Annotated in this window: 55 protein-coding genes and 1 tRNA gene (1 of these 56 running past the window's edge); 49 read left to right on the top strand and 7 right to left on the bottom strand. The window is 68.7% G+C overall.

Going from position 1 to position 56,801, the window contains the following annotated elements; all coding sequences use genetic code 11:
- The 13 genes in view from N0A24_01745 to N0A24_01685 are tightly spaced (at most 56 nt apart) and all read left to right on the top strand, a layout consistent with a single transcriptional unit that may run on beyond the window.
- Window positions 1–597: the 3' portion of a rhomboid family intramembrane serine protease gene (locus N0A24_01745; GenBank protein MCS7172130.1), read on the top strand. The gene continues 72 nt to the left of window position 1, outside the view; the window shows 597 of its 669 coding nt (coding positions 73–669); its start codon lies off the left edge, out of view; its stop codon occupies window positions 595–597.
- A gap of 30 nt (window positions 598–627) precedes the next feature.
- Complete coding sequence (locus N0A24_01740; protein ID MCS7172129.1) at window positions 628–1,830, top strand: methionine adenosyltransferase; 1,203 nt, start codon at window positions 628–630, stop codon at window positions 1,828–1,830.
- A 56-nt stretch (window positions 1,831–1,886) separates the two neighbouring features.
- Window positions 1,887–2,159 carry a hypothetical protein gene (locus N0A24_01735; GenBank protein ID MCS7172128.1) on the top strand — a complete coding sequence of 91 codons (273 nt, stop codon included), beginning with the start codon at window positions 1,887–1,889 and terminating at the stop codon, window positions 2,157–2,159.
- 16 nt (window positions 2,160–2,175) lie between these two features.
- Window positions 2,176–3,672 (top strand): hypothetical protein, encoded by a 1,497-nt coding sequence (locus tag N0A24_01730; GenBank protein MCS7172127.1) that lies wholly within the window; start codon window positions 2,176–2,178, stop codon window positions 3,670–3,672.
- Entirely contained in the window at window positions 3,669–4,343 is a 675-nt protein-coding gene (locus tag N0A24_01725) for a hypothetical protein (protein ID MCS7172126.1), read from the top strand. The genes N0A24_01730 and N0A24_01725 overlap by 4 nt, the downstream gene beginning before the upstream one ends.
- Window positions 4,340–5,854 carry a hypothetical protein gene (locus N0A24_01720; protein ID MCS7172125.1) on the top strand — a complete coding sequence of 505 codons (1,515 nt, stop codon included), beginning with the start codon at window positions 4,340–4,342 and terminating at the stop codon, window positions 5,852–5,854. The genes N0A24_01725 and N0A24_01720 overlap by 4 nt, the downstream gene beginning before the upstream one ends.
- Before the next feature lies 1 nt (window position 5,855).
- Complete coding sequence (locus tag N0A24_01715; protein ID MCS7172124.1) at window positions 5,856–6,854, top strand: MoxR family ATPase; 999 nt, start codon at window positions 5,856–5,858, stop codon at window positions 6,852–6,854.
- Between the two features lie 5 nt (window positions 6,855–6,859).
- Entirely contained in the window at window positions 6,860–7,735 is an 876-nt protein-coding gene (locus N0A24_01710) for a DUF58 domain-containing protein (protein MCS7172123.1), read from the top strand.
- The gene (locus N0A24_01705) at window positions 7,732–9,507 is read left to right on the top strand and encodes a BatA and WFA domain-containing protein (GenBank protein ID MCS7172122.1); all 1,776 of its coding nucleotides are present in this window, start codon (window positions 7,732–7,734) and stop codon (window positions 9,505–9,507) included. Before N0A24_01710 ends, N0A24_01705 begins: the two co-directional genes overlap by 4 nt.
- Window positions 9,504–12,176 carry a VWA domain-containing protein gene (locus tag N0A24_01700; GenBank protein ID MCS7172121.1) on the top strand — a complete coding sequence of 891 codons (2,673 nt, stop codon included), beginning with the start codon at window positions 9,504–9,506 and terminating at the stop codon, window positions 12,174–12,176. Before N0A24_01705 ends, N0A24_01700 begins: the two co-directional genes overlap by 4 nt.
- The gene (locus N0A24_01695) at window positions 12,173–12,988 is read left to right on the top strand and encodes an S-methyl-5'-thioadenosine phosphorylase (protein ID MCS7172120.1); all 816 of its coding nucleotides are present in this window, start codon (window positions 12,173–12,175) and stop codon (window positions 12,986–12,988) included. Before N0A24_01700 ends, N0A24_01695 begins: the two co-directional genes overlap by 4 nt.
- Before the next feature lie 32 nt (window positions 12,989–13,020).
- Window positions 13,021–13,317, top strand: a complete 297-nt coding sequence (locus N0A24_01690; protein ID MCS7172119.1) for a hypothetical protein — start codon at window positions 13,021–13,023, stop codon at window positions 13,315–13,317.
- A gap of 5 nt (window positions 13,318–13,322) precedes the next feature.
- Window positions 13,323–14,351 carry a beta-eliminating lyase-related protein gene (locus tag N0A24_01685; GenBank protein ID MCS7172118.1) on the top strand — a complete coding sequence of 343 codons (1,029 nt, stop codon included), beginning with the start codon at window positions 13,323–13,325 and terminating at the stop codon, window positions 14,349–14,351.
- Between the two features lie 252 nt (window positions 14,352–14,603).
- Here N0A24_01685 and N0A24_01680 read toward each other — a convergent pair whose 3' ends face one another.
- Genes N0A24_01680 through N0A24_01670 form a run of 3 tightly spaced genes read right to left on the bottom strand, consistent with a single transcriptional unit; the run spans window position 14,604 to window position 17,611 of the window.
- On the bottom strand, window positions 14,604–16,031 hold the full coding sequence (locus N0A24_01680) for an MlaD family protein (GenBank protein ID MCS7172117.1): 1,428 nt from the start codon (window positions 16,029–16,031) through the stop codon (window positions 14,604–14,606).
- Window positions 16,028–16,801, bottom strand: a complete 774-nt coding sequence (locus N0A24_01675) for an ABC transporter ATP-binding protein (GenBank protein MCS7172116.1) — start codon at window positions 16,799–16,801, stop codon at window positions 16,028–16,030. The genes N0A24_01680 and N0A24_01675 overlap by 4 nt, the downstream gene beginning before the upstream one ends.
- A gap of 12 nt (window positions 16,802–16,813) precedes the next feature.
- Complete coding sequence (locus N0A24_01670) at window positions 16,814–17,611, bottom strand: ABC transporter permease (GenBank protein ID MCS7172115.1); 798 nt, start codon at window positions 17,609–17,611, stop codon at window positions 16,814–16,816.
- A gap of 217 nt (window positions 17,612–17,828) precedes the next feature.
- On the opposite strand from N0A24_01670, the gene infC reads away from it, so the two are divergent.
- The 21 genes from infC (at window position 17,829) to rpoZ (ending at window position 37,239) form a co-directional block, all read left to right on the top strand.
- Entirely contained in the window at window positions 17,829–18,323 is a 495-nt protein-coding gene (gene infC, locus N0A24_01665) for a translation initiation factor IF-3 (GenBank protein MCS7172114.1), read from the top strand.
- Between the two features lie 12 nt (window positions 18,324–18,335).
- Window positions 18,336–18,539 carry a 50S ribosomal protein L35 gene (rpmI, locus tag N0A24_01660; GenBank protein ID MCS7172113.1) on the top strand — a complete coding sequence of 68 codons (204 nt, stop codon included), beginning with the start codon at window positions 18,336–18,338 and terminating at the stop codon, window positions 18,537–18,539.
- Window positions 18,540–18,552: 13 nt separating this feature from the next.
- Window positions 18,553–18,909 carry a 50S ribosomal protein L20 gene (rplT, locus tag N0A24_01655; protein MCS7172112.1) on the top strand — a complete coding sequence of 119 codons (357 nt, stop codon included), beginning with the start codon at window positions 18,553–18,555 and terminating at the stop codon, window positions 18,907–18,909.
- Window positions 18,906–19,643: an RNA methyltransferase gene (locus tag N0A24_01650; GenBank protein MCS7172111.1), complete on the top strand. Its 738-nt coding sequence runs from the start codon at window positions 18,906–18,908 to the stop codon at window positions 19,641–19,643. Before rplT ends, N0A24_01650 begins: the two co-directional genes overlap by 4 nt.
- Before the next feature lie 72 nt (window positions 19,644–19,715).
- Window positions 19,716–20,699, top strand: coding sequence for a phenylalanine--tRNA ligase subunit alpha (gene pheS, locus N0A24_01645; protein MCS7172110.1), 984 nt, complete (start codon window positions 19,716–19,718; stop codon window positions 20,697–20,699).
- Between the two features lie 9 nt (window positions 20,700–20,708).
- Window positions 20,709–22,778, top strand: a complete 2,070-nt coding sequence (pheT, locus tag N0A24_01640; GenBank protein MCS7172109.1) for a phenylalanine--tRNA ligase subunit beta — start codon at window positions 20,709–20,711, stop codon at window positions 22,776–22,778.
- Window positions 22,779–22,830: 52 nt separating this feature from the next.
- Window positions 22,831–23,343 carry a CvpA family protein gene (locus N0A24_01635; protein ID MCS7172108.1) on the top strand — a complete coding sequence of 171 codons (513 nt, stop codon included), beginning with the start codon at window positions 22,831–22,833 and terminating at the stop codon, window positions 23,341–23,343.
- A gap of 3 nt (window positions 23,344–23,346) precedes the next feature.
- On the top strand, window positions 23,347–25,089 hold the full coding sequence (gene polX, locus N0A24_01630; GenBank protein ID MCS7172107.1) for a DNA polymerase/3'-5' exonuclease PolX: 1,743 nt from the start codon (window positions 23,347–23,349) through the stop codon (window positions 25,087–25,089).
- On the top strand, window positions 25,086–25,700 hold the full coding sequence (locus tag N0A24_01625; GenBank protein ID MCS7172106.1) for a DNA-3-methyladenine glycosylase: 615 nt from the start codon (window positions 25,086–25,088) through the stop codon (window positions 25,698–25,700). The genes polX and N0A24_01625 overlap by 4 nt, the downstream gene beginning before the upstream one ends.
- A 3-nt stretch (window positions 25,701–25,703) precedes the next feature.
- Complete coding sequence (locus N0A24_01620; GenBank protein MCS7172105.1) at window positions 25,704–28,046, top strand: endonuclease MutS2; 2,343 nt, start codon at window positions 25,704–25,706, stop codon at window positions 28,044–28,046.
- A complete protein-coding gene (locus N0A24_01615) occupies window positions 28,043–29,155 on the top strand; it encodes a mandelate racemase/muconate lactonizing enzyme family protein (GenBank protein ID MCS7172104.1) in 1,113 nt (370 codons plus the stop codon). Before N0A24_01620 ends, N0A24_01615 begins: the two co-directional genes overlap by 4 nt.
- The gene (locus N0A24_01610; protein MCS7172103.1) at window positions 29,152–29,646 is read left to right on the top strand and encodes a QueT transporter family protein; all 495 of its coding nucleotides are present in this window, start codon (window positions 29,152–29,154) and stop codon (window positions 29,644–29,646) included. The genes N0A24_01615 and N0A24_01610 overlap by 4 nt, the downstream gene beginning before the upstream one ends.
- Complete coding sequence (gene tyrS, locus N0A24_01605) at window positions 29,643–30,866, top strand: tyrosine--tRNA ligase (protein MCS7172102.1); 1,224 nt, start codon at window positions 29,643–29,645, stop codon at window positions 30,864–30,866. The genes N0A24_01610 and tyrS overlap by 4 nt, the downstream gene beginning before the upstream one ends.
- A gap of 3 nt (window positions 30,867–30,869) precedes the next feature.
- Window positions 30,870–31,652 carry a DUF72 domain-containing protein gene (locus tag N0A24_01600; GenBank protein ID MCS7172101.1) on the top strand — a complete coding sequence of 261 codons (783 nt, stop codon included), beginning with the start codon at window positions 30,870–30,872 and terminating at the stop codon, window positions 31,650–31,652.
- Window positions 31,649–32,347, top strand: a complete 699-nt coding sequence (locus N0A24_01595) for an endonuclease III (protein MCS7172100.1) — start codon at window positions 31,649–31,651, stop codon at window positions 32,345–32,347. Before N0A24_01600 ends, N0A24_01595 begins: the two co-directional genes overlap by 4 nt.
- Window positions 32,347–33,543 carry an ABC transporter permease gene (locus tag N0A24_01590; protein ID MCS7172099.1) on the top strand — a complete coding sequence of 399 codons (1,197 nt, stop codon included), beginning with the start codon at window positions 32,347–32,349 and terminating at the stop codon, window positions 33,541–33,543. Before N0A24_01595 ends, N0A24_01590 begins: the two co-directional genes overlap by 1 nt.
- Window positions 33,540–34,235: an outer membrane lipoprotein-sorting protein gene (locus tag N0A24_01585; protein ID MCS7172098.1), complete on the top strand. Its 696-nt coding sequence runs from the start codon at window positions 33,540–33,542 to the stop codon at window positions 34,233–34,235. The genes N0A24_01590 and N0A24_01585 overlap by 4 nt, the downstream gene beginning before the upstream one ends.
- Window positions 34,235–35,437 (top strand): FtsX-like permease family protein, encoded by a 1,203-nt coding sequence (locus N0A24_01580; GenBank protein MCS7172097.1) that lies wholly within the window; start codon window positions 34,235–34,237, stop codon window positions 35,435–35,437. The genes N0A24_01585 and N0A24_01580 overlap by 1 nt, the downstream gene beginning before the upstream one ends.
- Window positions 35,427–36,128 (top strand): ABC transporter ATP-binding protein, encoded by a 702-nt coding sequence (locus tag N0A24_01575; GenBank protein MCS7172096.1) that lies wholly within the window; start codon window positions 35,427–35,429, stop codon window positions 36,126–36,128. The genes N0A24_01580 and N0A24_01575 overlap by 11 nt, the downstream gene beginning before the upstream one ends.
- A gap of 3 nt (window positions 36,129–36,131) precedes the next feature.
- Window positions 36,132–37,010, top strand: a complete 879-nt coding sequence (locus N0A24_01570) for a hypothetical protein (GenBank protein MCS7172095.1) — start codon at window positions 36,132–36,134, stop codon at window positions 37,008–37,010.
- A gap of 7 nt (window positions 37,011–37,017) precedes the next feature.
- Window positions 37,018–37,239 (top strand): DNA-directed RNA polymerase subunit omega, encoded by a 222-nt coding sequence (gene rpoZ, locus N0A24_01565; GenBank protein MCS7172094.1) that lies wholly within the window; start codon window positions 37,018–37,020, stop codon window positions 37,237–37,239.
- Here the strand turns inward: rpoZ and ald are convergent.
- Complete coding sequence (gene ald / locus N0A24_01560; protein ID MCS7172093.1) at window positions 37,236–38,357, bottom strand: alanine dehydrogenase; 1,122 nt, start codon at window positions 38,355–38,357, stop codon at window positions 37,236–37,238. The two genes, rpoZ and ald, sit on opposite strands and share 4 nt — an antisense overlap.
- Window positions 38,358–38,419: 62 nt before the next feature.
- Between ald and N0A24_01555 the strand changes: the two genes are divergently transcribed.
- A complete protein-coding gene (locus N0A24_01555; GenBank protein ID MCS7172092.1) occupies window positions 38,420–39,580 on the top strand; it encodes a hypothetical protein in 1,161 nt (386 codons plus the stop codon).
- On the opposite strand, the gene N0A24_01550 is transcribed toward N0A24_01555, so the two are convergent.
- Both N0A24_01550 and N0A24_01545 read right to left on the bottom strand, forming a co-directional pair.
- Entirely contained in the window at window positions 39,492–40,289 is a 798-nt protein-coding gene (locus N0A24_01550; protein MCS7172091.1) for a glycosyltransferase family 2 protein, read from the bottom strand. The two genes, N0A24_01555 and N0A24_01550, sit on opposite strands and share 89 nt — an antisense overlap.
- Window positions 40,259–41,464 (bottom strand): phospholipid carrier-dependent glycosyltransferase, encoded by a 1,206-nt coding sequence (locus tag N0A24_01545; protein ID MCS7172090.1) that lies wholly within the window; start codon window positions 41,462–41,464, stop codon window positions 40,259–40,261. The genes N0A24_01550 and N0A24_01545 overlap by 31 nt, the downstream gene beginning before the upstream one ends.
- Window positions 41,465–41,517: 53 nt before the next feature.
- Here N0A24_01545 and N0A24_01540 point away from each other — a divergent pair.
- The 8 genes from N0A24_01540 to N0A24_01505 all read left to right on the top strand — a co-directional run bounded on the left by N0A24_01540 (window position 41,518) and on the right by N0A24_01505 (window position 49,614).
- Window positions 41,518–41,593 (top strand) — tRNA-Met (locus tag N0A24_01540).
- Window positions 41,594–41,627: 34 nt separating this feature from the next.
- Window positions 41,628–43,079, top strand: a complete 1,452-nt coding sequence (tilS, locus tag N0A24_01535; GenBank protein MCS7172089.1) for a tRNA lysidine(34) synthetase TilS — start codon at window positions 41,628–41,630, stop codon at window positions 43,077–43,079.
- Window positions 43,069–45,012: an ATP-dependent zinc metalloprotease FtsH gene (gene ftsH, locus N0A24_01530; protein ID MCS7172088.1), complete on the top strand. Its 1,944-nt coding sequence runs from the start codon at window positions 43,069–43,071 to the stop codon at window positions 45,010–45,012. The genes tilS and ftsH overlap by 11 nt, the downstream gene beginning before the upstream one ends.
- 67 nt (window positions 45,013–45,079) lie before the next feature.
- Window positions 45,080–46,369 carry an ABC transporter substrate-binding protein gene (locus N0A24_01525; GenBank protein ID MCS7172087.1) on the top strand — a complete coding sequence of 430 codons (1,290 nt, stop codon included), beginning with the start codon at window positions 45,080–45,082 and terminating at the stop codon, window positions 46,367–46,369.
- An 8-nt stretch (window positions 46,370–46,377) separates the two neighbouring features.
- Window positions 46,378–47,244, top strand: a complete 867-nt coding sequence (locus tag N0A24_01520) for a branched-chain amino acid ABC transporter permease (protein MCS7172086.1) — start codon at window positions 46,378–46,380, stop codon at window positions 47,242–47,244.
- Window positions 47,241–48,161: a branched-chain amino acid ABC transporter permease gene (locus tag N0A24_01515; protein ID MCS7172085.1), complete on the top strand. Its 921-nt coding sequence runs from the start codon at window positions 47,241–47,243 to the stop codon at window positions 48,159–48,161. Before N0A24_01520 ends, N0A24_01515 begins: the two co-directional genes overlap by 4 nt.
- Window positions 48,149–48,901, top strand: coding sequence for an ABC transporter ATP-binding protein (locus tag N0A24_01510; GenBank protein ID MCS7172084.1), 753 nt, complete (start codon window positions 48,149–48,151; stop codon window positions 48,899–48,901). The genes N0A24_01515 and N0A24_01510 overlap by 13 nt, the downstream gene beginning before the upstream one ends.
- Window positions 48,898–49,614, top strand: coding sequence for an ABC transporter ATP-binding protein (locus N0A24_01505; protein ID MCS7172083.1), 717 nt, complete (start codon window positions 48,898–48,900; stop codon window positions 49,612–49,614). Before N0A24_01510 ends, N0A24_01505 begins: the two co-directional genes overlap by 4 nt.
- On the opposite strand, the gene N0A24_01500 is transcribed toward N0A24_01505, so the two are convergent.
- Window positions 49,611–50,381: an ATP-binding cassette domain-containing protein gene (locus N0A24_01500; GenBank protein ID MCS7172082.1), complete on the bottom strand. Its 771-nt coding sequence runs from the start codon at window positions 50,379–50,381 to the stop codon at window positions 49,611–49,613. The genes N0A24_01505 and N0A24_01500 overlap by 4 nt on opposite strands.
- A 119-nt stretch (window positions 50,382–50,500) precedes the next feature.
- Between N0A24_01500 and N0A24_01495 the strand changes: the two genes are divergently transcribed.
- From N0A24_01495 to N0A24_01470, 6 genes are all read left to right on the top strand, one after another.
- Window positions 50,501–50,698, top strand: a complete 198-nt coding sequence (locus N0A24_01495; GenBank protein ID MCS7172081.1) for a hypothetical protein — start codon at window positions 50,501–50,503, stop codon at window positions 50,696–50,698.
- Window positions 50,699–50,983: 285 nt separating this feature from the next.
- On the top strand, window positions 50,984–52,153 hold the full coding sequence (gene sat / locus N0A24_01490; protein ID MCS7172080.1) for a sulfate adenylyltransferase: 1,170 nt from the start codon (window positions 50,984–50,986) through the stop codon (window positions 52,151–52,153).
- A 12-nt stretch (window positions 52,154–52,165) separates the two neighbouring features.
- Window positions 52,166–54,097, top strand: a complete 1,932-nt coding sequence (locus N0A24_01485; protein MCS7172079.1) for a MoaD/ThiS family protein — start codon at window positions 52,166–52,168, stop codon at window positions 54,095–54,097.
- An 18-nt stretch (window positions 54,098–54,115) separates the two neighbouring features.
- Window positions 54,116–54,934, top strand: coding sequence for a phosphoadenylyl-sulfate reductase (locus N0A24_01480; GenBank protein ID MCS7172078.1), 819 nt, complete (start codon window positions 54,116–54,118; stop codon window positions 54,932–54,934).
- 449 nt (window positions 54,935–55,383) lie between these two features.
- Window positions 55,384–55,965: an adenylyl-sulfate kinase gene (gene cysC / locus N0A24_01475; protein MCS7172077.1), complete on the top strand. Its 582-nt coding sequence runs from the start codon at window positions 55,384–55,386 to the stop codon at window positions 55,963–55,965.
- Window positions 55,940–56,740 (top strand): uroporphyrinogen-III synthase, encoded by an 801-nt coding sequence (locus tag N0A24_01470; protein ID MCS7172076.1) that lies wholly within the window; start codon window positions 55,940–55,942, stop codon window positions 56,738–56,740. Before cysC ends, N0A24_01470 begins: the two co-directional genes overlap by 26 nt.
- Window positions 56,741–56,801: the final 61 nt, after the last annotated feature.

The raw sequence follows: 56,801 nt of genomic DNA, 5'->3' as shown, positions 1-56,801 counted from the left end.
ATCCTGGTGTTCCTGTACACCGCGGGCCTGGAAAGTCCGTGGGAGATCCAGGCCTTCTTCGAGACGTACGGTCTCGTGCCCGCGAGGATCCTGGGCCCGGACCCCCCCTACTACACGCTCTTCACCTCCATGTTCCTCCACGGAGGATGGCTGCACCTGGCGGGGAACATGCTGTACCTCTGGATCTTCGGGAACAACGTGGAGGATGCCACGGGCCATGTGGGGTTCCTGGCGTTCTATGTGCTGTGTGGGCTTGCGGCCGCCTTCGCCCAGATCCTCATCCAGCCCACCTCCCGGGTGCCCATGGTGGGCGCGAGCGGGGCCATCGCGGGGGTGCTGGGCGGGTATCTCGTGCTCTATCCTCGGGCACGGATCCTGGCGCTGGTCCCCTTGGGGTTCTTCCTGCACCTGACGGAGGTCCCCGCCATCCTCTTCCTTCCCATGTGGTTCCTCCTGCAGCTGGTGTACGGGATCGCGTCCCTGGGCGTGCGGAGCGAGTTCGGCGGGGGCGTGGCCTTCTGGGCGCACATCGGCGGGTTCGTGGCGGGCTTGGTGTGCATCCGAGTGTTCGCCCGCCGCACCCGCAGACGGTGGTGAGCGAAGATCTCAGAGGCGGGAGGGAGGAAGATGAGGGATCGCATCCTCGTGGAGTCGCTTCCCGGTCCTCCGGTCTCCGAGCACCAGATGGAGCTCGTGGAGCGGAAGGGGGTCGGACATCCGGACTCCATCTGTGACGCCATCATGGAACAGATCTGCGTGGAGCTCTGCCGGGTGTATCTGGAGCGCACGGGCACCATCCTGCACCACAACATCGACAAGGCCCTTCTGGTGGCCGGGGAGGCGGAGGTCCGCCTGGGAGGAGGAGAGGTCCGGGAGCCCATGCGCCTGATCTTCGGCGATCGGGCCACCTTTCGGATCCAGGACGTGGAGATTCCCGTACACGAGATCGCCACCGCCACGGCCAAGCGGTGGATCCGGGAAAACCTCCGGTTTGTGGACCCCGACCGGCACGTGCGCTACGAGAGCCTCATCCGTCCAGGTTCCCCGGAGCTGGTGGACATCTTCCACCGGGAGGAGATAGGGGCCAACGATACCTCCGCGGCCGTAGGCTACGCTCCCCTCACCATTACGGAGCAGACGGTGCTGGAGGTGGAGCGCTACATGAACGGTCCGGAGTTCAAGCGGATCTTCCCGGAGGCGGGAGAGGACATCAAGGTCATGGGGGTCCGGACGGGGTCCACCCTGCACCTCACCGTGGCCGTGGCCTTCGTGGATCGGTTCGTGGACAGCGAGGCCACATACTTCCGGCGGAAGGCCCACATGCAGGAGACGGTCCTGGAGTTCGTCCGCAGCCGGTGTCCCCTGGAGGTGGAGCTCACCATCAACAACGCAGATCAGCCCGGTCGGGGCCTGGGAGGGATGTACCTCACCGTCACCGGCACCTCCGCGGAGGGTGGTGACAGCGGACAGGTGGGCCGTGGGAACAAGGTGAACGGGGTCATCGCCCTGAACCGCCCCATGGGCACGGAGGCGGCCGCGGGCAAGAACCCCGTCTCCCACGTGGGGAAGATCTACACCGTGCTGGCCCACCAGATGGCCCAGAGGGTACATGAGGAGGTACGGGGCGTCCGGGAGTGCTACGTGTGGCTCGCGAGCCAGATCGGGGAACCCATCCACCGTCCGCGGGTCGCCGCGGCTCAGGTGGTCTTTGCGCGGGGTGTGCAGAAGGAGCGGGCGTTCCGGCAGATCCGGGAGATCATGGAGCGGGAACTCCTCCGCCTCCCCCAGCTCGTGCAAGACCTGGTGGCGGGGAAGTACGCCATGCTGTGAGGGCGTTGACGGAGAGCCCGAGATTCCAGAGAATGGGGCTCCGGAGGTGAACAGAAGTGCCGCTCTACGAGTACCGCTGTACCCACTGCGGGCACCACTTTGAGCGCATCCAACCGGTGGGCGCTCCCCCGGAGCCATGTCCCGCCTGCGGCGCACCCAGCCGCAGGGCGTACGGATCCGTGGGCCTCGTGTTCCGCGGCTCCGGGTTCTACCGTACGGACTACGGGCGGCCCTCGGGTGGCAACGGGACGTCCGGAGCCGAGCCTAAGGAGAAAAAGGGGGAAAGGAAATCTGAGGGCGCGGCCACGGGGTCGGACGCGGACCGGTAAGGCCTCCCCCGGGCGCATGGAAGGTCTGGGGCGCACGGCCCTGCGCCGTGCGCCCTTCTTGCTCCTGCTTGCCCTGTTCCTCTGCGCGCCAGGCTACGCCGCCTCCCTGCAGGTGCAGGGAGAAGTGGGGTGGAAGGGGTGGGTGCGCCCCGGCTCCTGGCATCCCCTCCTCATCCTCCTGCGGTCGTCCGCATCCCTGGAGGGATGGGTGGTGGTGGAGATCTCCTCAGGTGCCCAGAGCCGAGTGCGCTACCGCCGGCCGATCCACCTTCCGGGCAATACCCCGAGGGTGTTCCACCTCACCCTCCCCCTCCTAGATCTCCGGGGGCCGGTGAGGATCTCCGTGGAGACGGAGGGCCGGACCGTCGCCCGCACCGTCGTGCGGATCTCCCCCCGGCGGGTAGCCCAGGGCTTGGTGGCGGTGGTGGACCGGGTGGGGCGGGGACCGGGCCGACTCGCGGAGCCCGGCCGGCGTGTGGCGATCGTGTTGCGGGAGCAGGATCTCCCGGAAAACCCCCTGGCCTATACCTCCCTGGATGCGCTCGCGATCCGGACCCTCGTGGAGGGGGACCTGAACCGGCGGCAGCGGGAGGCCCTCAGGGCCTGGGTCCTGCACGGGGGATGGATCCTGCTGGAGCGTGCTTTCCGTTCCTCCGGCCCTCTTGGGACCTGGCTGGTGGCGGCCGCGACATCTCCTGCGGGACTTGGACGGGTCGACTTCTGGGATCCCACGGGTGCGGAGCCGGACGGCACGGGGAAGAGGCCCCTCCGCCGGTCCGTAGAGTGGAGTCCGGAGGAGGTGGCCCGGCCGCGCCCGCCTTTTGGGCTCGTGGCCTGGGGGCTCGCGGGTGCATGGCTTGCGCTCTTTCTCGCGCTTCGCGCGGGTGCCCTGCGTCCGTGGGGGTGGGTTTGGATTCCCGTGGGGGTGGGCGTTGCGACGGCGGGACTTCTGCTCCTCGCCGGAGAGGTACGGCGCCAGGTGACCCTCCCGGATCGGGGATGGGTGACGGTGGTGGTGGAGGACGCGGCGTGGACGTATGGTTTCGGAAGTCACCGCTCCGCGTACGGCGGGCCCGTCATCGTAGATCTCCCCGCCAACTCCTCCGTGCTCCTCCAGGGCGTCTTTCCGGAAGCGGAAGTTGAGAAGGGGAACGGCGTCCGGGTACGCCTCCACCAGCAGCCTGCTCAACCCCTCTTGCTCCGGTGGGAGCGGGTTGGGGAAGGGGAACACACCGCGGGGGTAGACCGGCAGGGTCGCTGGTTGGAACTCCGGGGAGGCCACCTGGGGCGTTCCTGGCTCGTGTGGAACGGCCGGGCGATCGAGTTCCACAGCCTCCGGGAGGGCCGTACAGCCCTGGAAGCGGGGGCGTGGCGGCCCCTGGACGGAGCCCACCCCGGGATGCAGCTGGGGCGTCGGCTGGTTCCCGGCTGGGATGATATAATGAAATCCTACCCGGTGCTGCTGGGGGAATCGGGCGGCGGCTGGGTGGTTCTCGTGGCGGGCTGGCGATGATGGCGGTGGCACGGGGTGATCTCCGTGCCCGGCTCACGACCGCGAAGGGCGTGGCCGTACTCGCCATATGGCTCGCAGGTCTCCACCTCTTGGCCCTGTTCGGCACCACCCCGGATGGAACCGCGGATCATCCCACCCTTGCCGTGGCCTCCTGGGTTTTCCTCGCGGCGGTGGGCTTCCTGGGCGTGGCGGTGGGAAGCGGGGAGATCACGATCCCGGGCGAGAAAGGTCTACCGGATCTGGCCACCACATCCTTCTCCGCCCGCGACATCGCGGGCGGGAAGGCGCTCGCCGGACTCCTGTACTCCTCCCTCCTCTCCCTGCTGGCCTTACCCGTCCTCTCCTTCCTCGTAGGGCTGCGGGCCCTTCCGTGGGAGGCGGCCGCCTCCCAGGTGGCAGCGGTCGTCCCCGTGGGATGGGCCTTTGTCGGAGTCGGGACCTGGCTTGGGAGTGCGGTGGAGAACGACCTCCTCCGATCCCTCGCGGTGTGGACCGGGGTGGGGGGACTGGGCGCTTTCGCCCTGTGGGGAACGCTCTCTCCCCTCCAGGCCCTTCATCCCGCCGCTCCAGCGCTTTCGAGGTGCCTGTGGATCGGAGGGTGGACGGGGGCGGCTTTGGCACTGTTCTGGATCTGCGCCTGGCAGGTGGAGCGCCTCCGGAGGAACCCGTGAGCACTCAGGCATTCCAGACTCTGCACCAAGCCCGAAGCCGCATGGCGTGGCAGCGGGCCGTAAGCTTGGCCTGCGTGGTGAGCCTGGGCGGGCTCGGGTGGGGAATTGCCATGCGGGTCCTCTCCCTGGCGCTCCCGGTGGAGGTACCGCTCGGGTGGATCTTCGGAGGAAGTGTTCTCGCAGCCCTCTCAGGCCTCCTCGCAGGCCGCCTCCTCCTGGTCCCCCCGCTGTATCAGGCGGCCTACCTCCTGGACCAGGCCTGCGGGCTGGAGGACCGGCTGACCACCGCCCTGGGCATCGCCCTGGGCCGGGTTCGCTCCCGGTTCCGGGATCAGGTGCTGGAGGAGGCGACCCAGGCCCTTCTCCACGCGGATGCCCGCCGTGCCGTGCCCCTGCGGAGGGCCCTGGATCCCCGGATCCTCGTGCTGGCGGGAGGGCTGTTGGGCTGGGATCTGGTGCTGGGCGGTGCCACGCTGCCGGGGACCCCTGCGCGCCGGGCGCAGGAGCTCCTCCGGGCAGAAAGCCAACGGCTGGAGCAGAGGGTTGTGCGGATCGGACAGAGCGCACGGGCGCAACGGCTCTTGCGGGCCGCGGAGCAGGCGGAACGGGTACGGCAGGCGGCCCGCGCCCTGCGGCAGGAGCGGATGACGCGCCAGGGAGCGGTGGAGCGGTTGCGAGCGCTGGCGCGCCAGGTAGAGGGTGCCCGTCAGGCCGCGGAAGGTCTCCTCCGAGAGGAAGTCGGTACGCCTCGCCTGCCTACCCGGGAGGCCCTAGACCGGCACATTCAAGACCTGCAGGCCCTCCAGCATCGGTTGAGCACCGCCATCTCCCCTCAGGAGAAGCAAAGGGTGAAAGAGGCCCTGCGGGATTTAGCCTCTCGCCAGGACCTCCCCCCGTCCGTCCGGACCTCTCTGCGTAGGGCCCGCCAGGGCTTGCGACCATCGGATCAGGCCTCCGCCCTCCAGGCCCTGGAGCAGGCGCGGGAGGATCTCCAGGGGATGCAACGCCTGGCCTCGGAGGTGGAGGCCCTGCAGACGTTGGCGCGGGAGGTGGAGGCGACCGGGCAACGCATCCAGGCACCCGCGGAGACTCCCACCGCGGTGGAAGAGCGGGACATCGTGACGGGAGCCGCTCCCTTCTCCTCAGCCCCCGCGGGTTCCCGTCGAACCATCAAGCAGGACGGTCCGAGACCCGGGGCGCTTACGGAGGGGCCGAACGAGGGACTTCGGGCGGGACAGGGAAGCCTGCGGGAGAAGCTGGGGGAGCCCACGGAGCGGCTGGGGACCGGGCTTAGGCGGGAGCTCCTTCGAGGGGTCCCCGGGGGGGGAAGGCCGACCCTCGTGGAGGTCCAGGGAGCAGGCGTGCGGAGCCAACCTCGGACCGTCCCCACGCACGTCCCCCTCGTGGTGGTGTCGCGGTCGGACGAGGCCATGGCGCGTGAGCGGATTCCCGCGCCGTATCGGGACCTGGTGCGGCGGTACTTCCTGGAGCTCGGACACCGGAGGGACTAGGGTGGAGATCCACGAGTTCCAGCACCTCTACCGGAGGATCCGGGCGGAGATCGGGAAGGTGATGGTGGGATACGAGGAGCTGGTGGATCTGGTCTTGGTAGCCCTGTTTGCGGGAGGCCACGTGCTCCTCGAGGGGGTTCCGGGGGTGGGCAAGACGCTGCTGGTGAAGACCGTGGCCCGCGTGCTGAACCTGCGGTTCTCACGGATTCAGTTTACCCCGGACCTCATGCCCGCGGATATCGTGGGAACCAACGTCCTCGTGACAGACGAGGACGGCCGGCGGCACTTTGCCTTCCAGCCCGGCCCCGTGTTCAGCCAGCTGGTGCTCGCGGACGAGATCAACCGGGCTACGCCCAAAACCCAGTCTGCCCTGCTGGAGGCCATGCAGGAACTGGCGGTGACCGTCTTCGGGGTCTCCTATCCCCTGGAGCGCCCCTTCTTTGTGCTCGCTACGCAGAACCCCATCGAGATGGAGGGAACCTACCCGCTCCCCGAGGCCCAGCTGGACCGGTTCTTCTTCAAACTCCGCGTCCCCTATCCGGACGTGCCGTCGCTGGTGGAGATCCTGGACCGCACCACCGGGGCGGTGTTTCCGAAGGCGGAGCCCGTGGTGGACAGCGCCACCGTCCTCGCCATGCAGGCGTTGGTACGGGAGGTGGCGGTAGCTCCGCACCTGCTCGGGTACGTAGCACGCCTCGTGGAAGCCACCCACCCAGGAAGCCCCCGCTGCTGTGCCCTCGTCTCCAGGTTCGTGCGGTACGGCAGCAGTCCCCGAGGGGCCCAGGCCATCCTCTTAGGGGCGAAGGTGCGGGCCCTGGTGGCGGGGAGGGCGCACGTGAGTGCGGAGGACATCCGGTCCGTGGTGCTCCCTGCCCTCCGACATCGGATCCTCCTGAACTTTGAGGGCGAGGCGGAGGGAGTGGATCCTGACCGGATCCTGCGGGATGTCCTGGCCCACACCCCCGAGCTCGAGCCTACAGAGCCCCTCCCGGCGCCGTGAGCTCCATGCTGCTGGATCCGGACTTCCTCCGCGAGCTGGAACGCCTCACGCTCCTCGTGCGCCGCCGGGTCCACAGCCGATCCGGAGGAGACCGGCCCAGCACGCTCATGGGCCGCGGGGTGGAGTTCGCGGACTACCGCTCCTACCAGGTGGGCGACGATTACCGGTTTGTGGATTGGAACGCCTACGCACGCCTGGACCGGCTGTTCGTGAAGCTCACCACCACGGAGGAAGACCTGGATGTCCACCTCCTCCTGGACGCGAGCGCGTCCATGGGGTTCGGGGATCCGACCAAGCTGGACTACGCGAAGCGGCTGGCGGCTGCTCTGGGCTATGTCTCCCTAGTGAACCTCGAGCGGGTGGGCGTGGTGGTCCTGCAGGGCCCCCGCGTCCAGGTACTTCCGCCCCGCCGGGGCCGGACATCCGCACACACCCTCTTCTCCTTCCTGGAGCAGATTCGGCCGGAGGGCCCCACCACCTTGGCCTCCGCCCTCGCGGACTACACCGCCCGGACCCGGCGGCGGGGTGTGGCGATCCTGCTCACGGATCTTCTGGATCCCGCGGGCTACGAGGAGGTGCTTCGGCGGCTCCACTACGGGCGGTTCGAGACGTTCCTCGTTCAGGTCCTCAGCGAGGAAGAGCTCTTCCCTCCCCTCAGGGGGGAGCTCCGACTGGTGGACGCGGAGACGGGATCCGCCCTGGAGTGGACGAGTTCCCGGGAAGCCCTGGAGGCCTTCGCCCGAGCCCGCGACGGGTTTCTGGAGGGGTGCCGGCAGTTCTGCCTCCGGCACGGAATCGTCTACCTTCGCACCACCACCCGTGTGCCGGTGCAGGACCTGGTGCTCCGTTACATGCGGGCCGCAGGGCTGGTGCGGGGATGACGCTAGAAAACCCCACGGCCCTCTGGTGGCTGGTGAGCATCCCTTTCCTGGTGCTCCTGTACTTCCTGCGGACTCGACGCACGGAAGTGGTGGTCCCGAGTCTCCTCCTCTGGCAACGGGCAGCCCGGGACCTCCAGGTACGCCGCCCGGTCCGGCGACTGGAGCGCAACCTTCTCTTGCTCCTGCAGATCCTTGCGGTCTGCGCCGCCTCCCTCGCCCTCGCACGGCCCCACCTCCTCCTCCCCGGCGGCGTGGGCACGGATGTGGCGGTGGTGGTGGATGTCTCCCTGAACATGCAGGCCCGGGACCTCGTGCCCAGCCGGTTCGAGGCGGCCCGCCGCGCGGCCCAAGCGCTGCTGGCACGGGTGGGGCCCGGCCATTCCGCGGCCCTTATTGGGGCCGCCCGCACGCCCCGCCTGATCCGTCCGCTCGGCCCTCCCGCCGAGGCCCTGCGGGCCCTCCGGGAGCTGGAGCCCACGGACGGGCCTGCGGACCTAGCAGGCGCGGTTCGGTTGGCGCGCGCTCTCACCCGCCCGGGCCGCCCCATGGGAGTCCACGTGTTCTCGGATCGGTCCGTTCCCGGAACCACCACGCACCTCTTCAGGGGCACTGCCCGCAACGTGGGGCTCACCCAGCTCCTCGCCTATCCCCACGAGCCTGGCCGGCTTCGGGTTGTCCTCCGGGTGCGAAACGATACCCTCACCCCTCTCCACGTCCCCTTGGTAATCCAGGTGGATGGGAGGGAGGTGGCGCGCTCCCAGGTGTCCCTCCCTCCCTCGGGGGAGCGGGGAATGCGCTTCGAGGTCCCTCAGGGGGAGGTGGTGGAGGGCGTCTTGCTCGCCCAGGACGACCTGCCCGCGGATGACCGGCGAGTAACCCTAGGACGTCGCTCCCTCCCCACGGTGCTAGTGGTGAGCCGCTCCCCCACATTTCTCCTAGAAGCCCTTCGGGCCATAGGGGTGCGGGAGGTGGCGCGCAGCGAATCCCCGGATCCGCACCAGTGGTCTCCCTCCGACGTGGTCGTCGTGGACCGCCTTCCCGTGCGGGAGCTCCCGTCTGGAGGGGCGCTCGTGATCCGTACCGTCCCGCACAACCTTCCGGTCCAGGCAAGGGGAGTTGTTCCGGAGCCGCGGGTGATCCGGTTCCACCGGACGCACCCCCTCCTTCGCTTCGTGGATCTCTCGGGGCTACAGATTCGGGATGCCTTGCTCCTGGAAACCCGGGCGGGAGAGGTCTTGGTGGAGGGAGGCTCCCCACTGGTGTGGGGGTATGAATCGGGAACCCACCGGGTGGTGCTCCTCGCCTTCGATCTAGAGGGGTCTGACTTCGGCCTGCGGCCCGCATTTCCCATCTTCCTAGCCAATGTCCTGGACTGGTTGGCAGGTCGGTCCGTGGTGCAGGCGGGGGAGGAGCTCACCCTTCCCGCGGGACCGCACCGGGAGGCGTGGCTGGAGGGCCCTGGGGGGTCCGTACGGCTGCAGGCCACCGCCGGCGTGTTCCATACCCCGCCTTTAGATCGCGCGGGCGTTTACCGGCTGCGGGTAGCCTCCGGAGAGGTGCGCACCATCGCGGTGCAGCCCGCGGCAGGGGAAGAACTCCCTGTGGCCCCCAGTGCCACCTCCGGCGCCGCCGGATCCGGGGAAGCCCACGCGGCAGGCCGCGACCTCTCCCGGGGATTCCTGTGGGTCCTCCTCGCCCTCTTGGTAGGGGAGTGGGGGCTCTTCTTACGGCAGCGGGGCCGGAGGCCCACGGTTTCGGGGAGGCCATCTTGATCCGCTTCTCCTTTCCCCCTGCCCTCCTCCTACTCCTCCTCCTCCCCTTCCTGTGGCGGGCTTCCCGCCCCTTCCGGGTCGGACTCGCCCTCCTCCTGCGGACGGTGGCCCTGGGATTGGTGGTGCTTGCCCTTGCAGGGATGCAGCTCCTCCTCCCCGGGGGATCGCTCTCCGTGGTGTTCGTCCTGGACCGATCCGACAGCGTTCCTCCGGAGGAAGCCGCGCGGGCCGAGCGGTTCCTCGCAGCCGCCACCCGGTTCCGGCAGCCGGGCGATCGGCTTGGACTCGTGACCTTCGGCGGGAAGGCGGTGGTCGAGCAGGTACCCACGGATCGGTTCGATCCCTCTCCCACCCTTCGGCCGCATCCCGTGGACACGGACATCCAGAGTGCCCTGGAGCTCGCGCTCGCCGTCCTTCCGCAGGAGGGCGGGAGGCGGCTTGTGCTCCTGAGCGACGGACTGGATCTGCGGGGAGGGGCGATGGAGGCCGCCCGTCGGGCGGCGGCGGCCGGGGTCCCCATCTTCACGGTGCCCTTGCAGTCCGTCCTCGATCGGGACGGCGCGCGGGTCCAGGACCTCCTGACGCCCGCGACGGTTCGGGCGGGGGAGCGGTTCCAGGTGCAGGCGCTCGTTTGGTCCTCCCGCGCGCAGCGGGCCCGCCTGGAGCTCTCGGCCGGAGGACGCCTGGTGGCGAGCAGGGAGCTTCGGCTCTCCGCTGGGTGGACCGCGGTGTCCTTCTTCCTAACGGGGCCGCAAGGATGGCTTCCCCTCCGGGTACGCCTTCTGCCTGAGCAGGACGGGGTTTGGGAGAACAACGTGGCGGAGGCGGTGGTGCGGGGACACGGGGCGCCCACCGTCCTGTACGTGGGATCCGGAGACCTCCCCCGACTGCTGCGGGCACAAGGTCTCCGGGTAGAGGAGGCAAGTCCGGAGCGCCTTCCGGGCAATGCCGCCTCTTTGGTGCAGTACGAAGCCGTGATCCTGGAAGATCTTCCCGCCCACCGACTCTCACAGGCCCAGATGGAAAGCCTGCGCACCTACGTGGCTTCCCTCGGGGGGGGCTTGGTCGTGGTGGGGGGGACGCGCGCCTTCGGCCCCGGCGGCTATGCGGGAACTCCGCTGGAAGAGGTGTTGCCCGTCTCCATGGACGTCCGGCACCGGGTGGGGATTGTACCCGCGGCCGTGGTGCTGGTCCTGGACACCTCTGCCAGCATGGCCGGCCTGAGCAACGAACCCGCCAAGGTGGAGCTGGCGAAGGAGGCGGCCCGGTCCGTCCTCGACTTCCTCGGGGAGCAGGATCTCATCGGGATCATCGCCTTTGACCAGGAGTACCGGTGGTTGGTTCCCCTCACCCCGGTCCGGGAGCGGGACCGGATCGAGGAACGCATCGCCCGGCTGCGCACGGGCGGGGGGACGGACATGTGGCCGGCCCTGCGGGGCGCGGCGGAGGCCCTGAGAGGGGTCCGGGCGCGGGTGAAGCACGTCATCGCCCTCTCCGACGGGCAGACGGATCCTGGAGATTTCCAGGGGCTCGCACTGCAGATGCGGGCCGCGGGGATCACCCTGAGTGCGGTCTCCGTGGGACGGGACGCGGACGTCGCCTTCATGCGGCGGCTCGCGGAGTGGGGAGGGGGCCGGCACTACCATGCCCGGGATCCTTACACCGTTCCGCAGCTCTTGACCGCGGAGGTCACCGTCACCCGTCGGGCGTACTTCGTGGAGGAGCGGTTTGTCCCCCGGCGCACCGGCACTGCCTTTCTCTCCGGGGTGCCCACGATTCCACCCCTGCGGGGGTATGTAGCCACCTCTCCGAAGCCTGCGGCTCAGGTTCACCTCGTCTCCCCTCACGGGGATCCGCTGCTGGCCACGTGGCAGTATGGGCTGGGGCGGGCGGCGGCCTTCACCTCGGACGGAGGGCTGCGGTGGGCGCCGGAGTGGCGGCAGTGGTCGTACTCCGCCGCTTTCTGGTCCCGGGTGGTACGGTGGGCCATGCGACCTTCTCTGGAGCCCCTGGAGGTGCGGGTACACTTAAGGGGTGCCGCCGTGGAGGCGGTGGTGGATGCGCGGGATGCGGAGGGCAACCCCCTGGACGGACTCACGGTGGTGGGCACCTTGGTGGGGCCGCAGACCCAGAGGATCCGGTTCGTGCAGACCGGTCCCGGATGGTACGAGGCGCACCTACAGCTCGGTGCCCCCGGTACCTACGCGGTGACGGTGTCCGCCTTCCTGGACGGCCGGAGGGTGGGGAGCGCTTCGGTTCCCGTGCTGCTCCCTTACTCTCCGGAACTGCGATCCGGTTCCCGCGGGATATCCCTTCTGGAACGGATCGCGGAGACGACGGGCGGACGGGTGGTGCACCACCCCGCGGAGGTCCTCCGCAGGGATCCCTCCGCTCGCACCCCTCGGAATCTCGCGGACCTGCTCGTGTCCGTAGCCCTCTGCCTCCTCCTGGGGGAGGTGGCGAGCCGCCGGATCCCCACGCTCCAGGCGGCCTGGCAGGGGTTGCTGGCCCGCCTGCACCCGTGGGGGACGCGGGAGGAGGATCGAGCGTATGAAGAAGCGGATCGGTGGAGGTTCCCGGAGGAAGCCCTTCCGGCCTCCACGGAGGCGCTCACGCGGCTGTACATCCTCCGGCTGAGACAATCCAAGGACGAGCAGGAGGGCATATGAGGACGGTTCGTGCGGACGTGGGCGTGTTCGGGGGCTCAGGGTTCTATCAGCTGCTGGAGGAGGTGGAGGAGCACCGGATCGAGACACCTTACGGGCCTCCCAGCGACGCGGTGACCATCGGGCAGGTGGGCCCCAAGCGCGTGGCGTTCCTGCCCCGACATGGCCGGGACCACAGCATCCCGCCCCACCGCATCAACTACCGAGCCAATCTGTGGGCCATGCGGGAGCTGGGCGTGCGGTGGATCTTCGGGCCCTGCGCGGTCGGGAGCCTACAGCCCCACATTCGGCCCGGGGATTTCGTGCTGTGCGATCAGTTCGTGGACCGCACCCGGGGCCGGGCGGACACCTTCTACGACGGCCCCATCACCACGCACGTGAGCGCCGCGGACCCGTACTGCCCCACCCTGCGGAGACTGGTGGCGGAGGTGGCCCGGGAGCAGGGGCTTCCCCTGCACGAGCGGGGAACTGTGGTGGTGATCCAGGGCCCGAGGTTCAGTACCCGGGCGGAGAGCCGCTGGTTCCACGCGCAGGGGTGGGACGTGGTCAACATGACCCAGTATCCCGAAGCCATCCTGAGCCGGGAGCTGGGGATCTGCTACGTGAACATCTCCCTGGTCACGGACTATGACGTGGGCCTGGAGGGAAGGGAGGACCTGGAGCCCGTGAGCGCGGAGGAGGTGATGCGCATGTTCTCGGCGAACAACGCGAAGCTGCGCACGCTCATCCTGGAGGCCATCGCGCGGCTACCCGAGGAGAACTCCTGTCCCCTCTGTCCGCACGCGCTGGATCGGGCGCGGGTGGTGGCGCGGTGAACGGAGGAAACCCGACTGCAGGAGGTGAGGCGATGCCGGGAGGGAGGAGCCCCACAGACCCGCCGGGCCGCATTCTGGGCATGGTGGTGTTCGTGGTGGGGGTAGTCCTGCTCATCTACGTCTTCTACACCGCGTACACGGAGCTGGCGGCCGGCGCCTTGAGCCGGCTCACCTCCCCGACTCCGCAGCAGGGGCCGGACCTCAATCTGGTGCTGGCCCTGCTGGTGCGCGCCCTGTTCCTCTTCCTCCTCGGGTACCTTGCCTCCGCCATCGCGGGGCGGGGGATCGGGATGTATCAGGCCGCCCGGGCCGTGGAGCCCCAGGAGTGAGGGGAATGAGGGTGGTAGACCTGCGCAGCGACACCGTCACCCAGCCCACGGAGCGGATGCGGGAGGCCATGGCGCGAGCCCGGGTTGGGGACGATGTGTACGGGGAAGACCCCACGGTGCGGGCCCTGGAGGAGCTCGCGGCGGAGCGGATGGGGAAGGAGGCGGCCCTGTTCTGCGCGAGCGGCACCATGGCGAACCTGGTGGCCCTCCTCACGCATGCGCAGCGGGGAGACACGGTGCTGTGCGAGGCCGCCGCGCACCTCTACGTGTACGAGGGGGAGGGCCTCTGTGCCCTCGCAGGAGGGCTCCTGCGCCCCATCCCGGGCGAGCGGGGGTGGATCCCTCCGGAGATCTTGGAAGCAGCTTTGCACCCCCCAGGTCCCCGCTTATCTCCCCCGCGCCTGCTGTGCCTGGAGAACACCCACAACCGGGCGGGGGGCGTGGCCATTCCCCCGGACCGGATCGCGGCCACCGCCGCCGCCGCCCGCCGGATGGGTCTAGCCGTACACCTGGACGGAGCCCGCATCTTCAATGCCGCGGTGGCCCTGGGTGTACCCGCGCGCGTGCTCGCGGAACCGGTGGACTCCGTGATGTTCTCCCTCTCCAAAGGATTGAGCGCACCCGTAGGCTCCGTGCTGTGCGGCAGCAAACCCTTCATCGAGCGCGCGCGGCGGTGGCGGCAGATCGTGGGCGGCGGGATGCGGCAGGCGGGGGTGCTGGCCGCCGCGGGGATTGTGGCCCTGGAGGAGATGGTGGATCGCCTCGCGGAGGACCACCGGCTCGCCAAAGCGCTGGCGAGAGGACTTGCCCGGATCCCCGGCGTGGTGGTGGAGCCGGACCAGGTGGACACCAACATCGTCCTGGTGCGGGTGGATGGGGACGCCCACGGGCTCGTCGCGCGGCTCGCGGAACAGGGAGTTCTCTGCTTTGCCGTCTCCCCAAGCGAGATCCGGCTCGTCACCCACCGGCACATCTCGGATGAGGACGTGGTCTGGGCGGTGGAGGCCTTCCGGCGGGTCTGGGTCTCCCTGTAAAATCCGAACGAATTTACGAAGGGAAGAAGGAATTCCCGCGCCCCTTGCGTATACTGTTTACAAACCAAAACGGAAAGGAGGTAGCCGAGCCATGGCGGCGAAGAAGGCGGCCGGAAAGAAGGCCACCGCCAAGAAGACCTCCGCCAAGTCCACGGCGAAGAAGAGCGCGAAGAAGAAGCGGTAACGCTTCCCTCAGCGCTCGCGCTGGCCTCGGGGCCTTCCATGGTCCCGGGGCTTTTCTGTTTCTCTGTTTCAGAATCGGTACCGCAGGCCGATCCCGTACGAGGGCTCCTGGAGCACATCCCGCAGGTGCGCGCCGATGGCGAGGGCGGGCTGAACCGCGTAGTGGAGGGAGAGGTGCAGGGTGGGACGGTTGAAGTTCGTGAGGTCCAGGGCAACCCGCCATCCTCCTGCGGCCTGATAGTCGAGCCCCACACCTACCTGGGAATCCACAAGCCCTGCCCGCCATCCTAGGGCGTCCGTGAGGCGGAACCCCGCCTGGAGCTGCAACAGGTTCTCCCGTCCCACATCGTGGACTCCCAGGCGGTAATAGCGACCCTCTCCGGGCGTCACCCACAGGTCGAGATCGTGGCGGAACTGGGTGCGGCTGTTGTACCACACCGCGTAGGTGACGTGCAGATTGGGGAGGAGGAGCACCCCTTCCTGGACCCGCTGTAGGATGGGTTCCAGGTCCCCCACGGTCCGGTCGATCTTGCCCATCACCTCATCCACCCGGCGGGCGGCCGCCCGCGCATCCGTGAGGAGGGCACGCACCTCCCGCAGTTGCGTCTCGTTGATCAGGCCCTCCTGGAGATCGCGGCTCATTTCCTCCACGCGCCGGGCGGTCCGCTCCACGCTGCCCGCGGTGCGCTGGAAGGTCGAGGCCGCCTCCTCCACGCTGGCTACGGACCGACGGAGGCTGGCGGCGGTCTGCCCCCGAGCGGTGACGTCCTCCGTGAACCGGCGGATCTCCCGGGCGGTGCTCCGGAGGTCCTGCGCGAAGTCCCTCAGGCTGTGGGCAGCGCGGGTTACCTCCGTGCCCACCACCTCCGTCATCCTCTCCACCTGCCTGAGCGTTCGCTCCACGGACTGGCCCGCGCCTTCCAAGTGCTCCGCGGCCCGGACCAGGGAGGCCCGGAGCCGAGGATCGGCCACCGTCTCCTGAATCGCGCCCAGGGTCTCGTCCAGGCGTTCCACCACCCCCTGGGCGGACCGGATGAGGCGACGCACGTCCTGCACCGCCGTCTCCACCTCCGCCGCCAGGGCATCCACCCTCCGGTAAAGGTCCTCCACGGTACTGGCCCGCTCGCCGGTGACCACCGCGTCCGGTGGGATGGACGCGGCTTCCCCGGAGGGAAGGATTGCTAGGTAGCGGTTCCCCAGGAGGGTGCTGCTGGCCACCTGGAAACGGGATCCCGCGGGGATCCGGATCTCGGGCCGGATGCGCACCCGCACCGCGGCCCGGTGCTCGGGCGTGAGGCGGAGAGCGCGCACCTCCCCCACCTGCACTCCCGCCATCCGGACCGGGGTGCCGGGACCGAGCCCCTCCGCACTCTCGAACACCACGGTGAATTCATACCCCCGCTCGAAGAGCGGGACCCGTCCCAGGAATACCGCCAGGGCAGCCAGCAGCACGAGACTCAGCACCACGGCGAATCCGACTCGAGCCTCGGTTCTCACAGCCTTCCCTCCTCCCTCCCAGGGGTGGGCACGAAGCTCGCGCGGAGGAACTCCACCACCACCGGGTGGTCCGACCTCCACAGGGCCTCCGGGGGGCCCACGAGGACGAACCGTCCTCCCTCCAGCACCGCGATGCGCTGAGCCACCCGGAAGGCGGTCACGAGGTCATGGGTGACCAGTACCGTGGTGGTCCCGGTCTGACGCTGGACGTGCAGGATGAGGTCGTCCACCGCGCGGGCGGTGACCGGGTCGAGCCCCGCGGTGGGCTCATCGTAGAGGAGGATGCGGGGCTCCAGCACCAGGGCCCGGGCGATGCCCACCCGCTTGCGCATCCCCCCGGAGAGCTCCGCCGGCATCCGGTCCTTGGCCCCCTCCATGCCCACCAGCTTCAACTTCTCCAGGACTTTTTCCTGGAGGGCGCGTTCCGTCATCCGACGGTGACGGCGGAGCGGAAACGCCACGTTCTCCCCCACGGTGAGGGAGTCCAGGAGGGCGGAGCTCTGGAAGACCATTCCCACCTGCATGCGCAGCAAGGACAACTCCCGGGGGCGCAGGGCGTGCACCACGTGGCCGTCGATCCGAACCTCGCCCCCGTCCGGACGGAGAAGTCCCACCACATGCTTGAGGAGCACGCTCTTGCCGGCACCGCTTGGCCCCAGGATGGCTACGGACTCCCCGGGCTCCACCACCAGGGAGACGCCCCGGAGGACTGCCTGTGTCCCGAAGGACTTATGGAGGTCCAGGAGTGCGATCCGGCCCTCGAGGATCATCTCCCCTCCGTGTCAGAACAGCAGGAGATCCAAGAAGTAGTTGAGGGCGAGGAGGAGCACGATGGCGGTCACCACGCTGCTGGTGGTGGCCCTTCCCACGCCCTCCGCGCCGCCCGAGGTCCGCATCCCCTTGGTGCAGGCTACGAGGCCGATGGCGGCTCCGAAGACCGCGGCCTTTCCGAGCCCCTTGAGCACATCCGCGAAATCCAGGAACTCCCGCACGGAGCTCAGGTACACGGATCCCGGTACCCCTGTGAGGAGGGCCACCACGTAGCCCCCCAGTCCACCGACTGCGTTCGCCAGAAGGACCAGGACGGGCAACATTCCCACCAGGGCCACCACCCGCGGCAGCACCAGGTACTCCACGGGATCCGTGGCCATCACCTCGAGGGCGTCCAGTTGCTCTGTGACCTTCATGGTGCCCAGCTCCGCCGTGACCCCCGCCCCCACCCGGCCCGCCACGGTCACCGCGGTGAACACGGGGGCCGCCTCCCGGGCCATGGACACCGCCACAAGCCCCCCCACGAACCCCTCGGCCCCCACCGCCAGGAGCTGTCGGGCGGTCTGGAAGGCGAGGACCATACCGGAAAACGCTCCCGTGAGGAGGACCAGGGGGATGGAGTCCACCCCCGCCCGATCCATCTGTCGGAGGGTCTCCCGGACCTCCCACCGGAGGCGGGCGAGGGCCACGAGGACCCGGAAGAGGAGCAGGGTTCCCGCTCCCAGCTCCTCGAGCCAGTTCAGCACAACACGCCCCACCGCCTCCCACAGAGACGGCCGGGAGCCGGCTTGACGGACCTCCACGCCCATGTTAGGTTGATCGCGGCTCGGGTGCGTGCAGAAGCCTGGCGATTCCTCCTACCGCAACGGGATCCGAGGCCCATGCCAGGGGGCAAGGGAATCCCGTGCGGGGATGTCCGTTGCGGGCGGCTTCTGCTGCCCGCTTTCATTTTACCGGGACAGTGCGGGTAGGCCGCGGAAGATACCCGGAGCGTAAGGAGGGGAGAGCATCCATCGGGAACCCCGGGTGAACGAACGGATTCGGGCACATGAGGTCCGGCTGATCGGGCCGGGCGGAGAGAATCTCGGGATCGTTCCCATCCACGTAGCCCTGCAACGGGCGCGGGAGGCGGGGCTGGACCTGGTGGAGGTGGCGCCTCAGGCGGAACCGCCCGTGGTCAAGATCATGGACTACGGGAAGTACAAGTACGAACAGAGCAAGCGGGACCGGGAGGCGCACCGGAAGGCCAGGACCATGGAGCTGAAACGGATTCGGATGACCCCGAAGATCGGGGATCACGATTTCCAGACGAAGGCGAAGATGGTGTACAACTTCCTGCAGGAAGGGCACAAGGTGAAGGTGGAGATGTGGTTCCGGGGTCGGGAGGCGGTACACCCGGAGCTGGGGCGCATGATCCTGGACCGGCTCACGGAGTACGTCTCGCCCATCGCCACCGTGGAGCGTCCTCCCTCCATGGAGGGGCGGAACATGGTGGTGGTGTATAACCCGGCCCGGCGATGAGGAGGCAGAAGGATGCCCAAGGCCAAGACCCACCAGGGCACGCGCAAGCGGATCAAGGTAACGGGCACCGGCAGGCTCCTCCGCCGCCGTCAGGGCGGCGGGCACCTGAAGGAGAAGAAGCGGGCCCGGAGGCTGCGCAGCCTCGCGCAGGAGGTGCCCGTGGCGTCCCAGGACACCAGGCGCATCCGGGCCCTGATCCCGTACGATCTGGAGTGAGGGAGAGCGGAGCATGCCAAGGGTCAAGCGCGGGAAGACGGTACGTCGCCGCCACAAGAAGATCCTGAAGCTGGCGCGGGGCTACTGGGGCAAGAAGAGCCGCTGGTTCAAGCTGGCGAACCAGTACGTGATCCGGGCCCTGCGCAACGCGTACCGGGATCGCCGACAGCGCAAGCGGGATTTCCGGCGCCTGTGGATCGTCCGCATCAATGCGGCTGCCCGCCAGCACGGCCTGTCGTACAGCCGACTCATGCATGCCCTGCGACAGAACGGCATCGCCCTGAACCGCAAGGTCCTCGCGGACTTGGCGGTGCGGGATCCCCAGGCATTCGCGGAGATCGTCCGGAGCGCCACGGCCCGTCTGGGGTGATCACGAGCCCAAAAAACCCGCACATCCGGGAACTTCGGGCCCTGGCCCGTCGGCGGGAGCGGTGGACGCAGGGTCGGGTCGTCGTGAGCGGAGTCCGGATCGTGGAGACCATCCTCCGGGTGGGAGGGCAGGTGGAGGAGCTCCTGGTGGCGGAGCCCATGCCGGAACTGGAACGCCTAGCCCGACGCACGGGGATCCGGATACTCCGGGTGGGGCCGCGGGTGATGGAGGCCTTGGCGGACGTGGAGACTCCCCAACCCGTGTGCGCGGTAGTCCGGATCCCCACGGTGCGCCCCCTCTCCTCCCTCCCCTGGTCCCGACTCGCGGTGGCGGACGGGCTCCAGGATCCGGGGAACATGGGGGCCCTGGTCCGCACCGCGGACGCCGCAGGGTTCGATGCCCTGGCCGTTCTCGAGGGAACCGTGGATCCCTTTCATCCGAGGGCCATCCGCGCGAGTGCGGGGTCCTGCTTCGCGCTCCCCATCGCGCGGGCCACCTGGGAGGAGGTGCGGGGGGCTCGGGTGTACGTGGCAGACCCCCGGGGGGCGGTGGACTACCGGGAGGCGGATTACACGCCACCTGTGGCCCTCGTGTTCGGGAGCGAAGGGAGTGGACCCCGACATCCCTGGCCTGGATCGGTCCGGGTCCGGATCCCGGTTTACGGTAAGGCGGAATCCCTGAACGTGGTGGCCGCAGCGGCCGTGCTCCTGTACGAGGCCCGGCGCGGTGGCTGAGCCCGTCCCGCCCCTGGTATACTACCGGCATCGGCGAGGTCGTGCGGAACCACGCTTCCCAGGAGGAACGTTGTGGAACCGGAGATCCGGACCCTGCGGGAGGAGGCCGAACAGGAAATCCAGCGGGCCGAGACCCCGGAGGCCCTGGAGGCCGTCCGCCGTAGGTATCTCGGCAAGCGAGGCCAGCTCACCCAGCTGCTGCGGGGCTTGCGGGATCTCCCGCCGGGGGAGCGGACCCGGATGGGTGCCCTCCTCAATGAGACCAAGGAGTGGCTCGAGGCTCAACTGGAAGCCCGGGCCGAAGTGGTTCGGGCGATCGCTCTGCAGAGGCAGCTCCGCGCGGAGGCCATAGACGTCACCCTCCCCGGCCGGCGCCCCATTCCCGGGCGGCCGCACGTCCTGGGCCGTACCATCCAGGAGATCCTGGAGATCTTCCGCTCCATGGGGTTTGAGGTGGCGGAAGGACCGGAGATCGAGACGGAGGAGTTCAATTTCCGCCGCCTCAATATCCCGGATGACCACCCTGCCCGGGACATGCAGGACTCCTTCTACCTGGACCGCGAGCACCTCCTGCGGACCCAGGTCACCGCGGTGGATGTGCGGGTGATGGCGGTACGAAGGCCTCCCCTGCGGGTGGTGAGCATCGGCCGGTGCTACCGCCGGGACGCCCTCGATGCCACTCACGCGCCCGTGTTCCACCAGGTGGACGGGTTTTGGGTGGATCAGGACGTGCGGTTCTCGGACCTCAAAGGGGTGCTCTCCCGGTTCGCCCGGGAGATGTGGGGCCCGCAGACCCGGATCCGTTTCCAGCCCTCGTACTTCCCCTTTACGGAGCCCAGCGCGGAGATCGCGGTGTACTTCAGCGGCCGGTGGCTGGAGATCGGAGGGTGCGGGATGTTCCATCCCAGGGTTTTGGAGATGGCGGGAATGGATCCCGAGCGGTACACCGCCTTCGCCTTCGGGCTGGGGGTGGAGCGACCGGCCATGGTCCGATACGGCATCGGCGATATCCGCCTCTTCTGGGAGAACGACCTGCGCTTTTTGAACCAGTTCTAGGAGGGCGGGATGCGGGTTCCGTGGACCTGGCTCCGGGAACTGGTGCGCACACCGGACCCCCTCGATCCCGAAGCGTGGACAGAGCGGTTCCCCATGCTGGGCCTGGGCGTGGAGGCCGTGGAGCGGTGGGGGGATGACTGGGTGTTCTGCCTGGAGACCACCACGAACCGGCCCGACTGGCTGGGGATGGTGGGGATCGCGCGGGAGGTGGCGGCGGCCACGGGCGGGGAGGTGGTGGTCCCTCCCACGGTGGTGGAGGAGGAGGATCCCGCGGCGGGGAGTCTCGCCTCCGTGACGTTCGCGGATCCCGATCTCTGCTACCGGTACGTGGCTCGGGTGATCGTGGACGTTCAGGTGGGTCCGGCTCCCCGGTGGATGACCGAGCGGCTGGAGAAGTGCGGGATCCGCAGCATCAACAACGTGGTGGACATCACCAACTATGTGATGCTGGAGCTGGGCCAACCCCTCCACGCCTTCGACTACGACGCCCTCGTGGACGGCAGGATTGTGGTCCGGACCGCGCGGGCAGGAGAGCGGCTCGTGACCCTGGACGGGGTGGAGCGGGTGCTACCGGAAGGGACGCTCGTGATCGCGGACGGGGAGCGGCCCGTGGCCCTGGGCGGGATCATGGGCGGCGCGGACACCGAGATCCGACCCACCTCCCGCCGGGTGCTGCTGGAGTCCGCGTGGTTCAACCCCGTGGCGGTGCGACGCACGGCCCGGGCCGTGGGCTTGCGCACGGAGGCGAGCACCCGGCACGAGCGGGGTGGGGATCCGGAGCGGGCCCGGATCGCCGCCGCCCGCGCCGCGGAGCTCATGCGCCGCTACTGCGGGGGGCGGGTGCTGCGTGGCGAGGTAGACGTGTACCCCCGCCCGGAGCCGCCCCGGGTGGTAGTCCTGCGGTACGACCGCCTCTGCCGGGTGCTGGGGACTGAAATCCCGCGGGAGGAGGCCGAAGGGACCCTCCGCAGGTTGGGATTCGGTGTGGAGCCGCAGGAGGACCGGGCGGTGGTCCGGGTCCCCCACCACCGCCGGGACGTGGAGCGGGAGGAGGATCTCATCGAGGAGGTGGCCCGGCTGTGGGGCTACGACCGGATCCCGGAGACCATGCCCCTCGGCGAGATGGGGGTGGGAAGGCTCCCGGAGCACCTCGCGCGGGAGCGGGAGGTGCGGGAGATCCTGCTGCGCGATGGCCTCACGGAGGTATTCACCCTTTCCCTCCTCCATCCCCGGGACCTCGCTCGCCTCCGGATTCCGCCCGACCACCCGCTCCGGGAGGCCCCCAGACTTCTCAACCCCCTCACGGAGGAACACACGCACCTGCGCACCACGCTTCTGCCCTCCCTCCTGGAGGTCCTGCGTACGAACCGCACCCGAGGAATCCCGGACGTGCACATCTTCGAGATCGGCCGGGTGTACTTCTCCACCCCGGAGGGCTGGGAGGAGCGTAAGGTGGTGGGGATCGCCCGCATGGGCCGGGTGCTCCTGGGGCGCTGGAACCTCCCGGAAGAGGTGGTGGAGAGCACCTTCTACCACCTCAAGGGGAACCTCGAAACCCTCTTCGAGTCCCTGCACATTCCCGACTGGCGGCTGGTGCCGGAAGCCGTCCCCTGGCTTCACCCTTACCGCTCCGCTGCCGTGTGGATTGGATCGGAGCGGGTCGGATGGATGGGGGAGGTGCACCCCCACGTGGCGGAGGTCTACGATCTGCGGGAAAGGGCGTACGTGGCGGAGGTGGCCCTCGCGCCCCTGCTCGCGCACGCCCGGCCTCCGGAGCTCCGGCCCCTTCCCCGTTACCCCGCGGTGGACCGGGACCTGGCGGTGGTGGTCCGGGAGGAGGTGGCGGCGGGGGACCTGGTGGGGGAGATCCGGAGGGTGGCGGGCCCGGTGCTGGAGGCGGCAGAGCCCTTCGATGTGTACACGGGACCGCAGGTGCCACCGGGCCACAAGAGCGTGGCTCTCTCCCTCCGGTTCCGATCCCCGGATCGTACCCTGGAGGCCCGGGAGGTGGAGGCGATTCTGGAGGAGGTCCTGGAGGCCCTGCGGCAGCGGTTCGGTGCCCGCCTCCGGGGCGCGTAGAACGCAGGAACTCCCCGCGGTGCCGCGAATCCTGGGGGGGGGAGGGAGCGGCATGACGTGGGTGGACTGGATTATCCTCGCCCTGACCCTGCTCATGGTCCTCTCTGGGCTGGCTCGGGGACCGCTCAGAACCCTGCTGGAGACCTGCTTTCTCGCGCTCGCCTTCGGACTCACCAGCCGGTTCTACAAGGCCGCGGCTCAAGCCCTCTTCGGCCGGGATTTCCCCTGGCCGGAATGGGCGGCCACCGTGACCTTTTTGGGGATGCTGGTGGTGCTCGTGGTGGTGGGCAATTACCTCACCGCGGCCATCGCGGGCCGGGGGGCGGCTGCCGGCGTTCAGATCCTTCTTGGTGGACTCCTGGGGGTTCTCAAGGGAGCCGTGCTCTCCATGATCTTCCTGGTGTTCCTCCTGGCCGCACCCTTCGGCCCCGCGGTGCGGCCGGATGTGGAGCGATCCCTGCTCGCGCCCACCCTCGCGAGCTGGGAGGCGACTGCCGTGCGGAGCCTGAACGGCGTCCTCCCCTGGAAGATTCCGGAGCTGGGGCCGGGCGGGGAGTCCTTCTGAACCATGAAGAACCTGGAGCTCGCGTCCCTGCTGAACGAGATCGCGGACCTGCTGGAGGTGAAGGGAGAGAGCCCCTTCCGGGTGAACGCATACCGCCGGGCTGCCCGGGCTATGGAGAGCCTTACGGAGGACATCGAGGAACTGGCGGCCCGGGGAGCCCTGGAGGAGATTCCCGGGGTAGGCAAGAGCATCGCGGAGAAGATCCGGGAATACCTGCACACGGGGAGGATCGCCTACCACGCGGAACTGTTGAGGGAACTCCCCGCGGGCATCACCACCCTCCTGCGGATCCCGGGACTGGGGCCGAAGACCGCCATGCTCATCTACCAGCATCTGGGGATCACCACCCTGGAGGAGCTGGAACAGGCCGCGCGATCCGGACGGCTCGTGGGCCTTCCCCGCATGGGACAGAAAACGGTGGAGAACATCCTGCGGGGGATCGAACAGGTGCGCCGGGCAGGGAAGCGGCTGCCCCTGGGGACCGTGCGGCCGTATGCTCAGGAGATCGTGGCCCGGTTGCAGAGGCTGCCGTCCGTCCACGGCGTCCGCGTGGCCGGCAGCCTGCGTCGCATGAAGGACACCATCGGCGACATCGATATCCTGGTGACCAGCAGTGCCCCCGAGGAGCCTATGGAGACCTTCGTGCGGATGCCGGAGGTCGGGGAGGTGCTCTCGCACGGCCCCACCCGGAGCAGCGTGCTGCTCCGGGTGGGGATCCAAGCGGACCTTCGGGTGGTAGAGCCCATCTGCTTCGGCGCGGCGTTGCAGTACTTCACGGGGAGCAAGGGACACAACATCAAGCTCCGGGAGCGGGCCGTGCGGATGGGCCTCAAGATCAACGAGTACGGGGTCTTCCGAGGGGAGCGGCGCATCGCGGGCCGGACGGAGGAGGAGGTGTACGCCGCGGTAGGGCTCCCCTGGATCCCGCCGGAGCTGCGGGAGGATCAGGGGGAACTGGAAGTGGCGGAGCGCGGAGCGCTTCCGAAGCTCGTGACCCTCCAGGACATCCGGGGTGACCTCCACATGCACACCCGGTGGAGCGACGGCACCGCCACGGTGGAGGAGATGGCCCGGGCTGCGCGGGAGCTGGGCTACGAGTACATCTGCATCACGGACCACTCCCAGAGCCTCAAGTTCGCGGGCGGGGTGACGGTGGAGGACCTTCGGCGCCACATCCGGGACGTGCGCCGTCTCAGCGAGCGGCTGGAGGGGATCGTGGTCCTCATCGGGTCTGAGGTGGATATCCTTCCGGACGGATCCCTGGACTACCCGGACGAGGTCCTGGCGGACCTGGACGTGGTGGTGGCCTCCGTGCACACCCATTTCCGCATGGACGCTCAAGCCATGACGGAGCGCATCGTGCGGGCCATGCACAACCCCTACGTCACCATCCTGGGACACCCCACGGGCCGGCTCGTCCAGCAGCGGGATCCCTACTCCGTGGACGTGGAGCGGCTGGTGGAGGCCGCCCGCAGGACCGGCACCATCCTGGAGGTGAACGCGGCCCCGGAGCGGCTGGATCTCAAGGACGTGCACGTGCGGCTGGCCGTGGAGCATGGGGCCTTGCTCTGCATCAACACGGATGCCCACAGCCCCGCGCAGCTCCGGTACATGGAGCTGGGCGTGGGGACCGCCCGGCGGGGGTGGGCGGAGGCGAAGGACGTGGTGAACACCCTGCCGCTGCGGAAGCTCCTCGAGGTCCTGGGCCGCAAGCGTCCTGCCGCCCGGGGAAAGCGCTCCGGATGATCGCGGAACGCGCTCTCCAGCCCCTGCCCCGCAGCTTCTTCGCCCGGCCCACCCTCCAGGTGGCGCGGGAACTGGTGGGAGCGCTGCTCGTACGGGTTCTGCCGGACGGGGTGCGGCTCGTGGGACGCCTCGTGGAGGTGGAGGCATACCTGGGACCCCAGGACCCCGCAAGCCACGCCTACCGCCGCACCGCCCGCAGTGCCGTCATGTGGGGCCCGCCGGGGATCGCCTACGTGTACTTCACGTACGGCAACCACCACTGCATCAACGTGGTCACGGAACCGGAAGGGGTTCCGGGAGCCGTACTCCTGCGGGCCGCGGAGCCCCTCGAAGGACTGGAGGCAATGCGCGGGCTGCGGGGAGTAGAGGAAGTGCGGCTGCTCACCAGCGGCCCCGGCCGCCTCACGCAGGCCTTCGCCATCGATCTCTCCTGGAACGGAGCGGACCTCACGCGACCGGGTCCCCTCTACCTTGCCGCGGGGATTCCACCCCGCCGCCTTCTCGCCACCCCGCGCATCGGAATCCGGCGCGCCCGAGACCGCCCCTGGCGGTTCGTGGACCCCGAAAGCCCCTTTCTTTCCCGGCCGGTATACAATGGCGCGGGGAATTAGGGTATGGATGAGCGCACCCTGCGGGTTCTGGAGTTCGAGAAGATCCGGGAGCGCCTGCGCCAGCTGGCGGAGACCGCGATGGGGGCGGAGCTCGCGGCAGAGCTGGAACCCGCCGCGGACTTCCACACCGTGCAGGAGCGACTGCAGGAGACCGCGGAGGCCCGAAGGCTCCTGCGGGAGGGTGAGCTCTCCCTGCGCGGGGTGCATGACCTCCGACCCCATCTCACCCGGGTCCGGGTGGGCGGGGTGCTCTCGCCGGAGGACCTGCTGCGGATTCTGCACACCGCTCGGGCTGCCCGGAGGGTGAAGGGTGCGGTGCTCTCCCGGGCAGAGCAGGTGCCACAGCTGTCCGCCCTGGCCCGGGAGCTCCCCACCTTGGTCCTGCTGGAGGCGGAGCTGGAGCGGGGCGTCGGGGAGGACGGGGCGGTGCTGGATAGCGCGAGCCCCGAGCTCAGCCGCATCCGGCGACAGCTGCGGGCCACGGAGGAGGAGCTGCGCAGCAAGCTCGAGGAGATCATCCGGTCGCCCCGTTGGAGCCGCATGCTCCAGGATCCCATCATCACCGTGCGGGGTGATCGGTACGTGGTGCCCGTGAAGCACCAGTATGTGCACCAGTTCCCCGGGATCCTCCACGACCAGTCCAGTACCGGCCAGACCGCCTTCATGGAGCCGCTGGTCGCCGTGCAGCTCCAAAACCGCATCCGGGCCCTGCGGGGCACGGAGGAGCGGGAGGTCCAGCGGATCCTGAGGAGGCTCTCGGAACAGGTGGCCGTCTGTGCGGCCGAGCTGGAACGGTCCCTGCACATTCTGGCCCGTCTCGACCTAGCGCTTGCCAAGGCACGCCTGGCGGAGGAACTGGACGCGGTGAATCCGGAACTGCTACCAGGCCCCCAGCTGGAGATCGTGGAGGCCCGGCACCCCCTCCTCGTCTACGCCCACCGGCGGGATCCCCAACGGCCGGTGGTTCCCATCGACGTGCGCCTGGGGATGGATTTCCGCACCCTCATCCTCACGGGGCCCAACACGGGGGGCAAGACCGTGGCCCTGAAGACCATCGGTCTGCTGCAGCTGATGCTGCAGTCGGGGCTGTTCGTTCCCGTTTCCCCCCGGAGCCGGATGGGCGTCTTCCCTCAGATCTTCGCGGACATCGGGGATGAGCAGAGCATCGAGCAGTCGCTCTCGACCTTCAGCAGCCACCTGCGGGCCATCGTGGACATCCTGCACCGGGCCGGGCCCGCTGCCCTGGTGCTCCTGGATGAGATCGGGGCGGGCACGGATCCCGCGGAGGGCTCGGCTCTGGCCCGCGCCATCCTAGAGGCCCTGCACGAACGGGACTGCCGGGTGGTGGCCACCACCCACCACGGAGAGCTCAAGTCCCTCGCGTACGACCGGGAGGGCGTGCAGAACGCCTCCGTGGACTTCGACGCGGAGACCCTGCGCCCCACCTACCGGCTGCGGATTGGGATTCCGGGGAGCAGCCACGCCTTCGTCATCGCCCAGCGCCTGGGGCTACCTCCGGGGGTGCTGGAGCGGGCGCGAGGATACCTCCCGCGGGAGGTGACGGAGGTGGAGAGCATGCTGGCCGGATTGAGCGAGGACCGGCGGCGGATGGAGACGGCCCGGGCAGAGGCGGAGCGGTTACGCCGGGAGGCGGCGGAGGAACGCGCGCGCTACGAGGCGCTGCGGGCACAGCTCCGTTCGGAGCGGGAGCGGCTCCTGGCCCAGGCCCGGGAGGAGGCCAGGGGGATCGTGGAACGAGCCCAGGAGGAAGTCCGGAGGGTGCTCGCGGAGCTGCGGGCGGAGCGTCGGGCGCAGGTGGCGCAGGAGGCCTCCTCCCGGCTCGCGGAGCTCCACAGGACCCTGAAGGCCGAGCAGGCTCCTGAGGTGGGAGAACCCGTGGAGGCCATCGCACCGGGGGATCGGGTGCGGGTGGTCTCCCTGCGGACCGAGGGAACCGTGGTGGGTACTACGGATCGGGGCGAGGTGGAAGTACAGGTGGGGCAGTGGAAGGTCCGGGTTCCCCGGACGGATCTGCGGCAGCCCACCGGTTCCGAGCCGCCCTCCCGGCCCCGTCGGACCACGGAGCGGGGCTTTGCCGCGGAATCCGCCACCCGCCTGGATCTCCGGGGGCTCCGAGCGGACGACGCGGCCTACGAGCTGGAGCGGGCCCTGGACACGGCTCTGCTCCGGGGCGTGCGGCGCCTCGTGGTGGTGCATGGCAAGGGCACGGGGGCCCTCCGTCGGGCCGTGCATGAGGTGCTGTCCGCGCACCCCGGCCTCCGGTTCCACCTGGCGGGCCCGCAGGAGGGGGGAGAGGGGGTGACCGTGGTGGAGTTCGAACCATGAGGATCGTGCGCATCGAGGTGTACGGCTACGAGCTCACCTACCGCCACGGGGCCTACGGGATGTCCGGCGGCCGTGTGGTCCACACCCTGCCTTCCACGGTGGTGCGGGTTTTGACCGACGAAGGGTTGGAGGGGTGGGGGGAGGTGTGCCCGTTGGGATCCACCTACCTGCCGGCCTTCGCGGAAGGGATCCGGGTTGCGCTTCGGGAACTCCTCCCGCCGCTTCTGGGCCTGGATCCCCGGGACCTTGCGGCCATTCACCGCCGCATGGAGCGTACCCTGCGTGGGTTTGAGTTTGCGAAAAGCCCGGTGGATGTGGCGTGCTGGGACCTCATGGGCAAGGCCACGGGGCTTCCCGTCTTCCTGCTTCTCGGCGGACGGTGGCAGGAACGATTTCCCCTTTACACCGCGGTCCCGCTGCGGAAGCCGGAGGAGATGGCGGAGTTCGTGCGGGAGCAACGCGCGCAGGGCATCCGCCGGTTCCAGCTCAAGATCGGCACCACGCCCCGCGAGGATGTGGCTCGGGTGCGGGCGGTCCTGGACGTCACCGGGGAAGAGGACGTGGTGATCGCAGACGCGAACGGAGCCTACCGGCTCCACTCCGCCATGCTCCTGGTCCGGCAGCTGGAAGCACTTCCCCGCCTGATCCTGGAGCAACCCTGCCCCACCCTGGGAGAGTGCCGGGCGGTCCGGAGATCCGCTTCCCTCCCCATGCTCCTGGACGAGGTGGTGACGGGCGTGCAGGACGTGCTGGAGGCCGCACGGATGGGGGCCACGGGGATCAACCTCAAGATCAGCCGGTTCGGGGGACTCACCCCATCGCGCTGGGTGCGGGATCTCGCCCAGGAGCTGGGGCTTTGCCTCATCCTCGAGGACACGTGGGGCGGGGATCTCGTGACCGCGGCCACCAGCCACCTGGCCGCCAGCACCAGGCCCGAGGCCTTTCTGGCAGCTTCCTTCATGAGCGACTGGGTCCTGGAGCACGTGGCAGGGGATCCACCCCGTACCCAGGACGGGTTTGGAGCCCCTCCCCGGGGTCCTGGGCTTGGCGTGGAGGTGGACCGGAGGGCGCTGCGGCTGCTGTTCAGTACGGAGGGGGAGAGGCCATGAGCCGGAAGGTGCGGATCGGATTGCTGGTGCGGGCCGCCCTGATCGCGGGCGTGTACGCGGCGGCGACCGCATCCCTGGGGGAGCTCGGCTATGGTCCCGTGCAGGTACGGATCTCTGAGGCCCTCACCGTGCTCCCCTACCTGGATCCCGCGGCCGGAACCCTGGGGGTGGTGCTGGGGGTGTTCGTGGCGAACCTGCTGGGCCCGTACGGGCTTGTGGACGTATTGCTCGGTACCCTGTTGACCCTTCTGGCGGCCTTGCTCACCGCCCGCATGCCCCGGCCGTGGCTTGCGCCCCTCCCGCCCGTGGTGGTCAACGCCTTGGGCGTTCCCCTCTACCTCCAGTTCCTGGTGGGGGTGCCGTACTGGCCCACGGTGGGAACGGTGTTCCTAGGCCAGCTCGTGGCCTGCTACGGGATCGGGTACCCGCTGCTCCTGGCCCTGCAGGCCCGACCGGAGATCCTGGGCTTGCCTTCCCGGAGGCCGCAATGAGTCCCGGAATGACCCCGCAGGCGCAGCTGGCGCTGCTGCGTCGGGGTGCCGCGGAGATCGTCTCGGAGGAGGAGCTGCTCGGGAAGCTGCAGGAGGGACGGCCGCTGCGGGTGAAGCTGGGACTGGATCCCACGGCCCCGGACATCCACCTGGGGTTTGCGGTGGTGCTGCGGAAGCTGCGGCAGTTCCAGGACCTGGGACATGAGGCCATCCTCGTCATCGGGGACTTCACGGCCCTCATCGGGGATCCCTCTGGAAAGAAGCAGACCCGGCCGATGCTCTCTCCGGAGGAGGTGACGCGAAACGCTGCCACCTACCGGGCGCAGTACAGCCGCATCCTGGATCCCGAGCGCACCCGGGTGGTGTTCAACAGTCAGTGGTTGAGCCCCATGCAGTTTGCGGACGTGGTCCGGCTTGCCAGCAAGGTCACGGTGGCCCGGGTGATGGAGCGGGACGACTTCACCCAGCGGTGGCGGGAAGGGATCCCCATCGGCCTCCACGAGCTCCTGTATCCGCTCTGTCAGGCGTACGACTCCGTGGCTTTGCAGGCGGACGTGGAGCTCGGAGGGACAGACCAGAAGTTCAACCTCCTCATGGGCCGAAACCTCCAGCGGGAGTTCGGTCAGCCACCGCAGGTGGCCTTCCTCATGCCGCTCCTGCCGGGTCTCGATGGGGTGGAGAAGATGAGCAAGTCCCTGGGCAACTACATCGGGATCACCGAGCCACATGAGGAGATGTACGGAAAGGTCATGTCCATCCCGGACGCACTCATGCCGACTTACTTCGAGCTGTGCACAGAACTCCCCGAGGCGGAGGTCCGGGAACTGGTGACGGGCCTGGAACGGGGCACCGTACACCCCCGGGACGCGAAGCGCCGGCTCGCCCGGGAGATCGTGCGTCTCTGGCACGGGGAGGAGGCCGCCCGGGCCGCGGAGGAGGCCTTCGACCGGGTCTTTGCCCGCAAGGAGCTGCCGGAAGAGATCCCGGAGGTCTTTTTCCGGGAGGCGGACCTATGGGAGGGGTCCTTGCCTGTGGCGCATCTGGTGGTGCGGGCGGGTCTCGTCCGGAGCCGCAGCGAGGCGCGTCGGCTGGTCCTGCAGGGTGGGGTGAGCGTAGACGGGAGGCGGCTTGAGGATCCAGAGGCACGGGTGGAGGTGCGGGACGGGATGGTGCTGCGGGTCGGTAAGCGTCGGTTCGCCCGCATCCGCCTGCTCCGGTGACCCGTGGCCACCGCGTGGATCGGGACCTCCGGATTTACCTACCGGCACTGGGTGGGCGTCCTGTACCCCGAGGATCTCCCGCCGCGCCGGTGGCTACGGCACTATGCCGAGCACTTCAACGCCGTGGAGCTGAACGTCACCTTCTACCGCCTGCCGCCCCGCAGGACCTTTGAGGCCTGGGCCCAAGAGGTCCCGGACCATTTCCGGTTCGTGCTCAAGGGCAGCCGCTTCATCACCCATCTCCGCCGCCTGCGGGAGGCCGGAGAAGCCCTGCACCGGTTCTTCTCTGCCGCGCAGCCCCTGCGGTGGCGCCTGAGCTGCGTCCTGTGGCAGCTCCCGCCCCGCTTCCGGGCGGACCCGGAGCTTCTGGAGACCTTCCTGCAGGCGCTTCCCGGCCAGGTGCGGCATGCCTTCGAGTTCCGGGATCCCTCCTGGTTCACGGAGGCGGTCTACCGACGGCTGGAGGCTCAGGACGCCGCGGTGGTGGGAGCGGACTGGCCCTTCCAGGTGCTGCTCCCGGACATGACCCCGCAGCCCCTGGACCGGCCCGTGGTGCGAGTGCCTCAGGTGGCCTGCTGGAGCTACCTCCGCCGGCACGGGCCCGGACCCCTGTACCGCAGCTGCTACCCGGAAGCCTTCATCCGTCAGGATGCCGCCTGGATCCAGGAGGAGCTGCGCAAGGGACGGGACGTGTATGCCTTCTACAACAACGATGTGGCGGGATATGCGGTGCGCAACGCCCTCTCTCTCTCCCAATGGGTCCGCGCGGAGGTGTCGGCCCCGTGACGGAGCGAGCGCCCTCCCCGTCGCTCCGGCGCAGGGCCCGGGCCATCGACCGCCGGCTGGAGGCCTTCTATGGTCCACCCCGGATCCCGGTGCCTGGAGATCCCGTGGGGGTGCTTGTGCGTGCCCTTCTTTCCCAGAACACCTCCGACCGGAACAGCGACCAGGCCTTCCGACGGCTGCGGGCTCGCTTCCACACCTGGAGCGGGGTGCGGGATGCTCCCCCGCACACGGTGGAGACCCTCATCCGACCCGCGGGCCTCAGTGCCGTGCGGGCCCGCCGCATCCAGGCCCTCCTCCGGATCCTCCCAGTGGTCCGGGGCGAACCTTCCTTGGCGTTTGTGGGGGACATGCCTGTGGAGGAGGCGAAGGCGTGGCTGCTCGGGCAGACGGGGATCGGGCCGAAGACCGCGGCCATCGTGCTGCTGTTCGGCCTTGGGATTCCCGCCTTTCCCGTGGACACCCACGTGTATCGGGTGGCCCGCCGGATCGGGCTGCTGCCTGCGGGGATGTCCCGGGAAGCTGCCCATGGGTGGATGGAAGCCCTGGTTCCGCCCGAGCGGTACGCTCCCTTCCACCTCCTGCTGGTGCGCCACGGCCGGGAGCTGTGTCGGGCCCGCGTGCCCCGGTGTGGGGGATGCCCGGTCCAGGAGTCCTGTGCGTTCTTCACGGGGCAGACGGCGGGGAGGCGCTTGTGATTCCCATCCTCCGGCTCGCGTGGCGCAACCTCTTCCGGCACCGTCAGAGGACGGCGCTGCTGGGCCTGGTGGTCGCCTACGTGACCGTGGCCGTGCTGTTCCTCTACGGTTTTCTGGACGGGTACGGGGAGAGCCTCGTGGAAGCGTATGGGGCCTACCTGGTGGCCCCCGTGGTGGTGGCAAGAACCGCGTGGTGGGAAGACCCAGATCCGGCCCACGGCCTCACACGCCTTCCCGTCCTCTCCCATCCGAGGGTCCAGGCACAGACCCCGAGGCTCCGGTTTGCGGCCCTTGTTCGATCTCCGTACCGCACGGAGGGCCTGGAGGTGGTGGGAGTCCACTCGGAGGGCGAGAGGGGGCTGAGCCGTCTTGCCGGGAAGGTGGTCCAAGGCCGTTGGATGGCCCGGCGGGGGGAAGTGGTGCTCGGGGAGCGGTTGGCTCGCCGGCTGGACGTGCGGGTGGGGGAGAGGCTTGTGGTGGAGACCAGCGGCCGCAGGGGCCCGCAGGCCTTGGGGTTGCAGGTGGTGGGGATCCTCCGAGCCGGGGTTTCCACGGTGGACCACTCCGGACTGTACATCCCTCTGGAGGATGCGCAAGGGTTGACGGGGATTCGGGCCACGGAGCTGGCGGTGCGGGTCCCGCGGGGGTGGGAGATGCGGGCCGCGGAGGAGCTGAATCGGGTGCTCTCTCCGGAGCTCCGGGCGAAGGGGGTGTGGGAGCTCATGGGTCCCATCCGGTACGACTACGAGGCGAGCCGCCTGTTCTACATCCCGATCGTGGGGTTGTTCATGCTGCTCGCGGCGGTGGCGGTGACCAGCACCACATACGTGAGCGTGCGGGAGCGGCTCAGGGAGCTCAGTGTGATGGAAAGCTTGGGAATGAGCCCCGGGCGCCTTGCGGCGATGGTGGCCCTCGAAGCGTTCCTCGCGAGCCTGGTGGGGCTGGTGGGAGGACTGCTCCTCGGCTACGGCCTCCTTCTGTATACCTCCGCCCACAACGTCTTCGGTCCGCTCATGCGGCTCTCCGTGGAGCTCCTGCCGGAATCCGGTCTCACGGAGGCCCTCTATACCGCTGTGCGACCGCACTACGCCCTGTATGCGGCCACCACCGTGGTCCTCTCTACCCTCCTGGCTTTTCTCTTTCCCAGCAGGCTCGTGGTCTACCTGAACGTGCCGAGGTACCTGAAGGAGGTGTGAGCGTGCACGTGGCTTGGGCGCTCGTGGTTTCCCTTGCCCTGGCCCCGGGGCCGGAGGCCCGGTTGAAGGCTATCCTGGACCGGCTGCGGGGTCCCAGCCACGAGGCCACCTACACCATCCGGGTGGTGCGCCCGAATGCGGAACGGAGCTACCGCCTGAAGGTGTACACGGACGGCAGGCGCGCGCGGCTGCGGGTGCTGGAACCGGTCCGGGAGGCGGGGCAGGCCTTCCTGTCCCTGGAAGGCGAGTTGTACCTCTACGACCCACGTCTCGGGCGCACCCTCCGCCTGCCTCCCACGGGGCGCGCGGAGCGCTTTCTGGGAAGCGATCTCACCTACCAGGACCTCATGGGCCGGGATCTGGAAGAGCAGTTCTCCGTGGCCGAGGAAAGGGAGGCCTTGGTGTTGGTCCCCAAGCCCGGAGCTCCCACACCCTACGGCCGCGTGGAGGTCTACCTCCGGGAGGAGCTTCCGGAACGCCTCCTGTACTACGACCAGAGGGGGGCGGCCATCCGGGAGGTTCGGATCTCCGGGTACACCCGACACGGGGCGGCGGTCCTGCCCGGCCGGGTGGAGGTCCGGGACCTCCTCAGGTCCGGGTATCGGACGGTGGTGGAGGTGAGCGAGGTGCGGGTGGGTCCGGTTCCGGAGCGCTGCTTCAATCCCCTCTCCCTGGAGCGAGGGTGCCCGTAGTGGGGGCACTCGCCTGGCGGAACCTGCTGAGGGCCAGGGGCCGCTCCCTCACCACGGTCTTCACCGTGGCCCTGGTGGTCTGCCTCAGTCTCCTCCTCCTGTCCTTCGCCGCCGCCAGCTTGGACGGCTTCATCCGGACCCTCACGGAGCGAGGCGGACATGTGGTGATCCGGGTGGAGGGATACCGGGAAAAGGAGGACCTGGAAAGCCTCAGCTTCGAGGCGGAACCCCTCCGGGGAACCCTGTCCCTTCCTTCGGGGAGTACGGGGGAGGGAGTTCTCGAAGGACCCGCCCTCCTCATCGCGGGGGATCGGAGCCGGGCGGCCGTGCTCGTAGGACTTGAGCCACCCGGGTTTCGCCGGCAGGAGAGCTACCTCACCCGGGGCCGTCTCCCTCAACGGGGGGACGAAGCGCTCCTGGGCGCCGCTCTGGCCCGGGCCCTGCGGGTGGATCTGGGAGGGGAAGTGGTAGCCTACGCGCCGGGTGGCACGGGGACCGGGATCGCCGCCTTCCGGGTGGTGGGGCTGCTGGATCTCCCAGAGACGGGGCAGGAGGCCAGGACCCTTCTCGTGCCCTTATCGGCCGCGCAGGTCCTCCTCGCTCCCGGGCGGGTCACCCGGTTGGAGGTGCGGCTTCCGGCACACGGCCTCTACGAGGAGGAGAAGGTCCAGGCCCTCCAGGAGGTGCTCCGGAGGAGGCTAGTGGGTTTCCAGGTGGAGACCTGGCGGGAGGCGAACCCTGCCATGGATGCCCTTATCCGGCTGTACGAGCCCATCCTCGCGGTCTACGTGGGGATCTTCTTTGGCCTAGTGGGTCTCATCCTCCTGAACGCCCTCTACCTGAGCTTCGTGGAGCGAATCCGGGAGTTCGGCCTGCTGGCGGCCCTCGGCGCGAGCAGGAGGCGGATTGTGGGCGTGGTCCTGCTGGAGAGCGGGTTCCTGGTGGGTCTGGGGACGCTCGTGGGGGTACTCGTGGGGATAGGGATGTATCTGGAGATGCGCGACGGCTTCCGCCTCCCCTTCGGCCTGGCAGAGCGGTACTTGGAGTTCGGTTTCCCGGAGGTCCTTTACGGGAGGCTTACTGCCCGGGATTTCCTCCTGACGGTGGGGTACGCCCTTGCAGTATCGGTGCTCGCAGCCCTCTGGCCTGCCCACCTGGCGGGTCGGCTGGAGCCCGTGGAGGCCATGCGGTATGCGCCTTGAGGAGACTCCCATGATCCGAACGGTGGGACTCAGAAAGGTCTACCGGAGCAACGGGGTGGAGACCGTAGCTCTGCGGGGCGTGGAGCTCTCCGTGGAGCGGGGGGAATTTACCGCCATCGTGGGGCCTTCCGGATCCGGAAAAAGCACCCTCCTGCACCTCCTGGCCGGCCTGGACCTGCCCACGGAGGGCGAGGTGTACGTGGCCGGGGTGCGGGTGGACCGGCTCAGCCGGGCGGAACGGGCCCGGTTCCGCCTGTTCCACGTGGGCTCGGTGTTCCAGGCCTACAATCTCCTGCCGGTGCTCACGGCTCTGGAGAACGCCGCGCTTCTGCTGGAGCTACGGGGCATTCCTCGGCCGGAGCGGGAGCGCCAGGCCCTTTCGGCCCTGGAGGCCTTCGGCCTTGCGGACAAAGCCCGCCGTCGGCCCGCTCAGCTCTCCGGAGGGGAGCAGCAGCGGGTGGCGGTGGCTCGGGCCATGGTGGCAGAACTCCTTGTCGTCCTTGCGGACGAGCCTACCGCGAACCTGGACTCCAAAACGGGCTTGGACCTCATCCGGCACATGAAGCGGCTCAACGAGAGAAAGCACATCACCTTCCTGTTCTCCACCCACGATCCGCGCCTGCTGGAACAGGTGGGACGCATCGTGCGGTTGGAGGACGGGACGGTGGTGGCGGACGAGCGGAGGGGGTAGGGGTTGCGGCCTCTGGTGTGGCTTCTCGTCGTGGGGCTCGGGGTCGCTCCTCCCGCGGGAGCAGCGCCGTCTCGCGGGATCCTCGAAGCAGGGCTGCGCCGGAGCGGGGAGATGGAGGTCATCTTCCTGCGGCTTTCAGGAAGCGTCCCGCTCGGGAGGGGGGAGCTGCAGTACGCCGTCTCCCCTTTCTACCACCCCTGGCTCGGAGGGGGAGCCGTGGCGGTGGAAACCCTCTCCCTGCGGTGGGACGAGGGCCCCCTTTCCGTGCTCCTGGGACGTTTCCCGCTCGGGTTTGGGGAAGCGCGCCTGCTCCCCTACACCTGGCAGACGCCGCTCCCCACAGGCTACCAGGAAGGGCTTTCGGGGCTAGCCCTCACCTACTACGCCCCCGAATACCGGATCCGGGCGGGCTACGCGGCGGACCGCGGGATCCTCGTGGAGCTCAGTTTGCGGGAGCTGAAGGCCTATGTTCTCTCCGGAGGACTTGGGCTTTCGATGACCGCTTCCCTGGGAGAGGTGGTGGTCTACGGGGACGTGTTCGCCGTGGGAGGGGGAGGACAGGCCACGGTGGGGATCACGGGGTTTGTGGGGAGAGGGCTTCTTACCCTGGAGGCACGCTATCCTCCCGCTCTCGCCGCTCAGGGGAGCTGGCCCTGGGAGGATCGGACCATCTCTGTGAGCGGAAGCTGGCGGGAGCAGGAGGTGGGCCTAACCGTGGCCTTGGCCACGGACCGCGGCACCCTGGAACTGGGGGTGGTGGAGAACAGGGTTTTCCTGGGGCTTCGCCTGTACCGCCCTCTCGGAGACGGCTCCGGCCGCGAGGACTCCCGAACCGGCTTTGACAGATTCCCTGAACCCGCTACAATGGGCCCTGCGAGGTGAGGACGGCATGATCCGACCACCCCTTGAGGTGCTGCTCGAACGCGTGCCCAACAAGTACGCTCTGGTGATGCTGGCCGCGAAGCGGGCCCAGCAGCTGGGTGCGGGGCAGCTGCCCCTAGTGGATGTGGACTCCCAGAACCCTGTCACCATTGCCCTCGAGGAAGTCGCGGCCGGCCGGGTCCGGCCGGAGTGGCCCCGGGAGCCCCTGGCCATCTTCCGGGATCTCTAACCTGATCCTTCCAGAACCTCCTCCGCAGAAGTATACGGGAGCCCATGGGCCTCGGCCACCCCGGGGTGGGTGATGGCACCCTCCACCACGTTGAGCCCCCTCCGGAGCGCCGGATCCTCCCGGCAGGCCCGCCGCCACCCCTTTGCGGCGATCTGCAGGGCGTAGGGGATGGTGGCGTTGGTGAGGGCCACGGTGGAGGTCCGGGGGACGGCCGCGGGCATGTTGGTGACCGCGTAGTGCACCACCCCGTGCCGCACGTACACGGGATCGCGGTGAGTGGTGGGCCGGATGCCTTCCACGCATCCGCCCTGATCGATGGAGACGTCCAGGATAATGGACCCGGGCTTCATGGCCCGAACCATCTCTTCCGTCACCAGCCGCGGCGTGCGGGCCCCGGGGACCAGGACCGCGCCCACCAGCACGTCCGCGTACGCCACCGCCTGCTCGATGGTGTAGGGATTGCTGGCGAGGACCTGGAACCTGCCGTGGAGCACGTCGTCCAGAAACAGCATCCTCCGGAAGTTTTTCTCCAGGATGGTGACCTGTGCACCCATCCCGAGCGCCACCCGGGCGGCGTTCGTGCCCACCACACCGCCGCCCAGGATGACCACCGTCCCCGGCGCGACGCCGGTCACTCCTCCCAGGAGCGTGCCCTTCCCGCCCTGGGTGCGCTTCAGGTAGTAGGCGGCCTCCTGGACCGCCAGCTTCCCCGCCACCTCGCTCATGGGGGTAAGCAGGGGTAGTTCCCCGTCCGGGAGCTGCACGGTCTCGTAGGCGATGGCCACCGCGCGGGAGGCCACCAGCGCCTGGGTCAGGGGTGCGTCCGCCGCGAGGTGCAGAAAGGCAAAGAGCACGAGCCCTTCTCGCAGGTACCGGTACTCCTCAGGGAGGGGCTCCTTCACCTTCATCACCAGGTCGCATCCCCACACCTCCGAAGGGTCCAGGACGATGCGGGCCCCCCGGCGTCGGTACTCCTCATCCGAGAACCCGCTCCCCTCGCCTGCCCCCGCCTCGAGGAGGACCTCGTGGCCCGCTTGCACGAGCTGCATCACGCCCCCGGGCGTGATTCCCACCCGGTACTCTTGGTCCTTGCGCTCCCGGGGCACCCCGATCCGCATCCCTGCTTCCTCCTCTTCGATGGCTTTCCGGCGGTTTCCTAGGGATCCGCTACCATGGTGGCGTGGGAGCTCTGCGGGGATCCGCCTGGCTTTGGCCCGTGCTCCTCCGCGGTCTTCTCCTGCTGCTTCCCGGACACGCGGTGGACGTGGCCACCTTTCAGTCCTGGGCCCTGCGGATGGCCCGGACAGGGCCTTTCCACTTCTACACTCCGGATACCTTCGTGGACTACCTCCCTGGTTACCTGCTCGTGCTGTGGCCCCTGGGAGTCCTGATGCGCCTTGCACCGCAGGCGGGTCCGGTGCTCGTCAAGCTCCCTCCCGCCTTAGCGGACTTCGCGGTGGCGGGGGCGCTGGCGCGGCTCGGCGGGCCGCGGGCCGCTTGGTGGTATCTGTGGAACCCCGCGGTGCTGTGCATTGGGGCCCTGTGGGGACAGGCGGAATCCGTGGCCATGGCCTGGATCCTGTGGGGCTGGTGGGCCCTTCAGAACCGCCAACTCGTTCTGGGAGGCGTCCTCCTGGGGTTTGGAGTCCTCACCAAGCCCCAGTACGCCCTGGTACTTCCCGTGATCGCCCTCTGGGCGGTTCGTGCTGGACGATTGCGACGGGAGGACTGGGGAGGGGTTGTGGGAGCGGGGGCCGCGGCCGTGGTGCTCCCCTCCCTCTGGTTCGGCCTGACGCCCACCCGCCTGCTTGCCTTTGTGCTCCAGGCCGCCCGGGTCTACCCCTATGGCTCCGTGAACGCCCTGAACCTGTGGCATCTCCTTGGGTTCAACTGGAAACCCGATGCCACGCGGTGGATGGGGATGCCGGCCAGCGCGTGGGGGCTCCTGCTCGCGGGAGCCGTAGGAGGCGTAGTCCTGTGGCGGTGTGGGCGAGCGCGTGAACCCGGGAGCTTCTACCTCGCCGCGGCCATATTCTTCCTGGGCGTCTTCACCCTGGGTACCCGAATGCACGAACGCTATCTCTTCCCGGCCCTGCCCTTTGGGATCCTCGCGTGGAGAGGGGGGCGGATCGGGGCTCATGCGGTTGCCAGCCTGACCTTCCTGCTCTCTGCGGATCTGGCCTACGGCCTTGCCTACCTGAGCACATACCCCGCCACGCGGACTCCCCTCTACCACGCGGTGTGGAGCCTCTTCACCCCTCCCGTGACCGCCGCCCTCTCGCTCCTACACCTGGCGCTGCTGGGGTGGATGCTGCTTGTCCTTGTGCGGAGGCCCGCCTGAGGTCCCGCCAAAGCCGCCACAGCTCCTGCAGGGCCCGAAGGATCACCCGCAGGCTTGCTCCTCCCTGCCGGCCCCACCGGCGGGGGTAGTGCGGAACCCCAACCTCCGCGATGCGGGCCCCCGCGGCCGCGGCCCGGCAGAGTAGCTCCGTGCTGATGAAGGCCCCGTCGCTGCGCAGGGGCAATCGCTGCACCACTTCCCGGCGCAGGAGCTTGAAGGCGCAGTCCACGTCCCGCACCCGCACCCCGAAGGCCCATCGCACGAGGAGGTTCCACGCCCGCCCGATGAGACGGCGGTGGAACGGATCCCGGCGTCGGAGGCGGTAGCCCACCACGAGGTCTCCTCGCTCTGTAAAGGGGAGCAGGCGGCCTAGGTCCGCGAGATCGAACTGCAGGTCCGCGTCGCTGAAGAACACCCACTCGTACCGGGCGGCTGCAAATCCCGTGCGCAGGGCCGCTCCGTAGCCGCGGTTGCGATCGTGTTGCACGAGCCGGACCCGGGGATCCTCCTCCATGAGACGGCGCACCACCTCCGCGGTACGGTCCGTGCTCCCGTCGTCCACCACGATCACCTCAAACACGTCCGCGTATGCGGGCAGCACCTCGAGCGCCCGGCGCACGGTCCTCTCGATGTTGCCCTCCTCGTTGTAGGCAGGGAAGAAGGCGGTCAAGGAGCGCTTCAGACCCATGTGGGCATCCAGATCCACCACCGCAGCCACCGGGCGGGCACGGGATACGCCACGAGAACCGGCAGCTGGAAGGCGAAGACCATGCTCGCCAGGAGGAGGTACGCCCGCGCCCACGTCCTTGCCGTCCGCTGCTCCATGTCCCCCAGGGCCTCCGTGATGGCGAGGTACGCGAAGGGCAGGGCGGGCAGCATGTGGTAGATGAAGAGGAGCCGGCCGATGAAAGCGTAGGGGACGTAGGAGAAGAGGAATCCCAGGAGGATGAACAGGCCCCTCCCTGAGCGGGCAAAGACCGCACGCGGGGCCACAAGGCCGACGGAGGGGAGGATGGCCCACCACACCGCGGGGTTCCCCACCGCGAAGATGCCGGTCATGATCTTCCCCTGCACCTCGTAGTGGTACCACATGGGCCGCAGCAGCAGAGGCCAGGTCCACCAGCGGCTCGCATACGGATGGGTGGCCACCAGGGTGCTGTGGTACCGGTACATGTTCTCGTGGAGACGCAGAAGGTCCGAAAGTGTTTCCCCCCGCAGGAGGTGGGGGAGGTAGGAAGCCGTGTAAGGGATCGCGGGGAGGAACAGCAGGGCGGCGAAGTTGAGGCCGGGAGCCGGAAGTTCCCCCCGCCGCCACGCCAGGAGGCTAGCGACAAAGAGGATCCCCACGCTCGTGAGGCCCGTCCACTTCGTGGCCGCCGCCGCACCCGCGCAGAGCCCCGCGGCGAGGTACCACGCCGGACGGCGGGTGCGGACTCCGGCCCACCACGCGGCGTAAGCGGCGGTGCAGAAGAGCAGGAGGAAGATCTCGGGTTTCGCGATCCGGGACTCCACCAGGAGGAGTCCGTCTACGGTCCCCAGTGTCGCCACCACGAGGCCCTTCTGGGAGTCCTGGAGCACCGCGTACCCCAGCGCGTAGAGGGCCGCCACCACCAGCACCCCTGCCAGGGCGCTCGCGAAGCGCCACCCCCACGGGGTGAACCCGAAGACCCGCACGCTGCCCGCTATCAGGAGCTTGGAGAGAGGCGGATGGGTCCACTCGTAGACGGGTCGGCCCGTGAGGTACTCCTGGGCCGTGCGGGCGTAGTAGATCTCATCGAAGAACTGCTTTGGGGGTTCCCCGAGCCGCCAGAACCGCAGCGCGGCGGCCACCAGCAGGAGGAGCACCACTCCCCACACGGAGCGCATCATCGCCATTGTAGCCATTCTTTCGGGTCTTGGCTTCCTCCACGGGGGCCGTGGGTGGTAAAAAGGAGGGGGGCGGCGTAGCTCAGAGGTCAGAGCACGCGGCTCATACCCGCGGTGTCGTGGGTTCGAGTCCCACCGCCGCCACCAGCGGCACCATCCCGCGGCATGGGCGGGATTCTGGATGGCGTCTTCGGTGTCTGTGGATCGCTTGATCGCCCGCATTCAGAGAGCGGTGAGCGAATGCCGCCTGTTTTCCCCCGGTGCCCGGATCCTGGTGGCATGCTCGGGCGGAGCCGACAGCACCGCCCTCCTCCATATCCTACGGCGCTTCCCCGAGTCCTGGGGCCTGCAGCTCGCCGTGGGCCACGTGCACCACGGTCTGCGCCCGGAGGCGGACGAGGACGCGGCCTTCGTCCAGCGCCTGTGCGCGGAACTAGGGGTTCCCTTCTATCTGGAGCGGCTGACCGGTCTTCGGGCGCAGGATGCCAACCTCGCGGCTCGGGCCCGGGAGGCCCGCTACCAAGCCCTGGGTCGGATGGCGGCCGCCGCCGGTGCCCGGGTGGTGGCCACCGGCCACACCCTGGACGACCAGGCGGAGACGGTGCTGTTGCGGCTGGTGCGGGGTACGGGGGTGGCAGGGCTCGGGGGAATCCCCCCCCGCCGGCCCCTTCAGCCTGGGGTTGAGGTGGTCCGGCCCTTGCTGTGGGCCCGGCGCGAGGAACTCCGGGCGTTCCTCTCCAGCCTCGGGTCCCCCTGGCGGGAGGATCCCACCAATGCGGACCTCACCCGCCAGCGCAACCGGATCCGACACCTGGTGCTCCCCCTGCTGGAACGGGAAAACCCGCGGATCCGGGAAGCCCTGGCGCACCTGGCGGAGATGGTGCGGGCAGAGGAAGCCTGGTGGGAGGAGCAGCTGGAAACCCTTCGGGAGACCCTGGTGGTCCGTAAGACGGAAGGTGCCTTGCGGGTGGACCGCCTTGGCTTCCAGGAACTCGCCCCAGCCCTCCAACGACGGCTGCTCCGGGCGCTGGCCGAGGAGCTGGGAGTCGGGGCAGACGCCACCTTCGTCCACGTGGAGCAGATCCGTCGGGCGGTCCTGCGGGGGGAGACGGGAAGGGAGTTTACCCTGCCGCACGGGGTGCGGGTCCGGCTTGCCCGGGAGGTGATGATGGTGGATCGGGAGGACAGCCCATCCCTTCCGCCCGTGGAAGTACCTCTCCCGGTGCCCGGGGAGGTCATCAGCACAGAACTAGGGCTTTTCGTGGAGGCAAGGATTGAACCGGTGGAAGGAGAGGGGACGGCGCGGGGGGAGTGGGAAGTAGAGCTGGATCCCGCGGTGAGCGAGCGGGGGTTGGTACTCCGCAACCGCCGGCCGGGGGATCGGATCCGGCTTCGGGGGGGACGCCGCAAGGTGCAGGACGTCCTCACGGAGGCCGGGGTTCCCCGGTGGGATCGGGACGGGGTGGGAATCGTGGCCACCCGGGATGGCGAGGTCCTCTGGGTGATCGGCTACTGCGCGGCGGCTTTCCCGCCCTCCCCGGGTGGCCGGTGCCTGCGGATGCGGGCGTGGCGGCTGGAGGCGGGGAGCGGGGGCTCAGGGTGCTATAATGGGGCGGCCGGAGGTGGCCGGTAGGGAGGAGGATGTGGCGAACCGGTACATACGCAGTCTGTTGATCTGGTCCCTGGTGATCACCGTGGTGCTCTTCGTCCTGGTGCCCATGTACCGGAGCACCCGGACGACCCCACACCAGGTGGACTTCAGTCAGTTCCTGGGCTGGGTGGAGACAGGACGGATTCGGGACACCGTGGTGTTCAACGAGGACTCCAGCACCATCTACGGCACCACCCGGGACGGACAGCCCTTCCGAACCACCTATTCCCGGGAGACCACACCGCAGATCCAGCAGATGCTACGGGAGCGCCGGATTCCCTTCCGCATCGAGGCCTCTGCCCGCAACTCGCCCTGGCCCAACCTCCTCAGCAGCTTCCTGCCCGTATTGCTCATCATCGGGCTGTGGTTCCTGATGATCCGGCAGGCGCAGTCGGGCAGCAACCAGGCCATGTCCTTCGGGAAGAGCCGGGCCCGTCTGCACCACGAGTCCAAGCCCAGGGTGACCTTCGAGGATGTGGCGGGCGTGGACGAGGCCAAGGAGGAGCTGCAGGAGATCATCGAGTTCCTCAAGCACCCTAAGAAGTTCCAGGCTCTAGGGGCCAAGATCCCCCGGGGAGTTCTCCTGGTGGGGCCGCCGGGATCCGGGAAGACCCTGCTGGCGAAGGCAGTGGCGGGGGAGGCAGGGGTGCCCTTTTACTCCATCTCCGGCTCGGAGTTCGTGGAGATGTTCGTGGGAGTGGGCGCGAGCCGGGTGCGGGATCTGTTCGATCAGGCCAAGAAGAGCGCCCCGTGCCTGGTGTTCATCGACGAGATCGACGCGGTGGGTCGGCAGCGGGGTGCGGGGCTTGGGGGCGGCCACGACGAGCGGGAGCAGACCCTGAACCAGCTTCTGGTGGAGATGGACGGGTTTGATCCCAATGCGGGCATCGTGGTCATCGCGGCCACCAACCGGCCCGACATCTTGGATCCGGCCCTGCTGCGCCCAGGCCGCTTCGACCGCCGCATCATCGTGGACAACCCCGACACCAAGGGCCGCAAGGCTATCTTAGAGGTCCACCTGCGGGGCAAGCCCCTGGCGGAGGACGTGAACGTGGAGCTGCTGGCCAAGCGCACCCCGGGGTTTTCCGGCGCGGACCTCGCGAACCTCGTGAACGAGGCGGCGCTGCTGGCCGCCCGCCGCAACAAGCGCAGGATCACTATGGCCGAATTCGATGAGGCCATCGAGCGGGTCATCGCGGGGCCGCAGCGCCGCAGCCGGGTGCTCTCCCCCCGGGAGCGGGAGCTGGTGGCCTACCATGAGGCCGGGCACGCCCTGCTGCGCAAGCTCCTGCCGCACGCGGATCCGCCCAGCAAGGTCACCATCGTCTCCCGTGGCATGGCCCTGGGCTACGTGATGGGGATGCCCCCGGAGGACCGGTACACCCGCACGCGGGCGGAGCTGCTGGACGAGATCACCGTGGCCATGGGGGGTCGGGTGGCGGAGGAGCTCGTGTTCGGGGAGGTTACCACGGGGGCGGAGAACGACTTCGAGCAGGCCACGGACATGGCCCGCCGCATGGTCACGGAGTATGGCATGTCCGAAAAGCTGGGCCCCATGTCCTTCGGCAAGCGGCACGGCCCCATCTTCCTGGGCCGGGATCTGGTGGAGAGCCGGAACTACAGCGAGGAGATCGCCTACGAGATCGACAAGGAGGTGCGCCGCATCATCGACGAGTGCTACGAACGGGCCCGCTCGACCCTTGAGGCGAACCGGGACAAGCTGGAGCGGATCGCCCGGGCCCTGCTGGAGAAGGAGACCCTGGACGCGGAGGAGCTGGATCGACTGGTGAGCGGACAAAGCCTGGAGCCCGCATCTTCCCCGCCCTCTCCGCCGGCACCCAAGGCGCCTGCGGAGCCCATCAAGCCCGTGGCACCCCCCCTTCCGAGCCTGCGGCCCAAGCCGGAGGCCGGGTAAGCGGAGATGCGACCCCTCATGGCCCCCCACGGGGGCTATCTACAATAGACGGCCGGAGGTGGTCTGCATGTCCGCTCGGTTGTTGACCCGACGGGAGCTGTTGAAGACCGCAGGGGCCCTCCTCGGGGCGGGTGCCTTCCGCCTGCTGGCCCCGTATGCGTACGCGGGAACCGCGGGGCAACCTCCTCTGCGGGTGGGACTCCAGGCCCACCGCACGGGAATCGGAGCCGTGTACGGGAAGTGGTATGAGCGTACCGCCCGGGCCGCGGTGCGGCTGATCAATGCCCAGGGGGGGATCGCGGGCCGTCCCGTGCAGCTGGTGGTGGAGGACGACGGGACGGATCCCAGGCGCGGGATCGAGGTGGTGGAGAAACTGGCCCTGCAGCACCGGGTGGACTTCATCTTCGGCACCCTGTTCTCCAACGTGGTGGTGGCGTGTGCACCCCGGGCCGCGGAGCTGAAGATCCCCTACCTGGTGGTGAGCGAGGGGTACCACGTACCCAGCGGGAAGCTCAACCGGTGGACTTTCCAGCCCGGCATCACCGACGTTCGATCCCAGGTGACCGCGGTGGCCCCCTGGATCGTGAAGAACCTGGGCCGGCGCATCGCCATGATCTTCCCGGACTACGCCTTCGGCTATGACCATCGGGATTTCTTCGGTGCCGCCGCCCGACGCCTGGGCGCGGAGCTCGTGGCCCTGGTTCCCATCCCGCCCACGGAGACCAGCTTCACGAAGTACTTCCCCCGCATTCCCCGAAACGTGGACGTGATCTACCACGTGATGGTGGGGCCCGCGGTCCTCACCTTCGTGCGGGAGATGGGGGAGTACTTCGGCCGGCGCCGGCCGCAGCTGTTCGGCTTCATCGACTCTCTGGAGGGCGTGGACCTCGGAAGCCCCGGCCTGGAGTTCCTGGAGGGCACCTACTTCTGGGAAGCCTTGCCCCGGTACGCGGGGCAGTACAACACCCCGTGGGAGCGACGTTTCCGGGAGGCCGTGGGGGTGGACGCGAACGGGGCCAGCAAAACGGACCCCCGAGACGTCTCCACCTACTCCCACATGTTCGGGGTGTGGGAGACCCTGTTCGTCGTCAAGGAGATCGTGGAGCGCAGCGGTTACCGCACCCGGACCCTGCGGGACTACCGGGCCTTCGTGGAGACCCTGGAGGCTACGGAGCGGTTCGAGGAGGGGCTCGGCCACCCGCAGGGGCCCAAGCGGTTTGTGGGGCAGATCCACCAGGCCTTCGGCCAGCAGTTCATCTCCCGGGTGGAGGGCCGCAGGCTGCGGGTGGTACACCGGACCCGCATCGAGGAAAGTCTATATCCGCCGGAGGCGGATTACCGCCAGCGGCCCCTATAGCCTGCCGCATGCCCTCTCCAGGGCCGCTTGCCCTCGCCCTCCTGGATGGCACCACCTCCGGGCTCGTGCTGGCCCTCACGGTGGCGGGCTTCTCCCTCAGCTTCGGGATCCTACGCATCGTGAACGTGGCCCACGGCGAGTTCTTCATGCTGGGCGCGGTGCTGGCCTGGACGGTGGTCACGGCCACGGGGAGTTTCCCCCTGGCCCTGTTGCTCGCGCCTGCCGCGGTGATGGCGCTGGCGGTTGCGGTGGACCGGCTGGTGCTTCGCCCCCTCCGCTACGCGGCCCAGCCCACCGTGGTGGCCACCCTGGGGGTGCTCTACGTGCTCCAGCAGCTCACCCTCCTGCTCTACGGCCCCGAAGCCCGAGGAGTCGCCGCGCCCTTCGGGGCCACGGTGGAGTTCCCGTGGTTCGGGTACTCGGGCTACAAGCTGGCCGTGGCCGGTCTGTCCGCGGCACTGCTCGCGGGTCTGGGCGCCCTGCTGCGCCGCACGGATCTGGGCCTAGTGATGCGGGCCACCCAACAGGATCCGGAGATGGCGGTCGCCCTGGGCGTTCCGGTGGAGCGGGTGTACACCATGGTGTTCGCTCTCAGCGCGGGGATGGCCGCGGTGGCGGGGGTTCTGGTGATGCCCGTGCAACAGGCGCACTACCTCATGGGCCTTGATACGCTCCTGCTCTCCTTCGTGGTGGTCATCCTGGGAGGGCTCGGGAGCCTTGGGGGAACCGTGGCCGCAAGCCTTCTCGTGGGGTGGATGGACAGCTTGGTCTCCCTGTTCTTCACTCCCACCCTTGCCCGCATCTTCGCCACCCTGATGGTGGCTTTGGTCCTGGTGGTGCGGCGGGACGGGCTGTGGACCGGGCGGGTGGGATGAGGTCAGGGGAGCACCGGGTCTGGGGTCTGCACCTAGGGGTTCTGGTGGGACTTGGCGTGTTGCCGTTCGCCCTATCCCCGTACCATCTGGGCGTGGTGACCCGGATCCTCCTGTTCAGCACGTACGCCCTGGCCTACAATCTCCTGCTCGGCTACACGGGCCTTTTGAGCCTGGGGCATGCCCTCTACTTCGCCGCCGGCATGTACGGGGCCGGGCTTCCCGTGTACTACCTGGGCCTGGGGAGCCCGGAGGCGTTTGCCGTGGGCGTGCTCGGGGGCGCGGCCCTCGCGGCCCTGGTGGGAATCCCCGCTCTCCGCACCGCGGGGTTGCGCTTCTCCATCGTAACCCTTCTGTTCGGACAGACGGGATATCTGTTGACCCTGTACTTCAACCGCATCACCTGGGCCGATCAGGGCCTCACCCTTCCCCTCCAGGTCTTCCCTCTCCTTCGATACCACCTGGCCTTGCTCCTGTTCGGCGTCTCCCTGCTTGGGAGTCTGTGGCTCGTGCGATCTCCCTTCGGCCGGGTCCTGGTGGGGCTGCGGGAGCACGAGGAGCGCACGCACCTACTGGGCTATGATCCCCTTCGGTACAAGTGGACAGCGCACGTCCTTTCCGGAACCCTCTCCGGCGCCGCGGGAGCCGCGTATGCCCTGCTGTTCGCCTACGTGGGGAACGCCTTTGCCTCCGTCCTGTACTCCGTGTATCCCCTGCTGTGGGTGCTGGTGGGCGGAGCGGGCACCGTCCTGGGGCCGCTCCTGGGGGTGGCCCTGGTGACGTACGCGGTGGAGATCGCAAGCGGGCTCGTGCACGCGTATCTCGTGGTGGTGGGCTTTGCCCTCGTCCTCCTCATTCGGGTGTTCCCTCAGGGGATTCTCGGGAGCCTACGGGATCGGGGGTGGCGGTGGCTTCCATAAGGCCCCTGCTGGAGGCGGTGAAGGTCCGACGCACCTTTGGGGGGCTTGTGGCCGTGGACGATGTGGACTTCCGAGTGGAGGCGGCGGAGATCCGGGCCCTCATCGGACCCAACGGCGCGGGCAAGACCACCCTCGCGAGCCTCCTCTGCGGCCGGTTGCGCCCTACCTCCGGACGCGTGTACTTGGAGGGAAAGGAGATCACCTTCCTCCCTGCTCACCGCCGGGTGCAGCTGGGCATCGCCTGCACCCTGCAGATCCCCGCGGTGCTGCGGGGCCTATCGGTTTTTGAGAACGTCCTGCTCGCGGCCCAGCGGGTCGAGCTCCGGGGTCCCCTCGACTTTCTCCGGCCGCGCGGGGAGGTCCTGGTGGTCCGGGTCCGTGAGGCGCTGGAAGCGGTGGGGCTGGCAGATCTGTGGGAGCAGCCAGCCGCATCCCTCCCGTACGGTCACCAGCGGCTGGTGGAGCTGGCTATGGCACTCGCCCTCCGGCCGCGGCTCCTGGTGCTCGATGAACCCACGCAGGGCCTGAGCCCCGAGGAGATTTCCCACTGGGTCACCCTGATCCGGCGGGTCGCGCAAAGGACCACCGTGCTCCTCATCGAGCACAATCTTCCGGTGGTGCTGGAGCTCGCGCACCGGGTGACGGTTATGGATCGGGGCCGCATCCTCTTTGAGGGAACCCCCAGGGAGGTGGAAGAAGAACCCATGGTTCAGCGAGTGTACCTGGGAGCAGGAGGATGAAGAAACTGCGCGTAGAGGAGCTGGTGTGCGGATACGGCGGTGCGCCGGTACTCCGGGGAGTCTCCTTGGAAGTGGGAGCCGGGGAAGTGGTAGGGCTCCTCGGTCGCAACGGCTCGGGCAAGACCACTCTCCTGCGGGCCATCATGGGACTCATGCGACCTGTGCAGGGCCACATCTGGCTGGACAACATCGAGCTCACCCAGCTCCCACCCCACAGGATCCCCCGGCTCGGCATCGGGTATGTCCCGCAGGGTCGCCGGCTCTTCCCCGAGCTGACGGTAGGCGAGAACCTGCGGATGGGGATGCGAGTACAAGCTTCGAACCGGGAAGTACTGCGGTGGATCCTGGAGCTCTTCCCAACCCTGCAGGAGCGGTGGAACCAGCCTGCGGGGACCCTTTCAGGGGGCGAGCAGCAGATGGTGGCCATTGCTCGCGCCCTCTGCCTTCGCCCACATCTACTCCTCCTAGACGAGCCGCTAGAAGGACTGATGCCCGCAGCGATCCAACAGGTGCTGAGGGTGCTCACACACCTCACCCAGAAGGGAACGGGGGTCCTGCTCGCAGAGCAACGGGTGGAGGCAGCACTCCGGATTGTACACCGGGGACTTTTGCTGGAGAGCGGGGAAATCCATGCCCTTGGTACCCGGGAGGAGCTCTCGCAGGATCCTGAGCGCCTGATCCGGGCACTGGGCGTACGGCAATCTCCGCTTTAAGGCTCCTCTCGGGATGTCTCAAGCCCGAGGGGACCACCCAGGTAGGCCCGTTGCACTGCGGGATCCGCCTGTAGATCCCAAGCGGGGCCGCTCTGGACGATCTGTCCCCGTTCCAGGACATACGCCCGGTTCGCCACGGAGAGAGCCGCTCGAGCGTTCTGCTCCACCGGGACCACCGAGAGCCCCTCGGCGCACAACTGCTGGAGGAGACCTAGCAGCTCCGAGATGATGAGAGTGGCAAGTCCCAGCAGTGGTTCGTCCATCAGGAGTACACACGGTTCACTCATCAGGGCCCGTCCGATAGCCAGCATCTGCTGCTGGCCCCCGGAGAGGGATCGGGCCTGGGCCCGCTGACGCTCAGCCAGCACTGGAAAGAGAGAATACACTAAGCACAGTCGCTCTTCCATCCGGGATCGCGGTAGCCCCCGTCCGAACCCGCTCAGCAGGAGATTATCCCGCACGCTGCGGTCCGCCGCCTGAAGCACCATCTCCACGCCGTGCTCCACCAGCACCACCGTCACGCCCTCCTCGCGGATCTCCCGGATAAGTCGTGCCAGCTCCCCTCGTTGCTCTCCGCCGAGCCCGGAGGCCGGCTCGTCCAGCAGCAGGAGTCGGGGACGGAGGGCCAGGGCGCGGGCGAGTTCCAGCAGGCGTAGCAGACCGAAGGGGAGGGTTGCGGCGACCTCGTGGACGTGTGCGGCAAGCCCCAGCCGATCCAGGAGCGCCCAAGCTTCGCGGGCGGATCGGGCCTCTTCCCTTCGGTTCATGCCCAACGCTCCGGAGGCAGCGTGTTCGCGGAGGATCCGAACAGGGCGAGGCGCTGAACGAGCACGGGGACATCATCGGGTTCTCCAAGTACACCGGATACAGCGCGAACGAGCGGGCCGTGCTGTCCCTGGGCGTGGTGGATGTGCGGTACAGCCGACCTGGTACTCAGGTTGTGGTGGTATGGGGGGAAGAGGGGGGAGGAACCAAGAAACCGACGGTGGAGCGCCACACACAGGTGGAGATCCGCGCCACCGTGGGACCCGCTCCGTACTCGGAGGCCGCGCGCCAGTACCGGACGACGGTGGGGGCCCGGTAGCACCTCCTGGTTCTCCTGGAGCAGAGTTCCTGCTTGACGGGATATCGTTCCTTACGTACAGTAAACCTAGCCATGGAACTGCGATGGATCGATCCCTGCCTCTACCGTTGCCAGTGTATCTGTCCTGGGCGGAAGGTGATCTGTGCCTGTAGGCTGGCGGGCACCTGATCCCTTCCGCGATCCCCTCTGAGTCGGTCGAATAGCATTCCCTGACTCCCTCTCCTGGACGGTGCAGGAGATAGGCCCTGCCCGGGGAAGGGTGTTGCCATATCCGGAGGTGGCCCCGTGATCGCGCCGCACGGTGGAGAGCTGGTCCAACGCACGGTGCAGGGAGAACGCGCGCAGATCCTGCGCGAGGAGATCCGCCGCCTTCCCGCAGTGGCTCTTGCACCCAAGGAGGCCGCGGACGCGGTGCTCATCGCCACGGGGGCCTACAGCCCCCTGCGAGGGTTCATGCCGCAGGAGGAGTATCGGTCCGTGGTGCGCGAGATGCACCTACCCTGCGGTCTCCCCTGGACTCTGCCCATCACCCTGCCGATCCCGGAGGAGCTGGCCCGCCGCGCGGGCCGGGGCGATCGGCTCACACTGCGAGCTGGAGGGATCTTGGCGGTGATGGAGGTGGAGGAGATCTACCGACGGGACCTGGAGGAGGAAGCTCGGTGGGTCTTCGGCACCACGGACCGGAGGCATCCAGGCGTGGCCCGGCTGCTGCGGGAGTCTCCATGGGTGGCGGGCGGGGAGATCTGGCTCCTGGACCGACCGCCCCGTGCTTTTCCTGGGCTCGAGCGGGATCCCGCGGAGACCCGGGCGTATTTCACACAGGTGGGGTGGCGTACGGTGACCGCCTTCCAGACCCGCAATCCCATTCACCGGGCCCACGAGTACCTGCAGAAGTGCGCCCTGGAGGTGACGGATGGGCTTTTTTTGCACCCGCTCGTGGGGGAGACGAAGGAGGACGACCTCCCACCCCTGGTGCGTCTGCGCACCTACGAAGCGTTGCTAGAGGAGTACTATCCCCGAGACCGGGTGCTTCTGGCGGCGTTCCCCGCGGCCATGCGGTATGCGGGGCCGCGGGAGGCGGTGTTCCACGCGCTCGTGCGCAAGAACTACGGGTGCACCCACATCCTCATCGGCCGGGATCACGCGGGTGTGGGTGGGTTCTATGAGCCGTATGCAGCTCACCGCATCTTTGATCGGTTCGATCCGCAGGCCATCGGGATTACGCCTCTCTTTTTCGGGGAGGCCTTCTACTGCCGGCGGTGCGACGCTATGGCCACGGAGCGCAGCTGCCCGCACCCGCCGGAGGCTCGGGTGAACCCCAGCGGCACCTGGGTACGGGAGCTTCTGCGCGCGGGACAGTTCCCGCCGCCGCAGGTGATGCGGCCGGAGGTGGCCCGCATCCTATTGGAGCATTTCGTCCAGATCCAAAGGCGATCCGTGGAGCGCGTGCGCTAGGGGGGAGATCCAATGGTGGCCCAGATTCCAGGGATTGGACAGGCGACGGAAGTGGGTTGGGATCTTGTGCTCAAACGGAACTCCATCGAGCGGCTCAAGCAGGAGAAGTTCCCCCTCGACATCCTCCACGAGCTGCCGGAACTCATCGCGCGGGGCTATGAGGCCATCCCCGAAGAGGACATCGTGCGGCTCAACTGGTGGGGCCTTACCCACGACAAGCCCAAGGTCGGCACCTTCATGGTCCGCATCAAGGTTCCGGGCGGCCGCATCACGCCGGACCAGTTAATCGCCGTAGGCCGGATCTCCCAGAAGTACGGCCGCAACTACGGGGAACTGACCACACGGCAGGGGATCCAGCTGCACTGGGTGCGGCTAGAGCAACTTCCAGAGGTGCTCGCGGAGATCCAGGCGTGTGGCCTTACCACCGTGGGCGGAGAGGGGGATACGGTACGCAACATCACCAGCTGCCCCGTGGCGGGTGTGGATCGGGAGGAGCTGTTCGACGTACGGCCTGTAGTGGAAGCGGTGGCCCGCTTCTTCTACGGAAACCGCGAATACAGCAACCTCCCTCGCAAGCACAAGTACACCATCAGCGCCTGCCCCGCCCAGTGCAACGCCCCCGAGATCCACGACGTGGCCCTGGTAGGCGTGCTCAAGGGCGGACGGAGGGGCTTCGCCGTGCGGGTGGGCGGAGGACTCTCCGCCACCCCCCGCCTCTCACGGGATCTCGGTGTGTTCGTACCTGCGGAGCCCGTCGAGGGGGTCGTAGAGGTCCTGCGGGCCATCACGGACACCTGGCAATACAACCTGCGCTACCGCCTGAGCCGCGCCAAGGCTCGCATCAAGTTCCTGGTGGATGACTACGGCCCGGAGAAGGTGCGGGCCATGGTGGAGGAACGCCTGGGCCACAGGCTGGAGGACGGTTCGGCTCCTCCACCCCTGCAGGACACGGACCACCTTGGCATCCACCCGCAGAAGCAGGAGGGGCTGGTCTACGTGGGGATTCCGGTGCCCATGGGGTGGGTACGGGGAGATCAACTGGTGGCCTTGGGTGAGCTCGTGGGGGAGTTCGGCGGAGATGCACGCTTTACCCGCATGCAGAACATCCTCGTGACCGGTGTCTCCGAAGAGCGCCTGGGATGGCTTGTGGATCGGCTGCGGCGGTTTCATCTGGATCCGCACCGCAACAAACTCTACGGTCGGTCCACCGCCTGCACGGATCACCAGTTCTGCAACTACTCGGTGGCGGAGACCAAGGGGAAGCTCCAGCAGATCCTGGAGACCTTAGAGCAGCGGTTCGGGAAGGCCGTGGAGGAACTGCGGATCTACATGGACGGCTGCCCACACGCCTGCGCCCACCACTGGGTGGGAGACATCGGACTGCAGGGAACCACCACGCAGCACCCCACCAAGGGCGTGCGGGTGGAGGCATACGATGTGTGCCTGCGCGGGGGACTGGGAAGCCGGGCCGCCATCGGCAAGCCGATCCTGCGCCGCATCCCCGAAGATCAGATCACGGAGGTGGTGGGACGCCTGGTGGAGGCGTGGCTGCGGGAGCGGGCCAGACATGGCGACGGGTACACCTTCCGGGACTTCGTGGACGCGCACACCGATGACGCCCTGCAGGCCCTTGCCCTGGGCCGGTTGGTCGGGGAGGAAGAGGCTCCGCGGCGGCCTGTGGTGCGCATTCCGGGCATGTTCCTCCCCTTCACGGGCGGTGCGGACCGGGTGGAGGTGGAGGCCAGGACGGTGCGGGAAGCCCTCCAGGTCCTGAGGACACAGTACCCACAGCTCGCCCCCCATCTCCTCGCCCCGGACGGCCAGGTGCATCCGGGTATCAACCTCTTCGTGGACGAGGAGGACATCCGAGGGCTCGCGGGGCTCGATACCCCCCTGTGCGCGGGACAGGAGCTCACCATTCTGCCTGCCCTTTCGGGCGGCTAGAGGCAAGGAGGTGGCGGAATGTCGCGGCGGGTGACCTTCGACGACCTGGAGATCGGAGAGATCGCCATCGAGCTGGACGACCGGGAGCCGCAAGAGGTGATCGCCTGGGCCTTAGATACCTTCGAAGATGGGGTGGCGGTGGTCACCGCCTTCCAGGCGGAGGGGATGGCCATCCTGGACATGGCTTCCCGCATCCGGCCGGATGTCCGGGTGATCACTGTGGACACAGGACGGCTGCCGCAAGCCACCTACGCCTTCATGGACCGGGTGCGGGAGCACTACCCGCAGGCCCGGTTCGAGGTGCTCTTCCCAGATTACCGGGAGGTGGAGACCATGGTGCGGCGGCACGGCGTAAATCTCTTCTACCGGTCCGTACCCCTGCGGCTGCTGTGCTGTCAGATCCGGAAGGTGCGGCCTCTCGTGCGGGCCCTGGAGGGGCTCGATGCGTGGATCACGGGCCTGCGCCGGGAGCAGTGGGCCTCCCGGGCCAATATCCGCAAGGTGGAGCTGGACCACGACCACGACGGCATCGTGAAGGTGAATCCGCTCGCGGACTGGACCAAGGAGGAGGTGTGGGAGTACCTCACGAGCTACGGCGTTCCCATCCATCCCCTATACGAGCAAGGCTACACCAGCATCGGCTGCGACCCCTGCACCCGGCCGATCCAGCGGGGCGAGGACGACCGAGCGGGCCGGTGGTGGTGGGAGGTGGGAGCACCCAAGGAGTGCGGCATCCATTGCCCCATCGAGACCGGTGGGTTCGAACACGAGGCCCACGCCATCCTAAAGGAAGCCCACGGTGTGGCGTCCGAGCCCGTGGGAGGGCGGGCGGAATGACCAAGGCAGGCATCCCCCTGACGGAGGAGGAGACCCGGCTGGTCGCCGAGGAGGCGCTAGCCCTGAGCCGGGCCGCGCGGGAGCCCCAGCGCTCCCGGCTGCTGGAGCTGGTGGAACACGTCCGGGCAGGAACGGTTCCGGGCGAACTCGTGGAGCTGCTGGAAGGGCTTGCGGTCATGGTGCTGCAAACGGGACGGGCCCGGACTCTCGGCCGCGCAGAGGGCGAGCGCCTCTGGACCGATCTCCTGCTGCGTACGCCTCGGGGGCAAGCGCTGCAGGCCCAGCTGGAGGGAGTGAACCAGGTCCTTCAGGCCCTGCGGGGCCTGCGGCTGGACGCCGTCCGGGTAGCGATGCGGACTCTGGGTCACTTCACCGTGACCCTGCAGGCCGACGGCCTCGGATTGACCCTGGCCGTACGGGCGGACGGCGTGCAGGTGGAAAGCCTTACCGTGGGGGAAGGGAGGAGCACCCCTTCACCTCGGGGCATCTGCGTGTGGCTCACTGGGCTTCCGGGTTCCGGAAAGACTACTATCGCGTACCGCGTGGCCGAGTGCCTGCGCGCCCAAGGACACCCAGTGGAGATCCTAGATGGAGACGTAGTGCGCCAGCACTTCTCCCGCGACCTCGGGTTCTCCCGGGAGGACCGCCTCGAGAACATCCGCCGCGTGGCCTACGTGGCGGAGCTGCTGGTCCGCCACGGGGTGGTGGTGCTGGTGGCCCTGGTCTCCCCGTACCGGGAGGGCCGGAGGGAGGCCCGGGAGCGCATCGGCGACTTCCTCGAGGTGTACGTGCGCTGCCCGTTGGAGGTGCTCGTCGAGCGGGATCCCAAGGGCCTGTACGCCCAGGCCCTGCGGGGCGAGGTCCAGAACTTCACCGGTGTGAGCGACCCCTACGAACCTCCGGAGGCTCCGGATCTGGTGCTGGATACGGACCGTGAGCCGCCTGAGGCGAGCGCCCAGAGGGTGCTGGCGCTGCTGGCGGAGCGAGGCTACGGGAGGATGCCCAGTGGACAGGCGGGTGCTCGTGCTTGAGTCGCGGATGCCGGAAGTCCTCGTCCACCTCATACGGCGGGAAGGGTGGGAGCCCGTGTGCGTTCCCGCGGTGGTGGAGGCGGACGCGGATCCGGAAGAAGTTCGGAAGCCGCTGGAGCGGCTGTGCGTTCGAGGCGTGGACTGGGTGGTGCTGCAGACCGGTACCGGAGCGGAGCGGCTGCACCGGCTTGCGGACCGCCTCGGACTCGGGCAGGCGTACCTGGAGGCTCTGCGGGCCGTGCCCATCGCGGTTCGAGGGCCCAAGCCCACCGCGGTGCTCCGACGGTGGGGAATCCATCCATCGCTTTCTGCCCCCAGTCCGTACACCACCGCGGAGCTGTGTGCGACCTTGGACACCGTAGAGCTTCAGAACCGCGTGGTCTTCGTCCAGCACTACGGGGAAGTCAACGAGGCCCTCCGGAACCACCTGACAGGGCGCGGCACCGAGGTGGTGGATGTCCAACCCTATCGTTGGGTGCTTCCCGCGGATCTCCGCCCGCTCCAGGAGGCCGTGCGGGGCCTTGTGGAAGGTGCATTTTGGGCGGCGGTGGTGACGAGCCGGCCGCAGGTGATCCACCTCTTCCGGGTGGCGGAGGAGATGGGATGGGCGGAGGCCTTGCGGGAAGCTCTCCAGGGCCGCGTGACCGTGGCTGCGGTAGGGCCGGTGTCGCGCCAAGCCCTGGTGGCGCGGGGGGTGCGGGTGGGCGTGGAGCCGGAACATCCCAAGATGGGGCGGCTCATCGAGGCCCTGCGGAGGTACAGGCGGGAGGGATAGAGGGGTGTACTATCCGGTGATGTTGGATCTACGGGGTCGGCGGTGCGTGGTGGTGGGGGGA

Source organism: Armatimonadota bacterium, from assembly GCA_025059775.1.
In the GTDB taxonomy this organism is placed as follows: Bacteria; Sysuimicrobiota; Sysuimicrobiia; order Sysuimicrobiales; family Sysuimicrobiaceae; genus Sysuimicrobium.
Note: the sequence above shows the minus strand (reverse complement) of the source record. Positions and strands in the feature narration are given on the sequence as shown.

Excerpts from the sequence above, each read along its gene's own strand:
- N0A24_01520 (MCS7172086.1), top strand. The coding sequence starts at position 46,378 with ATGCCCTCTCCAGGGCCGCTTGCCCTCGCCCTCCTGGATGGCACCACC.
- N0A24_01515 (MCS7172085.1), top strand. The coding sequence starts at position 47,241 with ATGAGGTCAGGGGAGCACCGGGTCTGGGGTCTGCACCTAGGGGTTCTG.
- rplT (MCS7172112.1), top strand. The coding sequence starts at position 18,553 with ATGCCAAGGGTCAAGCGCGGGAAGACGGTACGTCGCCGCCACAAGAAG.
- N0A24_01625 (MCS7172106.1), top strand. The coding sequence starts at position 25,086 with ATGATCGCGGAACGCGCTCTCCAGCCCCTGCCCCGCAGCTTCTTCGCC.
- N0A24_01480 (MCS7172078.1), top strand. The coding sequence starts at position 54,116 with ATGTCGCGGCGGGTGACCTTCGACGACCTGGAGATCGGAGAGATCGCC.
- N0A24_01740 (MCS7172129.1), top strand. The coding sequence starts at position 628 with ATGAGGGATCGCATCCTCGTGGAGTCGCTTCCCGGTCCTCCGGTCTCC.
- N0A24_01545 (MCS7172090.1), bottom strand. The coding sequence starts at position 41,464 with ATGGCTACAATGGCGATGATGCGCTCCGTGTGGGGAGTGGTGCTCCTC.
- N0A24_01500 (MCS7172082.1), bottom strand. The coding sequence starts at position 50,381 with ATGAACCGAAGGGAAGAGGCCCGATCCGCCCGCGAAGCTTGGGCGCTC.
- N0A24_01705 (MCS7172122.1), top strand. The coding sequence starts at position 7,732 with ATGACGCTAGAAAACCCCACGGCCCTCTGGTGGCTGGTGAGCATCCCT.
- N0A24_01695 (MCS7172120.1), top strand. The coding sequence starts at position 12,173 with ATGAGGACGGTTCGTGCGGACGTGGGCGTGTTCGGGGGCTCAGGGTTC.
- N0A24_01575 (MCS7172096.1), top strand. The coding sequence starts at position 35,427 with ATGCGCCTTGAGGAGACTCCCATGATCCGAACGGTGGGACTCAGAAAG.
- N0A24_01690 (MCS7172119.1), top strand. The coding sequence starts at position 13,021 with ATGCCGGGAGGGAGGAGCCCCACAGACCCGCCGGGCCGCATTCTGGGC.
- N0A24_01670 (MCS7172115.1), bottom strand. The coding sequence starts at position 17,611 with ATGGGCGTGGAGGTCCGTCAAGCCGGCTCCCGGCCGTCTCTGTGGGAG.
- N0A24_01710 (MCS7172123.1), top strand. The coding sequence starts at position 6,860 with ATGCTGCTGGATCCGGACTTCCTCCGCGAGCTGGAACGCCTCACGCTC.
- N0A24_01725 (MCS7172126.1), top strand. The coding sequence starts at position 3,669 with ATGATGGCGGTGGCACGGGGTGATCTCCGTGCCCGGCTCACGACCGCG.
- tilS (MCS7172089.1), top strand. The coding sequence starts at position 41,628 with ATGGCGTCTTCGGTGTCTGTGGATCGCTTGATCGCCCGCATTCAGAGA.
- N0A24_01615 (MCS7172104.1), top strand. The coding sequence starts at position 28,043 with ATGAGGATCGTGCGCATCGAGGTGTACGGCTACGAGCTCACCTACCGC.
- N0A24_01505 (MCS7172083.1), top strand. The coding sequence starts at position 48,898 with ATGAAGAAACTGCGCGTAGAGGAGCTGGTGTGCGGATACGGCGGTGCG.
- N0A24_01620 (MCS7172105.1), top strand. The coding sequence starts at position 25,704 with ATGGATGAGCGCACCCTGCGGGTTCTGGAGTTCGAGAAGATCCGGGAG.
- N0A24_01675 (MCS7172116.1), bottom strand. The coding sequence starts at position 16,801 with ATGATCCTCGAGGGCCGGATCGCACTCCTGGACCTCCATAAGTCCTTC.
- rpoZ (MCS7172094.1), top strand. The coding sequence starts at position 37,018 with ATGATCCGACCACCCCTTGAGGTGCTGCTCGAACGCGTGCCCAACAAG.
- N0A24_01730 (MCS7172127.1), top strand. The coding sequence starts at position 2,176 with ATGGAAGGTCTGGGGCGCACGGCCCTGCGCCGTGCGCCCTTCTTGCTC.
- N0A24_01685 (MCS7172118.1), top strand. The coding sequence starts at position 13,323 with ATGAGGGTGGTAGACCTGCGCAGCGACACCGTCACCCAGCCCACGGAG.
- pheT (MCS7172109.1), top strand. The coding sequence starts at position 20,709 with ATGCGGGTTCCGTGGACCTGGCTCCGGGAACTGGTGCGCACACCGGAC.
- rpmI (MCS7172113.1), top strand. The coding sequence starts at position 18,336 with ATGCCCAAGGCCAAGACCCACCAGGGCACGCGCAAGCGGATCAAGGTA.
- N0A24_01610 (MCS7172103.1), top strand. The coding sequence starts at position 29,152 with ATGAGCCGGAAGGTGCGGATCGGATTGCTGGTGCGGGCCGCCCTGATC.
- N0A24_01485 (MCS7172079.1), top strand. The coding sequence starts at position 52,166 with ATGGTGGCCCAGATTCCAGGGATTGGACAGGCGACGGAAGTGGGTTGG.
- tyrS (MCS7172102.1), top strand. The coding sequence starts at position 29,643 with ATGAGTCCCGGAATGACCCCGCAGGCGCAGCTGGCGCTGCTGCGTCGG.
- ald (MCS7172093.1), bottom strand. The coding sequence starts at position 38,357 with ATGCGGATCGGGGTGCCCCGGGAGCGCAAGGACCAAGAGTACCGGGTG.
- polX (MCS7172107.1), top strand. The coding sequence starts at position 23,347 with ATGAAGAACCTGGAGCTCGCGTCCCTGCTGAACGAGATCGCGGACCTG.
- N0A24_01525 (MCS7172087.1), top strand. The coding sequence starts at position 45,080 with ATGTCCGCTCGGTTGTTGACCCGACGGGAGCTGTTGAAGACCGCAGGG.
- N0A24_01635 (MCS7172108.1), top strand. The coding sequence starts at position 22,831 with ATGACGTGGGTGGACTGGATTATCCTCGCCCTGACCCTGCTCATGGTC.